The 57671-nt window shown below is 66.0% G+C and carries 54 protein-coding genes (1 of these 54 running past the window's edge); 45 read left to right on the top strand and 9 right to left on the bottom strand.

Features of this window, described 5'->3' with window-relative positions:
* The 6 genes from thrB to BS38_RS0106690 form a co-directional block, all read left to right on the top strand.
* Nucleotides 1–983 carry the 3' portion of a homoserine kinase gene (thrB, locus tag BS38_RS0106715; RefSeq protein ID WP_231511109.1) on the top strand. It extends 4 nt beyond the left edge of the window, so 983 of the gene's 987 nt are visible here — the last part of the coding sequence; its start codon lies off the left edge, out of view; it ends in the stop codon at nt 981–983.
* A 341-nt stretch (nt 984–1324) separates the two neighbouring features.
* A complete protein-coding gene (gene rho / locus BS38_RS0106710; protein WP_028270102.1) occupies nt 1325–3511 on the top strand; it encodes a transcription termination factor Rho in 2187 nt (728 codons plus the stop codon).
* Nucleotides 3512–3619: 108 nt separating this feature from the next.
* Complete coding sequence (gene prfA / locus BS38_RS0106705) at nt 3620–4693, top strand: peptide chain release factor 1 (protein WP_028270101.1); 1074 nt, start codon at nt 3620–3622, stop codon at nt 4691–4693.
* A gap of 18 nt (nt 4694–4711) precedes the next feature.
* A complete protein-coding gene (gene prmC, locus BS38_RS0106700; RefSeq protein ID WP_028270100.1) occupies nt 4712–5596 on the top strand; it encodes a peptide chain release factor N(5)-glutamine methyltransferase in 885 nt (294 codons plus the stop codon).
* 36 nt (nt 5597–5632) lie between these two features.
* Nucleotides 5633–6340, top strand: coding sequence for an L-threonylcarbamoyladenylate synthase (locus tag BS38_RS0106695; protein ID WP_028270099.1), 708 nt, complete (start codon nt 5633–5635; stop codon nt 6338–6340).
* Nucleotides 6337–7095, top strand: coding sequence for a WecB/TagA/CpsF family glycosyltransferase (locus BS38_RS0106690; protein ID WP_028270098.1), 759 nt, complete (start codon nt 6337–6339; stop codon nt 7093–7095). The genes BS38_RS0106695 and BS38_RS0106690 overlap by 4 nt, the downstream gene beginning before the upstream one ends.
* Nucleotides 7096–7123: 28 nt before the next feature.
* Here BS38_RS0106690 and BS38_RS0106685 read toward each other — a convergent pair whose 3' ends face one another.
* Nucleotides 7124–8020 carry a glycosyltransferase gene (locus BS38_RS0106685; RefSeq protein WP_028270097.1) on the bottom strand — a complete coding sequence of 299 codons (897 nt, stop codon included), beginning with the start codon at nt 8018–8020 and terminating at the stop codon, nt 7124–7126.
* A gap of 296 nt (nt 8021–8316) precedes the next feature.
* Between BS38_RS0106685 and BS38_RS0106680 the strand changes: the two genes are divergently transcribed.
* From BS38_RS0106680 to BS38_RS0106620, 14 genes are all read left to right on the top strand, one after another.
* Complete coding sequence (locus BS38_RS0106680; protein ID WP_028270096.1) at nt 8317–9477, top strand: MraY family glycosyltransferase; 1161 nt, start codon at nt 8317–8319, stop codon at nt 9475–9477.
* Nucleotides 9478–9584: 107 nt separating this feature from the next.
* Nucleotides 9585–10076 carry a hypothetical protein gene (locus tag BS38_RS0106675; RefSeq protein ID WP_028270095.1) on the top strand — a complete coding sequence of 164 codons (492 nt, stop codon included), beginning with the start codon at nt 9585–9587 and terminating at the stop codon, nt 10074–10076.
* Between the two features lie 16 nt (nt 10077–10092).
* Nucleotides 10093–10392 (top strand): hypothetical protein, encoded by a 300-nt coding sequence (locus tag BS38_RS26655; protein ID WP_081818837.1) that lies wholly within the window; start codon nt 10093–10095, stop codon nt 10390–10392.
* 91 nt (nt 10393–10483) lie between these two features.
* On the top strand, nt 10484–11284 hold the full coding sequence (gene atpB, locus BS38_RS0106670) for a F0F1 ATP synthase subunit A (RefSeq protein ID WP_028270094.1): 801 nt from the start codon (nt 10484–10486) through the stop codon (nt 11282–11284).
* Between the two features lie 80 nt (nt 11285–11364).
* Nucleotides 11365–11583 (top strand): ATP synthase F0 subunit C, encoded by a 219-nt coding sequence (gene atpE / locus BS38_RS0106665; RefSeq protein WP_011692451.1) that lies wholly within the window; start codon nt 11365–11367, stop codon nt 11581–11583.
* A gap of 53 nt (nt 11584–11636) precedes the next feature.
* The gene (locus tag BS38_RS0106660; protein ID WP_011692450.1) at nt 11637–12185 is read left to right on the top strand and encodes a F0F1 ATP synthase subunit B; all 549 of its coding nucleotides are present in this window, start codon (nt 11637–11639) and stop codon (nt 12183–12185) included.
* The gene (locus tag BS38_RS0106655) at nt 12185–13012 is read left to right on the top strand and encodes a F0F1 ATP synthase subunit delta (protein ID WP_028270093.1); all 828 of its coding nucleotides are present in this window, start codon (nt 12185–12187) and stop codon (nt 13010–13012) included. The genes BS38_RS0106660 and BS38_RS0106655 overlap by 1 nt, the downstream gene beginning before the upstream one ends.
* A gap of 82 nt (nt 13013–13094) precedes the next feature.
* The gene (gene atpA / locus BS38_RS0106650; RefSeq protein WP_028270092.1) at nt 13095–14732 is read left to right on the top strand and encodes a F0F1 ATP synthase subunit alpha; all 1638 of its coding nucleotides are present in this window, start codon (nt 13095–13097) and stop codon (nt 14730–14732) included.
* Nucleotides 14733–14808: 76 nt separating this feature from the next.
* Nucleotides 14809–15702 carry a F0F1 ATP synthase subunit gamma gene (locus BS38_RS0106645; protein ID WP_028270091.1) on the top strand — a complete coding sequence of 298 codons (894 nt, stop codon included), beginning with the start codon at nt 14809–14811 and terminating at the stop codon, nt 15700–15702.
* An 82-nt stretch (nt 15703–15784) separates the two neighbouring features.
* Nucleotides 15785–17239 (top strand): F0F1 ATP synthase subunit beta, encoded by a 1455-nt coding sequence (gene atpD, locus BS38_RS0106640; protein ID WP_011692446.1) that lies wholly within the window; start codon nt 15785–15787, stop codon nt 17237–17239.
* 1 nt (nt 17240) lies between these two features.
* Nucleotides 17241–17525, top strand: a complete 285-nt coding sequence (locus BS38_RS0106635; RefSeq protein WP_011692445.1) for a F0F1 ATP synthase subunit epsilon — start codon at nt 17241–17243, stop codon at nt 17523–17525.
* Nucleotides 17526–17535: 10 nt separating this feature from the next.
* Nucleotides 17536–17967 carry a DUF2550 domain-containing protein gene (locus tag BS38_RS0106630; protein WP_028270090.1) on the top strand — a complete coding sequence of 144 codons (432 nt, stop codon included), beginning with the start codon at nt 17536–17538 and terminating at the stop codon, nt 17965–17967.
* A 5-nt stretch (nt 17968–17972) separates the two neighbouring features.
* Nucleotides 17973–19301: an alpha/beta hydrolase gene (locus tag BS38_RS0106625; RefSeq protein ID WP_028270089.1), complete on the top strand. Its 1329-nt coding sequence runs from the start codon at nt 17973–17975 to the stop codon at nt 19299–19301.
* Complete coding sequence (locus tag BS38_RS0106620) at nt 19298–21919, top strand: DUF2156 domain-containing protein (protein ID WP_051628767.1); 2622 nt, start codon at nt 19298–19300, stop codon at nt 21917–21919. The genes BS38_RS0106625 and BS38_RS0106620 overlap by 4 nt, the downstream gene beginning before the upstream one ends.
* 177 nt (nt 21920–22096) lie before the next feature.
* On the opposite strand, the gene BS38_RS0106615 is transcribed toward BS38_RS0106620, so the two are convergent.
* Nucleotides 22097–22300, bottom strand: a complete 204-nt coding sequence (locus tag BS38_RS0106615; protein ID WP_011692441.1) for a cold-shock protein — start codon at nt 22298–22300, stop codon at nt 22097–22099.
* Nucleotides 22301–22608: 308 nt separating this feature from the next.
* Nucleotides 22609–23304: an endonuclease NucS gene (gene nucS / locus BS38_RS0106610; RefSeq protein ID WP_028270087.1), complete on the bottom strand. Its 696-nt coding sequence runs from the start codon at nt 23302–23304 to the stop codon at nt 22609–22611.
* A gap of 70 nt (nt 23305–23374) precedes the next feature.
* Between nucS and BS38_RS0106605 the strand changes: the two genes are divergently transcribed.
* Nucleotides 23375–23719: a hypothetical protein gene (locus BS38_RS0106605; protein WP_028270086.1), complete on the top strand. Its 345-nt coding sequence runs from the start codon at nt 23375–23377 to the stop codon at nt 23717–23719.
* Nucleotides 23720–23729: 10 nt separating this feature from the next.
* Nucleotides 23730–24530, top strand: a complete 801-nt coding sequence (locus tag BS38_RS0106600) for an alpha/beta hydrolase (protein WP_028270085.1) — start codon at nt 23730–23732, stop codon at nt 24528–24530.
* Between the two features lie 25 nt (nt 24531–24555).
* Here the strand turns inward: BS38_RS0106600 and BS38_RS0106595 are convergent, their stop codons facing one another.
* Nucleotides 24556–25854, bottom strand: coding sequence for an AI-2E family transporter (locus BS38_RS0106595; protein ID WP_028270084.1), 1299 nt, complete (start codon nt 25852–25854; stop codon nt 24556–24558).
* A gap of 192 nt (nt 25855–26046) precedes the next feature.
* Here BS38_RS0106595 and BS38_RS0106590 point away from each other — a divergent pair, with 192 nt between their 5' ends.
* The 8 genes from BS38_RS0106590 (at nt 26047) to BS38_RS0106555 (ending at nt 35655) form a co-directional block, all read left to right on the top strand.
* Nucleotides 26047–27858, top strand: coding sequence for a hypothetical protein (locus BS38_RS0106590; protein WP_051628766.1), 1812 nt, complete (start codon nt 26047–26049; stop codon nt 27856–27858).
* 49 nt (nt 27859–27907) lie between these two features.
* Entirely contained in the window at nt 27908–28897 is a 990-nt protein-coding gene (locus BS38_RS0106585; protein ID WP_028270082.1) for a tetratricopeptide repeat protein, read from the top strand.
* Entirely contained in the window at nt 28897–29997 is a 1101-nt protein-coding gene (locus BS38_RS0106580) for an NADH:flavin oxidoreductase/NADH oxidase (RefSeq protein WP_028270081.1), read from the top strand. Before BS38_RS0106585 ends, BS38_RS0106580 begins: the two co-directional genes overlap by 1 nt.
* Before the next feature lie 55 nt (nt 29998–30052).
* Entirely contained in the window at nt 30053–30895 is an 843-nt protein-coding gene (locus BS38_RS0106575) for an ABC transporter ATP-binding protein (protein ID WP_028270080.1), read from the top strand.
* Nucleotides 30877–32448: a hypothetical protein gene (locus tag BS38_RS0106570; RefSeq protein WP_028270079.1), complete on the top strand. Its 1572-nt coding sequence runs from the start codon at nt 30877–30879 to the stop codon at nt 32446–32448. Before BS38_RS0106575 ends, BS38_RS0106570 begins: the two co-directional genes overlap by 19 nt.
* 49 nt (nt 32449–32497) lie before the next feature.
* Complete coding sequence (gene nagB / locus BS38_RS0106565) at nt 32498–33280, top strand: glucosamine-6-phosphate deaminase (protein ID WP_028270078.1); 783 nt, start codon at nt 32498–32500, stop codon at nt 33278–33280.
* 38 nt (nt 33281–33318) lie between these two features.
* Entirely contained in the window at nt 33319–33654 is a 336-nt protein-coding gene (locus tag BS38_RS0106560) for a DUF3039 domain-containing protein (protein ID WP_028270077.1), read from the top strand.
* Nucleotides 33655–33870: 216 nt separating this feature from the next.
* Entirely contained in the window at nt 33871–35655 is a 1785-nt protein-coding gene (locus BS38_RS0106555; protein ID WP_028270076.1) for a DEAD/DEAH box helicase, read from the top strand.
* Between the two features lie 66 nt (nt 35656–35721).
* Here the strand turns inward: BS38_RS0106555 and BS38_RS0106550 are convergent, their stop codons facing one another.
* Together BS38_RS0106550 and BS38_RS0106545 are read right to left on the bottom strand one after the other, a co-directional pair.
* On the bottom strand, nt 35722–36369 hold the full coding sequence (locus BS38_RS0106550) for an isochorismatase family protein (RefSeq protein WP_028270075.1): 648 nt from the start codon (nt 36367–36369) through the stop codon (nt 35722–35724).
* A complete protein-coding gene (locus tag BS38_RS0106545; RefSeq protein ID WP_028270074.1) occupies nt 36369–37697 on the bottom strand; it encodes a nicotinate phosphoribosyltransferase in 1329 nt (442 codons plus the stop codon). Before BS38_RS0106545 ends, BS38_RS0106550 begins: the two co-directional genes overlap by 1 nt.
* A 37-nt stretch (nt 37698–37734) precedes the next feature.
* Here BS38_RS0106545 and clpS point away from each other — a divergent pair, with 37 nt between their 5' ends.
* From clpS to rdgB, 6 genes are all read left to right on the top strand, one after another.
* Complete coding sequence (gene clpS / locus BS38_RS0106540) at nt 37735–38103, top strand: ATP-dependent Clp protease adapter ClpS (RefSeq protein ID WP_028270073.1); 369 nt, start codon at nt 37735–37737, stop codon at nt 38101–38103.
* Nucleotides 38096–38662 (top strand): DUF2017 domain-containing protein, encoded by a 567-nt coding sequence (locus tag BS38_RS0106535; RefSeq protein ID WP_028270072.1) that lies wholly within the window; start codon nt 38096–38098, stop codon nt 38660–38662. Before clpS ends, BS38_RS0106535 begins: the two co-directional genes overlap by 8 nt.
* A gap of 76 nt (nt 38663–38738) precedes the next feature.
* A complete protein-coding gene (gene murI / locus BS38_RS0106530) occupies nt 38739–39794 on the top strand; it encodes a glutamate racemase (protein ID WP_051628764.1) in 1056 nt (351 codons plus the stop codon).
* Nucleotides 39791–40588 (top strand): MBL fold metallo-hydrolase, encoded by a 798-nt coding sequence (locus BS38_RS0106525; RefSeq protein ID WP_028270070.1) that lies wholly within the window; start codon nt 39791–39793, stop codon nt 40586–40588. Before murI ends, BS38_RS0106525 begins: the two co-directional genes overlap by 4 nt.
* Nucleotides 40589–40701: 113 nt before the next feature.
* Nucleotides 40702–41460, top strand: a complete 759-nt coding sequence (rph, locus tag BS38_RS0106520) for a ribonuclease PH (protein ID WP_028270069.1) — start codon at nt 40702–40704, stop codon at nt 41458–41460.
* The gene (gene rdgB, locus BS38_RS0106515) at nt 41457–42143 is read left to right on the top strand and encodes an RdgB/HAM1 family non-canonical purine NTP pyrophosphatase (RefSeq protein WP_043437939.1); all 687 of its coding nucleotides are present in this window, start codon (nt 41457–41459) and stop codon (nt 42141–42143) included. Before rph ends, rdgB begins: the two co-directional genes overlap by 4 nt.
* Before the next feature lie 58 nt (nt 42144–42201).
* Here rdgB and BS38_RS0106510 read toward each other — a convergent pair whose 3' ends face one another.
* Complete coding sequence (locus BS38_RS0106510; RefSeq protein WP_043437936.1) at nt 42202–42972, bottom strand: VTT domain-containing protein; 771 nt, start codon at nt 42970–42972, stop codon at nt 42202–42204.
* A 140-nt stretch (nt 42973–43112) separates the two neighbouring features.
* Between BS38_RS0106510 and BS38_RS0106505 the strand changes: the two genes are divergently transcribed.
* Both BS38_RS0106505 and BS38_RS0106500 read left to right on the top strand, forming a co-directional pair.
* Nucleotides 43113–44129, top strand: a complete 1017-nt coding sequence (locus BS38_RS0106505; protein WP_028270066.1) for an exonuclease domain-containing protein — start codon at nt 43113–43115, stop codon at nt 44127–44129.
* 61 nt (nt 44130–44190) lie between these two features.
* Nucleotides 44191–44751 carry a DUF4395 domain-containing protein gene (locus BS38_RS0106500; protein WP_081818836.1) on the top strand — a complete coding sequence of 187 codons (561 nt, stop codon included), beginning with the start codon at nt 44191–44193 and terminating at the stop codon, nt 44749–44751.
* Between the two features lies 1 nt (nt 44752).
* Here BS38_RS0106500 and BS38_RS0106495 read toward each other — a convergent pair whose 3' ends face one another.
* Nucleotides 44753–45898, bottom strand: a complete 1146-nt coding sequence (locus BS38_RS0106495) for an ADP-ribosylglycohydrolase family protein (RefSeq protein WP_028270064.1) — start codon at nt 45896–45898, stop codon at nt 44753–44755.
* A gap of 211 nt (nt 45899–46109) precedes the next feature.
* Between BS38_RS0106495 and BS38_RS0106490 the strand changes: the two genes are divergently transcribed.
* From BS38_RS0106490 to BS38_RS0106475, 4 genes are all read left to right on the top strand, one after another.
* A complete protein-coding gene (locus BS38_RS0106490; RefSeq protein ID WP_028270063.1) occupies nt 46110–47069 on the top strand; it encodes an MIP/aquaporin family protein in 960 nt (319 codons plus the stop codon).
* Between the two features lie 61 nt (nt 47070–47130).
* On the top strand, nt 47131–48303 hold the full coding sequence (locus BS38_RS0106485; protein ID WP_028270062.1) for an exonuclease SbcCD subunit D: 1173 nt from the start codon (nt 47131–47133) through the stop codon (nt 48301–48303).
* Nucleotides 48300–51386 (top strand): AAA family ATPase, encoded by a 3087-nt coding sequence (locus BS38_RS0106480; RefSeq protein ID WP_028270061.1) that lies wholly within the window; start codon nt 48300–48302, stop codon nt 51384–51386. Before BS38_RS0106485 ends, BS38_RS0106480 begins: the two co-directional genes overlap by 4 nt.
* A gap of 167 nt (nt 51387–51553) precedes the next feature.
* A complete protein-coding gene (locus BS38_RS0106475) occupies nt 51554–53020 on the top strand; it encodes an MFS transporter (protein WP_043437935.1) in 1467 nt (488 codons plus the stop codon).
* Between the two features lie 19 nt (nt 53021–53039).
* Here the strand turns inward: BS38_RS0106475 and BS38_RS0106470 are convergent, their stop codons facing one another.
* Complete coding sequence (locus tag BS38_RS0106470; RefSeq protein ID WP_028270059.1) at nt 53040–53774, bottom strand: IclR family transcriptional regulator; 735 nt, start codon at nt 53772–53774, stop codon at nt 53040–53042.
* A gap of 158 nt (nt 53775–53932) precedes the next feature.
* Between BS38_RS0106470 and BS38_RS0106465 the strand changes: the two genes are divergently transcribed.
* The 3 genes from BS38_RS0106465 to BS38_RS0106455 all read left to right on the top strand — a co-directional run bounded on the left by BS38_RS0106465 (nt 53933) and on the right by BS38_RS0106455 (nt 57510).
* Nucleotides 53933–54469, top strand: a complete 537-nt coding sequence (locus BS38_RS0106465; protein WP_043437934.1) for a flavin reductase family protein — start codon at nt 53933–53935, stop codon at nt 54467–54469.
* A 58-nt stretch (nt 54470–54527) separates the two neighbouring features.
* Nucleotides 54528–55982: a 4-hydroxyphenylacetate 3-monooxygenase, oxygenase component gene (hpaB, locus tag BS38_RS0106460; protein WP_028270057.1), complete on the top strand. Its 1455-nt coding sequence runs from the start codon at nt 54528–54530 to the stop codon at nt 55980–55982.
* A 193-nt stretch (nt 55983–56175) separates the two neighbouring features.
* A complete protein-coding gene (locus tag BS38_RS0106455) occupies nt 56176–57510 on the top strand; it encodes an MFS transporter (protein ID WP_028270056.1) in 1335 nt (444 codons plus the stop codon).
* Nucleotides 57511–57671 lie beyond the last annotated feature (161 nt).

Below are 57671 nucleotides of genomic sequence, written 5' to 3'. Positions count from 1 at the left end.
AAACCACCCTCACCGTGCCGGCCGAGTCAGCTGCCGGGGCGCCGGCAGTTCCGGCCGGGCAGTTGGTAACCGTCCGCGTGCCCGCCACCAGCGCCAACCTTGGCCCCGGCTATGACAGCCTGGGGCTCGCACTCTCGCTGCACGACACGCTGACCGTTGAAACCCTGGGCAGCGGCGAGCTCGAGTTCGAACTGAGCGGCGAGGGTGCGGAGACGCTTCCGCGCGATGCGAGCCACCTGGTGGTCAAGGCCATCACCGAGGCCCTGCACCGGCTGGGCTTCCGGCACCAGGGCCTGAAGATCACGGCGGACAACGTCAACCCCCACGGCCGCGGCCTGGGCTCTTCGGCCTCGGCCGTGGTGGCCGCGGTCACGGCCGCGAATGCGCTGGTGCCGGAGCCGTCCCGCCGCGGCAAGGACTGGATCCTGCAGCTCACCAGCGAGATGGAAGGCCATCCTGACAACGTGGCACCGGCCATATTCGGCGGGCTGGCGCTGTCATGGCAGGACAGTGACCAGTACAGCAGCACCTGCGCCACGGTGTCGGATTCGGTGATCCCGGTCGTTGCCGTACCTGACTATGAGCTGTCCACCGAAGCGGCACGCGCACTGCTGCCGGCATCGGTGGGCCACCATGCTGCCGCCATGAACTCGGGCCGGGCCGCGCTGCTCATCCATGCCCTCACCAGCAAGCCGGAATTCCTGCTGGCCGGCACGGAGGACTACCTCCACCAGAGCTACCGCGCGGAAGCCATGCGCCCCAGCGCGGACCTGATCCGTGCGCTGCGTTATGCAGGACACGCTGCCGTTGTTTCCGGCGCCGGACCGACTGTCCTGGTCCTCGCCAACGGGGAAGAAGAGGCCGCCGCAGTGGTGGGCTTCATCGAGGCCTACACGCGGGCCAACACGCCGGATGTCGGCTGGCGTGTGATGAAGCTGGCGGTGGACGTTGAAGGTGCTAAAGTGGGAGTGCACCGGCGGTAATCCCGCAGGCAGTTTAAAGAAACCCGCAGTCACGACGAATCCGATGTTGGCCATGGCGCCTGTCTAATCGTTTGCTGCTCTGAACTTCAACTGCGCAACAGTCTCCGGTGCCGCCTGCTTTGGTCTGTCGCAGGAATCTGCAGAATCGCTCTGCACCCCTGAACCGTCAGTCCGCCATTCCGTTCTCTTCTTGGAATGTTCGAGGCGTATCAGTATCCGGCCCTGCTGGCCGAATTCCATCCGGCAAGGCCGAAATCCGGCTGCAGATCTGAACTGCAGCCCAGATCAAATCATCGCGTCCAGCTCCCAGTCTGGACGCCGTCGAGGGGGAAGGATCCTTCGTGACCGAAACCACTGAGCTGTCTCCAGCTGTGGACATATCTTCTGCTACCGACTTGTCGGCAGCACCCGCCAAGAGCAGCGGCCTTGCCGGCCTTAAGCTCGCCCAGCTGCAGGCTCTTGCCAGCCAGCTCGGTATCTCCGGCGGATCCCGCATGCGCAAGGGCGATCTGGTGACCGCCATTTCCGCCCACCGTGCAGGCACTTCAGCCACCAAGGCTCCGGCCAAGGGCGCTGACAAGACCGGCGAAAACATCTCGGCACGGGCTACTGCGCCGGCAGCGGCCGCCCCTGTAGCTGAAGCTGCAGAGGCTCCCGCAGCGGAAGGCACCCGTGCCCGCCGTGGCCGCAGCCGCCGTGCCGGCAGCGACGGCGTTGTCACCGCTCCCGCCACCGAGGCACCGGCACCGGAGGCCGCTCCCAGCGAAGCGCCCGCGGCTCCGGAAGCCGCCCAGGCCGCTGTGTCCGAAGGTGCTGCACCGGAAGCTGCAGAGCGCCGCCAGCCCCGCACCCGGAACCGGCGCCGCGGTGAAGCAGCCGCCCAGGCGACGGCCCCCGCCGCCGAGGCTGAAGCGCCGGCCCAGGCGCCTGCCGAGCAGCGCGTCTCCGAACAGCGTGTTTCCGAGCAGCGCGTTTCCGAGCAGCGCGTTTCCGAGCAGCGCACGGAACAGCGTGGCGGTGAGCAGCGCGAACAGCGCGGCGCAGACCAGGGCGGCGAAGCAGCCGAAGCCGGTCAGCGCAACGAACGCCAGGCAACCCGCACCCGTGGCGGCCGCGACGGCGGCGAAACCGCCGTTACGCGTGAAACGACCCGCCGGGACGACACCCGCGAGAGCGACGATGCCGACGGCGGAAGCCGCCGCAACCGCCGCAACCGCCGTGACCGCAACGACCGGACGGGCGGCCAGGACAACAGCCGCGACAACCGGGATAACTCCCGCAACGACCGCTTCCGCGACCGTAACGATCGCCGTCGTGGACGCGCCCAGGGACCGGACGTCGACGATGTCGAGGTCACCGAGGACGATGTCCTGCTGCCCGTCGCCGGCATCCTGGACGTGCTGGAGAACTACGCGTTCATCCGCACCTCCGGCTACCTGCCGGGTCCGAACGACGTCTACGTGTCCCTCGCCCAGGTCAAGAAGTACAACCTGCGCAAGGGCGACGCCGTCGTCGGCGCCATCCGCGCACCGCGTGAAGGCGAAGACCGCAGCCAGCAGTCCGCCCGCCAGAAGTTCAACGCCCTGGTCCGGGTCACCTCCGTCAACGGCAAGACCCCCGAGGAACTCAAGGACCGCGTCGAATTCGCGAAGCTCGTCCCGCTGTACCCCTCGGAGCGCCTGCGCCTCGAGACGGACCCCAAGAAGATCGGCCCCCGCGTCATCGACCTGGTTGCCCCGATCGGCAAGGGCCAGCGCGGCCTGATCGTCTCGCCGCCGAAGGCCGGCAAGACGCTCATCCTGCAGTCCATCGCCAACGCGATCACCACCAACAATCCTGAGGTCCACCTCATGATGGTGCTCGTTGACGAACGTCCCGAAGAAGTCACGGACATGCAGCGCACCGTGAAGGGCGAGGTCATTGCCTCAACCTTCGACCGTCCCGCCGACGACCACACCACCGTGGCCGAGCTCTCCATCGAACGCGCCAAGCGACTCGTGGAAATGGGCATGGACGTTGTGGTGCTCCTCGACTCCATGACCCGCCTGGGCCGCGCCTACAACCTGGCGGCACCGGCTTCCGGCCGTATCCTGTCCGGTGGCGTCGACTCGGCAGCGCTGTACCCGCCGAAGCGCTTCTTCGGTGCAGCCCGCAACATCGAAAATGGCGGCTCGCTCACCATCCTGGCCACCGCGCTCGTCGAGACCGGTTCCAAGATGGACGAGGTCATCTTCGAAGAGTTCAAGGGCACCGGCAACATGGAACTGCGCCTGTCCCGCCAGCTGGCTGACAAGCGCATCTTCCCGGCAGTGGACGTCAACGCGTCCGGTACCCGCCGCGAAGAGAACCTGCTTTCCCCCGAGGAAGTCAAGATCATGTGGAAGCTGCGCCGTGTCCTCTCCGGACTCGAAACGCAGCAGAGCCTTGAGCTGCTGACCAACAAGATCCGGGAGACCCAGAGCAACGTCGAGTTCCTCATGCAGGTTCAGAAGACGACGCTTGGTGCGAAGTCGGATAACGACAAGTAGCTGTGCTTACCGCTCAAAGTATGCCGACCCTGTGGCCGGCATACTTTGGGCGGTTCGTCGTTAAGTCCCACGAAACTAGACTTGTAAGAGTCGAAAGAGGTTTTGAAAATGTTTGAGTCCGTACAGGGCCTGCTTGATGAGCATGATGCCATCCAGGCGCAGCTGGGGGATCCTGCCGTTTATGCTGACCAGCGGCTAGCCCGGAAGCTTGGGCGGCGGTCTGCTCAGTTGAACGGCATTGTCGAGGCCTACCACCGCTGGGAGGGTATTCGGGACGACCTCGCGGCGGCCAGGGAAATGGCGGACGAGGACCCTGAGTTTGCCGCCGAGGTGCCTGAGCTGGAGGCTTCGCTGGAGACGGCGGCCGCCAAGCTGCGCCGCCTGCTCATCCCGCGCGATCCGGACGATGCCCGCAACGTGATTCTCGAGGTCAAGGGCGGCGAAGGCGGCGACGAGGCTGCGCTGTTCGCTGCGGACCTGCTGCGGATGTACACCCGCTACGCGGAATCACGCGGCTGGAAAACCGAGCTCATTTCGGCCACCGAATCGGACCTGGGCGGCTACAAGGACGTCCAGATGGCCGTCAAGGGCAGCTCGAACGACCCCGCCGAAGGCGTTTACGCGCGGCTGAAGTTCGAAGGCGGCGTGCACCGTGTGCAGCGTGTCCCCGTGACGGAATCCCAGGGCCGCATCCACACCTCGGCCGCCGGCGTCCTTGTGCTTCCCGAAGTGGACGAGCCTGAAGAGCTTGAGATCAACCAGAACGACCTCAAGATCGACGTCTACCGGTCGTCGGGGCCGGGCGGGCAGTCGGTTAACACCACCGACTCCGCGGTGCGCATCACCCACCTTCCCACCGGCATCGTGGTGGCCATGCAGAACGAAAAGTCCCAGCTGCAGAACCGTGAGGCCGGCATGCGCGTGCTGCGCGCCCGCATCCTGGCGCACCAGCAGGAACAGATCGACGCCGAGAACTCGGCCCAGCGCAAGTCCCAGATCCGCACCATGGACCGTTCCGAGCGCATCCGGACCTACAACTACCCGGAAAACCGCATCGCGGACCACCGCACCGGGTACAAGGCCTACAACCTGGACCAGGTCATGAATGGCGACCTGGAACCCGTGATCCAGTCGGCCATCGAGATGGACGAACAGGCCCGCCTGGACGCCATCGGCGAATAGTCTCCGGCGGCACGCACGATGACACTCGGAACTGGGCTGAGCCTGGCGGAAGCCGTCCGCGAGGCGACCGCCATCCTTCACGACGCCGGGGTTCCCAGCCCGCGCGTGGATGCGGAGCTGCTGGCGGACCACCTCCTGGGCGTCGGCCTGGGCAGGCTGCGGGCCATGCTCCTGGCGGATTCGTCCCCGGAGCCCGACGGCTATGCCGAGCTGGTGGCCGAGCGCGCGCAGCGGGTGCCGCTGCAGCACATTACCGGTGTGGCCCACTTCCGCTACCTGCAGCTGGCCGTGGGGCCCGGGGTCTTCATTCCACGGCCGGAGACCGAGTCCGTGGTCCAGCTGGTCATTGACCGGCTCAAGAAACCGGCCCAGGGCACCCGCCGTCCCAAGGTGGTGGACCTGGGCACGGGCTCCGGAGCCATTGCCGGCTCCATCGCCCTCGAAGTGCCGGGCGCGGACGTCTACGCCGTGGAGTTCAGCGAATTTGCCCATGCCTGGGCCGAACGCAACCTGCGGCCGCTCGGGGTCACCCTGCTCCGCGGGGACCTTCGGGACGCTCTGCCGGAACACAACGGAACGTTCGACGTCGTGGTTTCAAACCCGCCGTACATTCCCGCCGAGGCGATTCCCAACGAACCCGAAGTGGCTTTGCACGATCCGCCCGAAGCGCTGTACGGCGGGGGAGCGGACGGGATGGAACTCCCGACGGCGGCGGCGGCGTCTGCCGCACGGCTGCTGGTTTCCGGCGGCTACTTCGTCATGGAACACGCCGAAGTCCAGGCAACATGGATCGCAGCCATGCTGAAGGCCTCGGGCCTCTGGTCAGACGTGATGACGCACCTGGACCTCAACGGCAAGGAACGCGCCACGAGTGCAGTCCTTGCCGCACCGTCGGACCGATAAACCAATCAGCCCATGAAGTGATGAAAGAATAGGCCAGTGACCACAACCTACGACTGCACGGCAGCTGACCAGCGGGCCGAAGGGCTGGAGAATGCCCAGCGGGCCATCCGCCAACACAAATGCGTGGTGTTCCCTACCGACACGGTGTACGGAATCGGTGCTGACGCGTTCTCGCCCCAGGCTGTCAACATGCTGCTGGCGTCCAAGGGCCGCAGCCGGAAGATGCCGCCGCCGGTCCTCATCCCGCGGCTCAACGCCCTGGACGGGCTGGCAACGGACGTCCCTGCAGAGGCCCGCAAGCTCGCCGAGGCGTTCTGGCCGGGCGGCCTCACCATGATCTTCCACGCGCAGCCGTCGCTCGACTGGGACCTGGGGGAGACCAAGGGCACTGTCGCGTTGCGGATGCCGGCCGACGACGTCGCTCAGGACCTGTTGACGCTGACCGGACCCCTCGCAGTGTCGTCAGCAAACCGCACCGGCCAGCCGGCAGCCCGGACCGCCGCCGAGGCCCTGACCCAGCTCGCCGAATCCGTTGAGGTCTACCTCGAAGGGGGACTGCGTCCGGAGGGCGGCGCGGACGCGGAGGCCCTCCCCTCAACCATTATCGACGCCACTGCACTGCCCCTTAGGGTGGTGCGCCAGGGTGCCCTCGCCCTTGAGAAACTGCGCGAGGTTGTTCCCGGACTCCTGGACATTGACGGCAATGCCGCCGACGAATCCGTCACGGGATCCGGCGTCGAATGATTCTCACCCGGCAGCACATCCCCGTCCTCGGTGTCGACGCGACGCCACTGACCGTGCAGGGGATGACGGCCACGCTCGACCGTTTTGTCGCAGAAGGCGGCACCCGCACGGTGGTGGGCCACAACCTGCACAGCGTGACGCTCTTCCACTCCGATCCGGAATTCCGGGCCCTCTACGAAAACAGCGATGTCGTGCTGCTCGACGGCGCGCCCGTGCTGTGGCTGTGGGGACGGTCGGGGGATGCCGACGGGCCCGTCATGGACTACCGCCTGGGTTCCACCGACTGGATCCCTGCCCTCGGCAATGTGGAAGGCCTTGAACGAATTGCCGTGCTCGGCGCCGGCGCGGAAGCCAACGCCAGGGCTGTGACGCGCCTGGCCGGGATCGTGCCGAATGCCAAAGTGGCCGGCATGCCGGGCGAAGGCTGGAACAGCGACCTTGAAAACGACGCTGTTGCCTGGCTGCAGGAGCTGCGTCCGCAGCTGGTGCTGCTCGGACTCGGGATGCCTTTGCAGGAAATGGTCCTCCGCCGGAGGCTGGACGCACTTCCCCCTGCCGTTTACTGCGCGGTGGGCGGTGCGATCGAACAGATCGCCGGAATCCAGAAGCTTGCTCCGCGCTGGTTGGGACGCCTGGGCCTGGAATGGGCCTGGCGGCTCATGCTGCATCCCCGCAGGGTGGCCTATCGTGTTTTCGGTGAACCGTGGGTGCTGCTGGCCCTCCTGGTCCGGAAACGACTCAGGCAGAACGGCTAGGATCCGCCGTTTTCCAAGCTAGAACAGGCTAGAACTTCTGGTCCTTCAGGGGACCGAAGCCCTTGCCGCGCAGGCCGGTGGAAAACGCCCGGAACCAATCCGCCAGGCCGCGGAAGTCGCCGCGGCGCAGGAAGTAGCCGAGGTAGCCGCCAACGTCCGCCACGAGCGACTTCACGCGGAAGTGGCGGCGGATCAGGTAGCCGCGGTTGCGGTAGTAGTAGTAGCGCTTGAACGCCGTCTCGGGAACGATCACGTGCCACCTGGCGCCAAATACGTGCTGCGTTTCGGCAAAGGCGTGCGGATGCGTGATGGCGGTGGTGGTTACCGTGCCAAAGCGGATGCCCGCCTTCCGGAGCCTGATGGTGAAGTCCACCTCGTCGCCGCGGATGAAAAGCCGCATGTCGGGCAGGCCCACCTTGAAGAAGACGTCCGACCGGATCAGCGCTCCGTTGAAGAAGTGGCCGTCGTCGGGCAGGAAGCCAAGCTTCTCCACTTCCGCCCGGTCGTGGGTGACTTTACCGTCGAGGCGGAAGAAAAAGGACAGCCGGTCCGGGTGGCCCGGCGCGGCAACGAGCGGGACCACAGCATCCAGGCCGCGGGCTTCGGCTTCCCGGAGCAGCGTGGCGAGGCATTCCGGGTCGCCGGGTTCGGCGTCGTCGTCCATCATCCAGATCCAGTCAGCGCCGCTGGCAACCGCCTTCAGGACGGCCAGGGAAAAACCACCGGCGCCGCCAAGGTTCGCTTCGGACCGGACGTAGTCCACGTTCGCGTGCTGGTCCGCCACCTCTTTGGCAGGCACGGTGCCGCTGTCCACGAGGCAAATGGAATGGACCGGAGAGCTCTGCCGGTTGATGGCATTCAGCAGGACGGCGAGCTCGCGGGGACGGTCAAACGTCACGGCGGCAACTGCAACCGAGGGGGACATCGCTGGTTCCTTTCAACACGGCCGCCGGTGGATTTCCCGCCGGCAATGGGCCGTGTGACGCGAAGCCAGCCAGCCGTTGGCATTAGTATCTTGACTAGAGTCCACTGTAATACAGCCCTGTCAGGCACCAAGCACTGCCTGCCGCGCGCACGGCGACGGAGAAGTTTCATTTATCGAAAGTCAGTTCCACAGCAATCGAACCCTAGCTATCCCTGCCGCCGGCCACTGACCGGTCTGCAGGGATACACACTGTCGAGGGTTGGTTCCGTCAACGGCGCGGGGAAGGTGGCTTCCCCATGATCATGTACCTGCTGATGATGCTGACGGCCGCAGGCGTGTCCTTCGCCGCCACCTGGGGTGCACGGCTGATCGGCAACAGGCTTGAGCTTTTCTCGCCGATCCGCAGCCGTGACACCCACTCCCATAAAGTCTCCCGGCTGGGAGGCCTGGGCATTTACGCGGGATTCCTGGTGGCGCTGATCGTGGCGAGCCAGTCCTTCTTCGTCAAGGACATCTTCCGCGGCAACGCCTCGCCCTGGGGCGTGCTGGCCGGCGCCACGCTGATCGTCATCGTGGGTCTCGCCGACGACCTCCTGGACCTCCGGTGGTGGGTGAAACTGATCGGCCAGAGCGCTGCTGCCATGGTGGTGGCCATCTGGGGCGTGAGGATGAGCATCCTGCCGTTGATACCCGAGCCGATCCTGCTTGAGAATGAGATCGTCCGCATCGTCCTCACCGCGGGGCTGATCGTCACCACCATGAACGCGTTCAACTTCATCGACGGGCTGGACGGGCTCGCCGCCGGCGTGGCCATCATCGGCGGCGCGGCGTTCTTCCTGACCGCCTACTGGGTGCACAGGTCGGCCGTCCTGCTCGACTATTCGGATCTCGCGACGCTGCTCACTGCGGTGGTGGTGGGCAGCTGCGCAGGCTTCCTGCCGCACAACTGGTTTCCCTCGAAGATCTTCATGGGGGACTCCGGCGCCATGCTGATCGGACTCCTCATGGCCTCCGCCGGCATTGTCTCAACGGGCCAGATCACCTCCGGGCTTTACGACCGGGCCAACGGTATACCGACGATCATCCCCATCCTCCTGCCGTTCGCAGTGCTGTTCCTGCCGTTGCTGGACCTCAGCCTTGCGGTGGTGCGGCGTACTGCGCTGGGACGTTCGCCCTGGTCCGCGGACCGCGGACACCTGCACCACAAGCTGATGGACATTGGCTACTCCCATCGCGCATCCGTCATCCTGATGTACGCCTGGACCTGCGTGCTGGCGTTCGGGGGCCTGGCCTTCGCCATCTTCCCGTGGCAGCTTGTGCTGGCTGCGGACGTCGCGGCGGCCGCGGTCATGGCCGTGGTCACCGCATGGCCGTACCTTCGCGACAAGGCGCCCGGGCCGGGGCCGCGGTCGGAAGGGGAGTACGAGGCCGAAGCGGAAGCAGCGGGGCAGGAGTGAGCTTTCGACACCCTTTTCCGAATAATTTCTATCTCATGTAGAATTTCAGTGCAGCTCTTCGCCGCACCCTCCTTTGCCAGCCCGCAGTACACGACGATTGGGATCTGATGACCTCCAACGCCGATCCCGGACACAGATCCGGTAACGGACCCGTTGGTGTCTCCGGCCCCACAAAATCACTCTGGCTGGGACTCTTGAAGCTGAGCGCAGGTGCGGCCCTGGCCGGCCTGGTGCTCGCCGGAATACCGGCCGCGATCCTCAACGGCGGCGGGGGAGTGCTCTCAAGCACTTTCGGCGGCCTCCTTGTGATGGCGTTCTTCGGAATCAGCCTCCTGGTGGGCCATTTTGTCGGACGGAACAATCCCTCGGGCGCCATCGGGGTCTTTGTTGTCACCTACTTCGTCAAAGTCGTGGGTTTCGCCGTGGTGCTCTTCGTTATCGGAGCACCCGAATGGCTCCACGCCCGCTGGTTCCTCATCGGCGCCGTCACAGCCGTCGTGTTCTGGCAGGCGGCAGAGATCTACGGATTCAGCAAGGCCCGCCTCCGCATCTATAACGACCCCGAACCCGTGAAAGACGGCAATGATGAACAGCCGTAATTCGAAGCGAAAAAACATGCGGGAAATCCCCAAAACCACCCAAGGTTCCGCAGGCGTATCTTCCGACGGCGGGGACGGCGGATACAACGCCGGCATCGCCGTCTTTAGCTACATAATTGGCGGAATCATCGTCTGGAGTTTGATAGGGTGGGGTCTGGATTATCTGTGGGGAACCCGCTGGATTGTGCTCGCAGGCGCTCTGCTTGGAGCTGCGGGAGGGTTCTATCTTTCTCATATGCACGGACTCACCAGTAACAGAACGTCACCTGGTGAAGACAGTGCAGCCAGCGGCCCGTCCAAGGACGAGGAACAGTAATGCCTAACAATTTCACAAGGGGAAGGGCGGACATGAAGATCGCCGGACCCTCACCAACGCCCAATGATGGACACTGCAGAGAGGAAACGCGTTGATCGCGCTTGCGCTCCCGGCCCAAGATTCAGGAGAGTTCAACCCTCCTGGAATTGAAGAAATGCACCTGCCGGCAATCCTGCCGTGGGGTGCGGCAGACGGATTCTCCAAGCAGATGCTGCTGGTTATCCTGTCGGTCGTCATTATCGCTACATTCTTTCTGCTAGCTGCGCGGAAGCAGCAGCTTGTTCCCGGCAAACTGCAGTTTGCAGGTGAAGCCGCCTACGGCTTCGTCCGCAACAGCATCGCCAAGGACATCATTGGCGGCAAGGACTTCATTAAGTACGTCCCGCTGTTGTTCAGCCTCTTCTTCTTCATTCTGGTGAACAACATCTACGGCGCCATCCCGCTGATCCAGCTTCCGAGCTTCTCGCACGTCGGCGGCGCCTATGTGCTGGCAGCCATCGTCTACCTGACCTGGATCGGCATCGGCGTCAAGAAGAACGGTCTCAAGTACTTCAAGCTGGCCACTGTTCCCTCGGGCGTGCCGGTGTACATCCTCCCGATCGTTATTCCGATCGAGATCATTTCCAACTTCCTGGTCCGCCCTGTCACGCACAGCCTCCGTCTGTTCGCCACCATGCTGGCCGGACACCTGATTGTGATGATCGCCGGATCCGGCATCGAGTACCTGGTCATGCAGGAGAACATCCTCCTGAAGGGCACCTCGGTACTGGTTCTCGTCGGCGCCATCGCCATGTACATGCTGGAAGCGCTGATCATGGCGCTGCAGGCTTACGTTTTCACGCTGCTGACTGCCATCTACATTGAAGGCGCACTGCACGCGGACAGCCACTAGGCACCCACAAACTTCCCCTTCGCGGGGATGAAGCAACCCAAACAACCTGCCACACGGGTGGCATCTTGAAAGGAAGAAAAATGGAAGGCTCCATCAACGGCTCCCTCAACCTCATCGGCTACGGCCTCTCCGCTATCGGCGGTGGTATCGGTGTGGGTCTCGTGTTCGCGGCTTACATCAATGGTGTGGCACGTCAGCCGGAAGCCCAGCGCGTCCTGCAGCCGATCGCATTCCTCGGCCTTGCGCTGACTGAAGCACTCGCCATCCTCGGCCTGGTCTTCGCTTTCGTTCTCTCCTAAGCGTTAGAACTTAGCGAACATCCAGAAACCGAGTAGATAAGGACGGGTGAAATATGAATCAGACGATCATCTCAGCCGCCACCGAAGGCACTAATCCGCTCGTTCCCAACCCTTGGGAAATGGGCGTAGTCCTGGCCGGCTTTGCTGTCCTCTTTTACATCGTGGTCAAGTTCGTTGTCCCGATGTTCGAGAAGACGTTCGCGGAGCGTGCCGAGGCTATTGAAGGTGGCATCGCCAAGGCTGAAAAGGCCCAGGCAGAGGCTTCTGCTGCACTCGAAGAGTACAAGCAGCAGCTCACCGACGCCCGTGCAGAAGCCAACCGCATCCGCGAGGAAGCCCGTGCCGAAGGCGCCCAGATCCTCGCGGACCTGAAGGAAAAGGCAGCTGCAGAGTCTGCCCGCATCACCGCGCACGCCCACGCTCAGATCGAATCCGAGCGCCAGGCTGCCGTTGTGTCGCTGCGCGCCGAAGTCGGCACGCTGGCTACCACGCTGGCAAGCCGCATCGTCGGCGAGTCACTGAGCGATGATGCACGTGCAGCCCGCGTGGTTGACCGTTTCCTGGCAGATCTGGAGAACCAGAACGCAGGTGCAGCTAAGTAATGGCAGGTGTATCGAGCGAATCGCTGACCGCGGCGCTGGTGGCATTGGAAGCCAAGCTTCCCTTCGCTTCGCTGCAGTTGGCAAAGGAACTCTTCGGAATCCTGGGAACGGTGGACAGCTCGGCTGGTTTGCGCCGTGCCCTGACTGACCCGTCCCGCAGCGGTGACGAAAAGTCGGCACTGGTCAAGCAGCTCTTCAGTGGGAAAGTCTCCACTGATGCTGCGGAAATCGCGAGCGGACTGGCCGGTTCACGCTGGGCGTCGGCTCGGGATATCGGCGATGCACTCGAGACTCTTGCCGCTTCGGTGGTAATTGCCGTTGCTGAGAACAAGTCGGCCGTCTCTGCCTCAGGGATCACCGGACTGGAAACGCTGGAGAACGATCTGTTCTCCTTCAACCAGGCCGTCGGTTCCAGCCACGAGGTACAGCGTGCTCTGTCCGAGCCGCAGGCGAGCCCGGCTGCCAAGACTGCCCTCGCCGAGAAGCTCGTTCCCCACGCAAGCGAGGAAGCGAAAGTCCTTATCGGACAGGCAGTTTCGCAGCCGCGCGGCCTCAAGGTGACAAACCTGGTACGCCGTTTCGCCGAGCTTGCAGCCAAGCGCCAGCAGCGCTGGATCGCAACGGTCAGCGTCACCCGTCCGCTGACGGAAACGCAGACCAGCCGGTTGCAGGCAGCGCTGAATGCGCTGTACGGGCGCGAGCTCAAGATCAACATGAACGTTGACCCGGCACTGATCGGTGGCATCCGGATCCAGGTCGGTGATGAAGTGGTAGACGCTTCTGTACTGAACCGCCTGGGCCAGCTCCAGCGTCAGCTTGCCGGCTAACCGGACAAGCACAACTTAACTGATAGAAACCCCGGTCATCGTGACAACGATGATCACGAAAACAGGAGAGCAGGGACTGCAGATGGCCGAATTGACCATCAACGCCGACGACGTCCGTATTGCGTTGAACGAGTTCGCGGCGTCCTACGAACCCGGAAACGCAGAGCGCGTAGAGGTCGGCCGTGTGACCACCGCAGGTGACGGCATCGCCCGTGTTGAGGGCCTTCCCTCGGTCATGGCGAACGAGTTGCTTCGTTTCGAAGACGGCACGCTGGGCCTGGCCCAGAACCTCGACGTCCGCGAAATCGGTGTCATCATCCTCGGTGACTTCACCGGAATCGAAGAGGGCCAGGAAGTCCACCGTACGGGTCAGGTTCTGTCCGTGCCGGTTGGCGATGCCTTCCTCGGCCGCGTGGTTGACCCGCTGGGCCAGCCGATCGACGACCTCGGCGAGATCAAGGCTGAAACCACCCGTGCACTGGAACTCCAGGCGCCCGGCGTGACCCAGCGCAAGTCGGTGCACGAGCCGATGCAGACCGGTCTGAAGGCTATCGACGCCATGATCCCGATCGGCCGCGGCCAGCGTCAGCTGATCATTGGCGACCGCCAGACCGGCAAGTCGGCAATCGCCATCGACACGATCATCAACCAGAAGGCCAACTGGGCTTCCGGAGATGTCACCAAGCAGGTGCGCTGCATCTACGTGGCCATCGGCCAGAAGGCGTCCACCATCGCGGCTGTTCGCCAGACGCTCGAGGACAACGGCGCACTGGAATACACCACCATTGTGGCTTCCCCCGCGTCCGACCCCGCAGGCTTCAAGTACCTGGCCCCTTACGCCGGTTCGGCCATTGGCCAGCACTGGATGTACGGCGGCAAGCACGTCCTCATCGTGTTCGATGACCTTTCCAAGCAGGCCGAGGCCTACCGTGCAGTGTCACTGCTGCTCCGCCGCCCGCCGGGACGCGAAGCCTACCCGGGCGACGTCTTCTACTTGCACTCCCGCCTGCTGGAGCGTTGTGCCAAGCTCTCCGACGAGCTGGGCGCCGGCTCGATGACCGGCCTGCCGCTCATCGAGACCAAGGCAAACGACGTCTCCGCTTACATCCCGACCAACGTGATCTCCATTACCGATGGCCAGATCTTCCTGCAGTCGGACCTCTTCAACGCCAACCAGCGTCCCGCAGTCGACGTGGGTGTCTCGGTTTCCCGCGTGGGTGGCGCAGCACAGGTCAAGTCCATGAAGAAGGTCTCCGGTACCTTGAAGCTGGAATTGGCCCAGTACCGCGACATGCAGGCATTCGCAATGTTCGCGTCGGACCTCGACGCCGCATCGCGCCAGCAGCTGACCCGTGGCGCACGCCTGATGGAACTGCTCAAGCAGGGCCAGTACTCGCCGTTCCCGGTCGAGAACCAGGTTGTGTCCATCTGGGCCGGTACCAACGGCTACCTGGACGACGTTCCGGTTGAGGACATCAACCGCTTCGAGACCGAGTTCCTGGAGCACCTGAAGCACAAGTCCTCCATCCTGACGACGCTGGCACAGACCAACGTCATGGACGATGACACCGCAGAAGCACTGAAGACCTCGATCGTGGCCTTCAAGAAGGGCTTCTTCGGCGAGGGCGACAACCTCCTGGTTGGTGCGGGGCACGAGGAACATGCCCCCATCGACGAGGCGCAGGTCGACCAGGAAAAAATCGTCAAGCAGAAGCGCTAGTTTCGCTGGCAGGGACTGCCGGGACCCCGACGGGTTCCGGCAGTCCCGGCCACCGGGATCTTAGGAAAGGATAAGTATGGGAGCCCAGATTCGGGTCTACCGCCAGAAGATCAGCTCGACGACGTCGATGCGCAAGATCTTCAAGGCGATGGAACTGATCGCTACCTCGCGCATCGGCAAGGCCCGCGCACGCGTAGCGGCTTCACTGCCTTACGCAAACGCGATTACGCGTGCCGTTTCTGCTGTCGCTAGCCAGAGTGAAATCGACCACCCGCTGGTCACCGAGCCCGAGCAGATCCGCCGTGCCGCCGTCCTGGTCATCACCTCGGACCGTGGCCTTGCAGGTTCCTACTCGGCAAGTGTGCTCAAGCAGGCGGAAGGCCTCACCGAGCTGCTTCACGAGGAAGGCAAGGAAGTCAAAACGTACGTTGTCGGCCGCAAGGCACAGGCGTACTTCGATTTCCGCAACCGTCCTTACGCACGGGTATGGACCGGCAACACGGATTCACCGGAGTTTGCGACCGCGCAGGAAATCGGCGCAGCGCTGCTGGAGGATTTTGCCACCGCGTACGAAGAGGACGGCGTGGACGAGATCCACGTCGTGTACACCCGCTTCAAGTCCATGGTGACGCAGGAACCTACGGTCATCCGACTGCTTCCCCTCGAGGTCGTCGAAGAGCAGGCACAGTCCGAATCGGACCTCCTGCCGCTCTACGAGTTCGAACCGGAAACGGAGCAGGTGCTTGACGCACTGCTGCCGCGCTACATCGAATCACGTATCTTCGCCGCAATGTTGCAGGCAGCAGCTTCCGAGCTCGCAGCCCGTCAGCGGGCGATGAAGTCTGCCGGTGACAACGCCACGGACCTCATCAAGAAGTACACGCGTCTGCGCAACACTGCCCGCCAGGCTGAAATTACGCAGGAGCTTTCCGAAATCGTGGCCGGCGCCGACGCTTTGAGCGCGTCCTAGCCAGCACGGTTGCGGATCCAGCTGTACCTGCACCAAAAGATAAACTTAACCCCCACGCCATCTACTGAGTGAAGTGAGAGAGATGACTGCCACCGCTACCGAACACGTAGCCGCAACGTCCGGTGCTACCGGCCGTATTGCACGTGTTATTGGCCCGGTTGTCGACGTCGAATTCCCGGCTGACGCAATCCCCTCGATTTACAACGCACTCACCACGGAGATTACTCTCAACGGTGAGACCAAGACCATCACGTTCGAGGTTGCCCTGCACCTGGGTGACAACCTCATTCGCGCCATCTCCCTGCAGGCTACTGACGGACTCGTCCGCGGTACCAACGTTGTGGACACCGGCTCGCCCATCACCGTGCCTGTCGGCGACGGCGTCAAGGGTCACATCTTCAACGTCCTCGGCAAGCCGCTTGACGTTGACGAGTCCGAGATCCAGGCTTCGGACCACTGGGCCATCCACCGCAAGGCTCCCGCCTTCGCGACCCTCGAAGGCTCCACCGAGATGCTGGAAACCGGCATCAAGGTCATCGACCTCCTCACCCCGTACATCAAGGGTGGAAAGATCGGCCTCTTCGGCGGCGCCGGTGTCGGCAAGACCGTTCTGATCCAGGAAATGATCACGCGCGTTGCCCGCAACTTCGGTGGCACCTCGGTGTTCGCCGGCGTCGGCGAGCGTACCCGTGAAGGTAACGACCTCTGGGTTGAAATGGAAGAGGCCGGCGTCCTCAAGGACACCGCCCTTGTCTTCGGCCAGATGGATGAGCCGCCGGGAACGCGTCTGCGCGTTGCGCTGTCGGCACTGACCATGGCGGAGTACTTCCGCGATGTGCAGAACCAGGACGTGCTGCTCTTCATCGACAACATCTTCCGCTTCACGCAGGCAGGTTCCGAGGTTTCCACCCTTCTCGGCCGCATGCCGTCCGCCGTGGGTTACCAGCCGAACCTTGCTGACGAGATGGGCCTCCTCCAGGAGCGCATCACGTCCACCAAGGGCCACTCCATCACCTCGATGCAGGCCATCTACGTTCCCGCGGATGACTACACCGACCCGGCTCCGGCCACCACGTTCGCACACCTTGACGCGACCACGGAACTTTCCCGTGAAATCGCTTCGCGTGGCCTGTACCCGGCCGTGGACCCGCTGACGTCGACTTCCCGAATCCTGGACCCCCAGTACATCGGCAAGGACCACTACAACACGGCAGTCCGTGTGAAGCAGATCCTGCAGAAGAACAAGGAACTCCAGGACATCATCGCCATCCTCGGTGTTGACGAACTGTCTGAAGAGGACAAGATCGTCGTGTCGCGTGCACGCCGTATCCAGCAGTTCCTCTCGCAGAACACCTACACTGCCAAGCAGTTCACCGGCGTCGAAGGCTCCACCGTTTCCATCAAGGACACGGTTGAAGGCTTCACCGCTATCTGCGACGGCGAGCTTGACCACGTTGCAGAGCAGGCGTTCTTCAACGTCGGCGGCCTGGATGACGTTGAGCGCCAGTGGGCCAAGATCCAGGAACAGACCAAGTAATATGGCTGAGCTTGAGGTTGAGATTGTCGCAGCGGATCACTTCGTGTGGTCCGGAGCGGCCAAGATGGTCAAGGCCCGCACCAGCGATGGTGAAATCGGAATCCTGCCCGGCCACTCGCCCCTGCTGGCGATTCTGGCCGAAGGTGAACTGGCCATTGAGCCTGTTTCCGGTGAGCGCATTGCTGTGGTTGTCGATGGCGGATTCTTCTCCGTCGACAACAACAGGGTGGTCATAGTTGCTGACAACGCCCAAATGGGTGAAGCGGCTACCGCGGGGATCCGCTAGCACGACCTTGATGAACGATCCTGGTTTTCCGTTCATCGCATTGGCAACAGTCTTTGCGTTGCTGATTTTTGCACTGTGCCTGTCCGGGGTACGCCGCTTTAACCTGCGGCGTGCCCTGGGCACAGTGGACGCCTCCATTTGCACGGCTGGAAAAAGCTGGCAGATGGGGGTTTGTCGTTATCAGGACAACGACCTTGAGTGGTTCAAGCTGCTCTCGCTCAGTGTCCGCCCCAAATACACTTTCCGGCGCAGTTCGCTGGAACTGGTGGGCCGCCGCCAGCCCACCGAGGCGGAACTCGTGAAAGTCCAGCCCGACTCCGTCATCGTGGAACTCCACTACGAAGGCCAGGAAGTCCTGCTGGCCATGAAGTTCGATGCCTATACCGGACTGTCCTCGTGGCTTGAAGCCGGGCCGGTCATCGGTGTGGGCACCTGGCGTTAACGCCGGTGGACCTTATCGCTGACGTCCATCTCACCGATGGACCCCTGCTCTGGTTTGCCTGGGCCGCCGGCGCTGCCGGCCTCGGCTGGCTGTTATGGGGCCGCGGACGCCGCTGGCTCCTAAGCGCCGGAGCCGCCCTCCTGCTGGCCGCAGGCGCCGTCGCCGCGGTGCACTTGCTTCTGCTGTACACGTTTTCGACCCTGCCCGAGAGTCTCCCGCGCGAAGTGCTCGCGTGGTTCGTGGCGATGGTTTTTGGCTTATTCCTGTGGGTGCTCCGGCTCTGGAATCTCCGGCGTGCTTCCCCTGCGAAAAGCCGTGGTGCATGGCGGGGAAGGGGAGCCGCAACGGGAGCCATGCTCGGGGTGTGCCTGCTCGGCGCTGTCCAGATCAACGCCTACTTCGGCCTCAACCATACGGTCAGCGACCTCATGGGCACCGCCGTGGCCAGGATCCAGCCGCTCGAAGCCGGACTCAAGCGCCAGGCTGCGGCCGCTGCCCCCGTCGCCCTCAACGCCTGGCGGCCGCCGGAAGGCATGCCCTCGGACGGTGTGGTGAGGAAGGCCGTCATCCCTGGCACTGATTCGGGCTTCAGCAGCCGCGAGGCCTACGTCTACCTGCCTCCCGCCTACCAAGCCACACCCCGTCCCGCCCTTCCCGTGCTGGTCCTCTTTTCCGGCCAGCCCGGCGGGCCGTCGGACTGGCTCACCGGCGGGGCCCTGCGCAGCAGGATGGACCGCTTCGCAGAGGATCACGACGGCGTGGCCCCGGTTGCCGTGGTGGTGGATCCGAACGGTACCGCGTCGGCCAACACCCTCTGCATGGACAGCCGCATTGCCAACGCGGACACTTTTCTTGCCCGGGATGTTCCCCGGTGGATCGAGCAGACCCTTGACGTTGATCCGGACCACCGGCAATGGGCCGCCGGCGGCTTTTCCTTCGGAGCCACCTGCGCCCTGCAGATGGGCACGCGCCATCCCGACGTCTACGCCTCGGTGCTCGCATTTTCCAGCGAGCGTGAGCCGGCGCTTGCCAAGGAACGGCAGAAGACTGTCGACGCGGCGTTCGGGGGCGACGTGGCAGCCTTCGACCGCCTGACTCCCTTGAGCATCATGCAGAATACGCGTTTCGAGGGTCATGCCATTTATTTCGGGGCAGGTTCCAGGGATCCGGAATTCCTTGCCTACATGGATGAACTGTCGGCTGCGGCCAGCCGTGCCGGCTTCACCGTTGAGGCGCAACCGGTGGTCAACACCGGCCATTCCTGGGAGGCCGCTTCCAAGGGCCTTCCTGCCGCCCTCGACTTCGTGGCGGCCCGCTGGGGAATCCGGCCATGACGAACCAGCGGGAGTCCGTTGCGGAACCAGGCAGGAAGGCGTCAACGGCTGCCGCCAGCGTGACCTGGGCCGATGTCATGCTGGGAGCGCTGCGCCGTATCCGGCATCATTTCAAGGCCGTGCCGTTCACCCTCGTCGTCCTGGGCCTGTTCCTGGGTGCGGGCGCGGCCACCAACAGCTTCCTGTCCGGTCCGCCGGAGGCCCTCCTTGACGTCGCATCCGTGCACGCCGGCGCGTTGAAGGACGGCCGCTGGTGGTCCATGTTCACCTCACTGTTTTTCGCCACGAACCCTGCTGCCTATCTCACTGCCGGACTTATGATTCTGTTGTTGCTGGGACTCGCCGAGCGCAGGCTTGGCACGCTGCGGACGGCAGGGTTCTTCTTCGGCGGGCAGTTCGCGGCCGTCTCGCTGTTCCTGCTGCTCACACAGCTGGCCCGCTATGCCGGCGACGGATGGCTGGGGCTCATGGTGGACGCCCGGCTCATCGGGCCGTATGCCGCTGTCCTCGCCGCCGTCCTTGGGGCCAGCGGGCTCGTGCCCACCCTCTGGCAACGGCGCCTTCGCACGGGCATTGTCTCGGCGTCGCTGCTGCTTGTCCTCTACGTGGGGCATCCGGAGACCGTGGTGGGATTCCTGGGGGCACTGGCCGGGCTTGCCGCCGGCTGGTGGATCCAGAGCGACCAGGGAACCCTCCACCGGCACCGTTCCACCGGCCGCGAGACGCGCAACCTGCTGGCCCTGATTGTCGGAATTTTCGCCGTTGGGCCCATACTGACGGCCGCCGTCCGCAGCCCCACCGGGCCACTGGCGCTTCTGCGGGACGTCGTCCTGAACCCGTTGCCCACCCTCAGCCAACTGGAGCAAAACTGCGGCGGCACGGTAGACGTGAACTGCCTGGAGATCGGGCGGACGGGATTCGCCGGACCGCTGGGCCTTGCCCTGGCGGTGGTGCCGGTGCTGCTCCTGCTGATCTGCTCCGACGGGCTGCGCCGCGGACGCCGGCTTGCCTGGCGGATCACGATCGGAGTCCAGCTGGCCGTCACCGCGCTGTCCGCCGTGTACCTCACCCTCTTTGCCCGGATCCCGCACTACCCGCAGCGGCCGCACACGGCCGTCATGGGCTCAGGGTTCGTCCACGTGCTCCCGCTCGTGGCGGTTCCGCTGCTGCTCGTGATGCTGCTGTGGATCAACAGGCGCCAGTTCAGGGTGGAAACCTCGGCGGTGGCAAGGCGCAACCTGACCAGGGTGCTGGCAGGGACCTGGGTGGCACTTGCCGGCAGTTATACCGTTGCCTGGCTGGGAGCCGGTGGAATGGCGCGCGACGGCGGACCCTCCGGTCTGGCGGCCGAGCTGGCACGCCAGTATCTTCCGGTGCCCATCCCCAGCCTGTACAACCGGATCTTCCAGGACCGGCAATCGGTTGAGGCCTTCCTGTTTGCCTACTCGGGCATCGTGTTCTGGGCCGTCGCACTGGCCGGAGTTTGGGTGGTGCTCCTGGGGCAGCACCACGGTGCCGGTGCCGGCGTTGAGGAGCGGGACGTGGCCCGCCGCCTGGTGCGGCGGGGCGGTGACTCCCTGTCCTGGATGGCGCTCTGGGAACCGAACAAATACTGGTTCACGCCCGGCCTGGATGCCGGGGTTGCCTACCAGCAGCACGGCAGCGTGGCCCTGACGCTGGGCGGCCCCTTCGGTGATGCCGCGTTGCGGGAGGAAGCCGCGGCCGGTTTCATGCGGTACTGCGCCGAACATGCGATGGTGCCCTGCTTCTATTCCTGCACTGACGGGCTGTGGCCCCTGCTCCAGTCCCGCGGGTTTAGTCGCGTGGCTGTGGCCCAGGAAACCCGGCTGGCGGTCAGGGAGCTTGAATTCAAGGGCAAGGAGTGGCAGAACGTCCGGACTGCCCTCAACCGTGCCCGGAAGACCGGCGTCACGGCGGTCTGGGGACGGTACAGCGACTTCCCGGCGGTCCTGCGCGCCCAGCTGCTGGAAGTATCCGAGGAATGGGCTGCGCAGAAGTCCGTTCCGGAGATGGGCTTTACGCTCGGCGGCATGGACGAACTGATGGACGACGACGTGCTGTGCTGCGTCGCCGTCGACGCCGAGGGCCTGGTGCACGGCGTCACCAGCTGGCTCCCGGTATTCGATGAGGGGCGCGTGGTCAGCTGGACGCTCGATTTCATGCGCCGGCGGGAGAACGGCCTCCCCGGCGCCATGGAGTTCCTCATTGCCTCCGCCGTGCTGGAGCTGCGCAGCTCGGTTGAAGTTATTTCCCTGTCCGGCTCACCGCTGGCCAAGGAGCCTGCCGACGAGGCGGCGGGCGGCGCGGCGCAGGACCCTGGGCCGGACCCGGGCAGTGAAGCCGAACGGGAGTCAGTGGGGGAGCCCGACGCCCTCACGGCAATCCTGGACGTGGTGGGACGGGCACTGGAACCGGTGTACGGATTCCGCTCCCTGGCCACCTTCAAATCACGGTTCAAACCCGATTACCGCACGCTCTACCTCTACTACCAGGATCCCCTGCAGCTGCCCGCCATTGGGCGGGCGCTGAGCCGCGCCTACCTGCCCGGACTCTCGGTCCGCCAGAGCGCCCGGCTGCTGAGGACCTTGGTGGGCTAATTGCGCACGGCGGGGTAACGATTATCGGAGCCATGTTTTCAGAATCCGAAAACATTTGTGACAAGAAACAATACGGCGGCAGATGAATGGATAAAGCGCAAAAAAATGATCCCCGGCACTTGTGCCGGGGATCATTTTTTCGCAGGACGCCGCCGAAGGCGGCGATCCGAAGCGGGACTAGACCAGAGTTACGCCGGTAGCCTGGGGGCCCTTGGCGCCCTGGCCGATTTCGAACTGAACGCGCTGGTTCTCGTCGAGGGTCTTGAACCCACCGGTCTGGATCTCCGAGTAGTGAACGAAGACATCGCCATCGGAGTCGTCCGGGGTGATGAAGCCGAAGCCCTTTTCAGCGTTGAACCACTTGACGGTTCCCTGTGCCATGTATATCTCCTCATTATGGAACTTGCTTAAGTCCGGCACACTTCGTGCCGCACTTGGTCACTCCGCGAGAAGAATCCTGGCTTGCCGCCCGGTGGAACCGGACACTAGCTGACGAAGCTTCGCGCTCGCAACATGTCTTGCGAGCATGAAAAACACCTACACAAAGACTTAGATAAGAATTTCATGTGGGGTGCGTCAGGTCAACGGGTAAAAGGGGGAATTCGATAAATTTTGCGTAAAGCCGACGTGAACCGCTTCGTTATGCAGAGCACCCGGCTATTGACGCACTGCCTATTGGGGAGGGCCCGTCAGAAGAGGCGGGATTCGCTGTCGTCAACGCCGCGCATGGCGTCGTAGTCCAGGGTGACGCAGTCGATCCCGCGGTCGTTAGCCAGAACCTTGGCCTGCGGTTTGATCTGCTGCGCGGCAAAGATGCCCCGGACGGGTGCCAGCAGGGGATCCCGGTTGAGCAGCTCAAGGTAGCGGGTCAGCTGTTCGACGCCGTCGATGTCGCCCCGCCTTTTGAGCTCGATGGCGACTGTGGCGCCGTCTGCATCCCTGGCCAGGATGTCCACCGGGCCGATGGCGGTGAAGTACTCCCGGCGGATCAGGGAAAAGCCGGTGCCGAGCCGTTCGATCTGGTCGGCCAGCAGCCGCTGCAGGTCGGCTTCGACACCGTCCTTGATGAGTCCGGGATCCTGGCCCAGCTCATGGGAAGTGTCGTGCAGCTGCTCATGGATATTGATGATGAGCCGGTCATCGGTCTTGGCGGACTGGACGGTCCACTGCTCGGTGACACCGAGCTCCAGGTCCACTTCATCCGGCAGGGAAACCCGAAGGCTGGCCGGGGGGCTCATCCAGTTCAGCGGCTTGTAGGAGCCGCCGTCGGAGTGCACCAGGACGGACCCGTCAGCCTTGACCAGCAGGAGCCTGGTGGCAAGGGGGAGATGGGCCTTGAGCCGGCCTACATAATCAACAGAACATCGGGCTATGACTAAACGCACCCGGTAAACACTACCGTCTGGGTGCAAGGCAGGAACAGCGCGGCGCCCGGGCCTGGGGCAGAATGGAGGCATGCCCCGTTCCAACCGCCCCCGCCGTGCCGCCTCCGGAAAACTGGGACAGGCCAGCCGCAAGCACGCCGGCGGCCCCGTGCCGGAACTGGACCTGGAGCGGGCAAGGTCGGGGATCTCACGGCGGGAGAGCGCCCCCGACGGCGAGTGGATGGTGCGCACCATGACGGCCAAACGGGCCGAAAAGTCCTACATCTGCCCGGGCTGCTCCACCGCGGTCCTGCCCGGCGTCGAACACCTGGTGGTCTGGTCCGAGGACCATCTGTTCGGTGCGGCCGCGGGGCTGTCGGAACGGCGGCACTGGCACTCCAACTGCTGGACGTCACGCACGTACCGCTATCGCTAAGCTGTTAGTCATGACTTTTGACCCGGCGTCGTTCGTTTTCAGCCAGCCTTCCGAAGCAACAGCTATCCGGGCTTCAACAGTCCTGCCGGCCCGCCGGGAGAACGTGGAAATCCAAACGGAGGACGGCTGCGTCCTCGTCGGCGAACTCGCCGTCCCGGAATCGGGCGACATCACCGCCACGCTGATCACCCTCCACCCGCTGCCCACCCACGGCGGTTTCATGGATTCGCATGTGTACCGCAAGGCATCCTTCCGCTTGCCTGCACTCGCCGGCGTCGCCGTCCTCAGGTTCAACACCAGGGGGACCACCTCGCCCCGCGGCACCAGCGGCGGCCGTTTCGAAGAGGGCATCGGCGAACGGCTGGACGTCGAGGCGGCCGTGCGCTTCGCGGAATCCCGGAACCTTCCCAACCGCTGGCTGGTGGGGTGGTCGTTCGGCACGGAACTGGCGCTCATGTACGGGGCTGCGGAGCCGGTCGCCTCCGCAGTGGAGGGCGCCATCCTGCTGTCCCCGCCGCTGCACCGGGCCACGGATGAGCACCTGCTGGCATGGGCTGCCTCAGGAAAGCCGTTGAAGGTGCTGGTTCCCGAACACGACGACTACCTCCGGCCGGAGGCCGCCGCCGAGCGCTTCAGCCTGGTGCCGCAGGCTGACGTTGTGGGCGTCGACGGCGCCAAGCACCTGTGGGTGGGCGAGAAGTACGCCGCCCGGGTGCTCAACGAAATCGTGGACGAGGTCACGGCGCAGGGAGCGGGGCCCGAGGGCCTGCCCCAGGACTGGAACGGACCCGTGGCCTCCGCAGCCGCCTAAGCCTGCCGCGCAGGCGGCAGCCTTCCTAGTGCTTGTCCTGGCGGACGATGAAGATTTCCTTCACCAGCAGCATGACCGCCGCCGCGGTGGGAATGGCGATGAGCGCTCCGAGGACGCCCAGGAGGCTGCCGCCTGCGATCACGGAGATGACGGCCACGGCACCGGGCACGGCCACCGCCTTCTGCATGATGCGTGGCGAGATGAAGTACGCCTCGAACTGCAGGTAGGCAAAGTAGCAAATGCCGTACGCCAGGGCGGTCTGCCAGCCCGCGGTGAGGGCGATCAGCGTGACCAGCACACCCGCGATCATGCCCCCGACCAGGGGGATGAAGGCGAGGAGCGCCACGACGAACGCCAGCAGGACGGCAAACGGGACTCCGACAATCGACATCACGATAAACGCAAAGGTCGCGTTGAGCAGGGCCACGCAGGCCTGGCCGATGACATAGTTGCCCACGGAGCCGGTGATCTCTTCAGAGAGCGCTTCGACCCGGACACGGCGCGAACGCGGTGCCAGCCGGTAGCCCCACTTCTTCATGGCGGGAAGGGCGGCCAGGAAGTACAGGCTGAGCACGAGGACAATCAGGGTTCCGAAGAGCCCGTTGGCCACCGTGGATCCGAAGCCAACGACGCCTCCGAAGATGCCGCCCATGGCGTCCGGATTGTTGACGAACTTTTCCAGTTCCTGGGTAATGCGCTCCCGGACACCGAACTGGTCGTCCACGCTGCGGAAGAAGTCCGAATCGATGAAGTCCTGGATCCAGCGGGGTGCTTCCTGCACGATCTGGGTGACCTGCTGGACGATGGTGGGGATCAGTGTGGCGAAGAAACCGGCAACAGCGGAGACGAGGACCGTGACGGAGACCAGGATGCCGATGGGCCGCGGAAGCTTGCGTCCTTCCAGCCAGCGCACCACCGGGTCCAGGCCCAGGGCGATGAAGAGCGCGGTCACGATCCAGAGCAGGAGCTGCGTGGTGTTGGAGCCGATCCAGTAGACGAGCAGGGCAAGGCCCACGCCCACGGTGCCCATGAAGCCCATATATAAGGGATGCTGGGACGACATGCGCGGGCCGGGATGTCCAAAGCGGGTGCTGGTCTCGGTCGCAGGTTCGGCGGAGTCCTCGGCGGATTCGGGAGGCATCTCGAAGCGGAGCCGGGGCTGGGCGCCGGGAAGAGGCGTCCGGAGCCTGCGCACCACCGCCGCGGCCAGGCCCGGCAACAGCGGTTTGTGCTCGTGCCGGGTACCGGCCGGTAGACTTTCCTGGGCACCGGATCCGGTCGAGTCGTCATGTCCTGGGGTGGACGAATCCGTGTGTTCAGTCACTGCTTGTGGGGGCCCTTTACCTTCTGTGGCGCCGCTGCTGCGGCCCATGTGATGATCATCGCAAACACTATCAGCAGGCTTGTCAGTGCCCGGGTTTACTCCCGGCGCGGCCCGCTGTCCTAGGCTGTGATCCGGGTCCCGACCTGACTCATTGGTAACAAAACGGTTACTATTGAAAGTAAACCCCCGCTGATGATAGGTATCCCTTTGCGTTTCAAGACTGCAGTTGCACTAGTGCTGCTCGGCCTCCTGACACTGCTGGCCGGCGTAGGACAGAAGACCATCTGGGCCCCGGCCGAGACAGTTACGGCCACGGCTCCCGCCGACGGCACCGCCGCACCACTGACCGTTATCGACCAAAAGTTGCGGACCCTTCACGGGGGTACGGTCAAGATCAACGTCAAGGGCGAAGGCAGCTTCATGCTGGCAGCAGGACGCCCCGATGACGTGGAGGCCTGGGTTGGCAAGACGGCCCACAACACGGTCTCCGGAGTTTCCGAAGACAGCAAGTCGCTGCAGCTTGCGCACACGGAGGGCGAAGCCGCCGCTCCCTCGCCGGCAGGTTCCGATCTCTGGGTCACCACCGAGAACGCCAGCGGGGAACTGAACTACACCTGGAGCGCCCCGGCAGACGGCGAATGGTCGCTGCTGCTGGCCTCGGACGGGACCAAGCCGGCGCCGTCGTCCATCTCGATGACCTTCCCCAACGACACGTCCACACCGTGGGCCGTGCCGTTGATGGTGCTGGGCGGCCTGCTCATGCTGGCCGGACTGGCCCTGCTGGTGCTCAAGCCCAAGGCCGGCAAGCCCGGAGCGGGCGGGGACGATGCCGGCGAGTCCGTCGCGGACGAATCCATGAAGGACAAGCTGGTCCGCCGTGCACGTGCGGTCCGTCCGGCCGGCAAGCCGGGGCCCGCCGCTCCTGCGCCCGTCGAGCCGCCGGCTGAAAAGCAGCCCGGGACATCCGCCTTCACCGCGACGTTCACCGCAAAGCGGGCCGGCGTGGCCATGGTTGCGCTCGCCGCCACGATCGTGGCCGGAACCGGTGTGGCTGCGCAGGCGGCCACCCCCGCTCCGTCGCCGTCAAGCAGCGAGACCGCCGGGGCCGACACCGCACCCGACTCACCGGTGCTCCTGGACGCCCAGTTCCGCCGGATCCTGGAACAGGTTTCCAGCACGGTGGACGCCGGCGACGCCGCCAAGGATGCCGCGAAGCTCAAGTCCCGGGTGGACCGCACCGAACTTGAAGTCCGCACACAGAACTACAAGATCCGCTCACAGGTGGGCGCCTACGAGGCGCGCATGCCGGTCCGCGCCACCAAGCTGCTGACCACCGTTGTCACCAGCAAGCGCGCCTGGCCGCGTTCGGTGATGGCCGTGACCCAGGGCGAAGGCAATGTTGTGCCCCAGCTGCTGACCCTCGTGCAGAAGTCGCCGCGCGAGAACTACAAGCTGGTGCAGACCACGCCGCTGCAGCCGGGCACCACGTTCCCGGCCATCGGACGCACCGGAACGGAAACCCTGGCCGCGGACGACAAGTCGGGCCTGCTGTACAGCGGTGCTGAAGCCCTTGCCGGGCTGGGGGACCGCCTGACGAAGGCCGACTCGACCTTCAAGGACAAGCTCGTGGAGGGCCAGTCGTCGCCGTACATCGCCGACACGCTGGCCTACCAGGCAGATGTGGCCAAGACCGGGGTGAACGGCAACTTCAGCTTCACGCACAAAGTGTCCCCGGAGGACACCGTGGTGTTCCGCACTGCCGACGGCGGCGCGCTGGTCATGGGCAAGTTGAACTTCGCCTTCGACGGCACGCCCAAGGCCGAGGGCGACAAGCTGGCGATCGGGGACGACGCAGCCGTGCTGGCCGGCGGCAAGGAAACGAGCACGGGCATGGTGCTCAACTTCGCCGAGTCCATGGCGGTCTACATCCCGCCGACCGGCTCGAAGGATCCGATGAAGCTCGTGGCCGCCACCCGCGGACTCGTGGGGGCCAGCTTCAAGTAGCCGGCTCCGCGTATGACCGGCAGCGGCCTGAGTGGCTAGAGTGGAGGCTATGAGTTCGCCAGCCTCCCGTCCAGTCCCTCCGGCCGCTGCCAGCCAGCTTAACCTGCGCGGCGCCGTCGACCTTTCCAGCCTTAAGCAGCGCACCGCGCCGCCGGCCGGGCAGCCGGCCGCAGCGCCGCCGTCAGCAACGGCCCCGGGCGCGCCGGACACCGGCGGCCAGCCGCTTCGGGTCGAGGTCACCGAGGCCAACTTCCAGCAGCTCGTTGAGCTCTCGGCGCAGGTGCCCGTGGTTTTCGGCCTGTGGGCCGGCTACTCGCCCGCTTCAGGCGAGCTGCTCAACGTCCTCGAAGACATCATCAACAGCTACGGCGGGCGCCTGGTCCTGGGTGCCGCGGACATCGACGCCTTCCCGCAGCTTGCGCAGGCTTTCCAGGTACAGGCCGTGCCCACCGCGGTGGCAGTGGTGAAGGGCCAGCCCGTTCCCCTGTTCCAGGGCGGAGCCGACGAACACCAGGTCCGCAGCCTGCTGGATGAACTGCTGAAGGTGGCCGCAGCCAACGGAGTTACCGGCAGCCTGGGCGCCGGAGCCGCCCCTGCCGAGGCCGAGCCGGCCCCGCTGCCGCCGCTGCACCAGGCGGCCTACGACGCCATTGAAGCCGGAGACTTCGCCGCCGCGGCCGCCGCCTACCGGCAGGCCCTGCTGGAGATGCCCGCGGATGCCGAGGCCAAGGCCGGACTCGCCCAGGTGGAGCTGATGGATCGGCTGCAGTCCCTGACCGGTCCCGACGGTGAAGCGCTGCGCCAGCTCGCCGCCGACCAGCCGGACAACCTTGATGCCCAGCTGGGCGTGGCGGACCTGGACATCGCCGGCGGCCACATTGAGGATGCGCTGGGCCGGATCGTCGGCTTCATCGGCCGGAACTTCGGCCCGGAACGGGAGACTGCCCGGGTGCGGCTGCTGGAGCTCTTCGAAGTGGTGGGCCCGTCCGATGAACGCGTCGCCAAGGCGCGGCAGGGGCTGGCACGGGTGCTGTTTTAATGTCGTCGGCACTTTTTTCGCCGCTGGCGCTGCGCTCACTGACGCTCCGCCACCGCGGTTGGGTTTCCCCCATGTGCCAGTACAGCTGCGGGCCGGACACCGGTGAGGGCGTTCCGCACGACTGGCACCTCATGCACCTGGGTTCCTTCGCAACCGGCGGGGCCGCGCTGATCCTCACCGAGGCGGCGGCAGTGAATGCGGCGGGCCGGATCAGCCCGCTTGACGCCGGCCTCTACAACGACGAGCAGGCCGCGGCGTGGCAGCGGATCACGGCGTTCGTGCACCGCTACGGCGCCGCTGACACAAAGATCGGCACCCAACTGGCGCACGCCGGCCGGAAGGCTTCGACGTACTGGCCCTTCTCGGGGAAACGCGGGTCAGTGCCGGCGTCCGACGGCGGCTGGCAGACCGTGGGTCCCGGCACCGGCGCATTCGACGGCTATGCGGCACCGGCCGCCATGACCGCGGCAGAGATTGACGGCGTGATAGCCGACTTCGCAGCGGCCGCCGTCCGGGCGGTCGAGGCAGGGTTCGACACCATCGAAATCCACGGCGCGCACGGCTACCTGCTCCACCAGTTCCAGAGCCCGCTCATCAACGACCGGACGGACGCCTGGGGAGGGGACGAAACCGGACGGAACCGGCTCACCCTGGCCGTGGTGGACGCCGTTCGCAACGTCATTCCCGACTCCATGCCGCTGCTATTGCGGATCTCCGCCTCGGACTGGGCAGAGGGCGGCATCGACGCCGCCGCCTCCGTCAGGCTGGCCAGTGCCGCCGCCGAGCACGGCGTGGACCTGGTCGACGTCTCTAGCGGGGGCGCCGTGGCGCACCAGCAGATTCCGGCCGGTCCCGGCTACCAGACCGGGTTCGCAGCCCGGATCAAGCGCGAGGCGGGCATCAGCACCGGCACAGTGGGACTCCTGACCTCGGCCGGGCAGGCCGAACACGCCGTCGCCACGGGCCAGGCCGACGCTGTCTTCATCGCGCGTGCCGCGCTCCGCGACCCGCATTGGTGGCTGCGCGCGGCCTTCGAGCTCGGCCACGAGATGCCGTGGGTGCCGCAGTACGAGCGTGCGGTTCCCCGCCACTCGTTCTAGGAAGTAACCCTTTGGGACGATCCTCCCACCGCGGAGGTGAGGCTACGCTGGCACCATGACTGAACCGCAACCCGGTCCGCATCCGGCTGCCGGCCGCCAGGACCACCCTGTTCCGGCCCCGCTCGCTGTTCCGGCCCCGCTAGCCGTTCCTGCCCTGTCCATCCGCGGCCTCGCCAAGCGCTTCGGCGGGAAGATCGCCGTGGACGGCATCAGCCTGGACGTGCCGGCAGGGTCCTTCTACGGGATCGTGGGTCCCAACGGCGCAGGGAAAACCACCACGCTGTCCATGGCCACGGGGCTGCTCCGGCCGGACTTCGGCACGGCCCTGGTGCACGGCACCGATGTCTGGACGCGGCCGCTCGAAGCCAAGAAGCTGATGGGAATCCTCACCGACGGCGTGCGGTTGTTTGACCGGCTGACCGGTGAACAGCTGGTGAGCTACGCGGGCCTGTTGCGGGGGATGGACAAGGACGTGGTGTCCGCCAGGGTGGCGGAACTCCTGGCGGCGTTTGATCTCAGTGCCGACGCCGGAACGCTCGTGGTGGACTATTCGGCCGGCATGACCAAGAAGATCGCCCTCGCCTCGGCCCTCATCCACGCGCCCAGGCTGCTGGTGCTGGATGAACCCTTTGAATCGGTGGACCCGGTTTCCGCTGCGAATATCAGGGACATCCTGGACCGCTATGTCGCTTCCGGCGGAACAGTGATTGTCTCGAGCCATGTCATGGACCTCGTGCAGAGAATGTGCGACCACGTGGCGGTGGTTGCCGCGGGCAGGCTGCTGGCCGCCGGCACCGTGGAGGAGGTCCGGGCCGGCGCCTCGCTGGAGGACCGGTTCGTCCAGCTCGTCGGGGGCCGGAGCCAGACGGAGGGCCTGGAATGGTTGCGCACCTTCTAAGGCTCAAGCTGACGCTCCTGCGGAACAGCCTCCGGCGCAGCCCGTGGCAGCTTCTGGGCCTGATCATCGGCGGGCTGTACGCCGTCGGGATTGCCGGGTTCCTTGGGGTGGCGCTCGTCCTGCTCCGGACGGCCGACCTGGAGCTCGCCCAGACCGTGGTGGTGCTGGGCGGATCGGCAGCGGTCCTGGGCTGGGGAGTGGTCCCCGTCATTGCGTCCTCGGCGGACATGACCCTGGACCCGGCCCGGTTCACCACGGCGGCAGTCCCCATGCCGCAACTGTTGACCGGACTGGCCCTCGGCGGACTGATCGGGATTCCCGGCATCGCCACGGCGCTCGTGGCGCTTGCCACGGTGGGCACGTGGAGCAGGGGAGCGCCGGCTGTCGCGGCCGCCGTGGCGGGAGCCGTCCTGGGCGTGCTGACGTGCATTGTCCTGTCCAAAGTGGTGACGACGGCGACTGCCGGCCTGGCTTCCTCCCGGCGATTCAAGGATGTCAGCGCGCTCGCCTTTATGGTGCCGCTGATGCTCATGGGACCGATCGTGGCTTTCGTTGCCCAGGGTGCCGCGGGCTCCGCCGGATTCCTGGCTGACCTGGCCCGCATCGTGGCGTGGACGCCGGCCGGTGCCGCATGGTCACTCGGCGGCGACGCGGCGGCGGCCCGGTACGCACCGGCCGGGCTAAAGTTCCTGATCGCGGTGGCAACACTGGCGGGCCTCGCCTGGTGCTGGAAGGTGCTCCTGCAGCGTGCCCTGGTCACTCCGCCGTTCGCGGCAGGCGGCAGGAAGCGCGGCGGCCGGATGGGCCTCTTCGGTGTCCTGCCGGCCACGCCTGTCGGCGCCATTACGGCCAGGGCCCTCACTTACTGGATCAGGGACCCCCGTTACTCGGGTTCCCTGGTGGTCATTCCGCTGCTGCCCGTCCTCATGTTCTTCCAGGCGGGGCAGACGGGTGATTACGGCGTGCTGGCGATCATCGGTCCGCTGGCGGCCTTCCTGCTGGCATGGTCGATTTCAGCGGACGTGTCCTACGACAACACGGCGTTTGCCCTCCATCTGTCCAGCGGCGTCCGCGGCGTCCACGACAGGCTGGGGCGCGCCCTGGCCTGCCTGGCGTTTGCACTTCCCATCGTGCTGGTCTTTAGCGTCGGGCCGTTCTTCTTCACCGGAAACTGGGACTGGCTGCCGGCGCTGCTGGGACTGTCCCTGGGAATACTGTTCACCGGACTCGGCCTGGCATCCGTGGTCTCGGCCCGGTATACGGTGGCGGTGCCCCTGCCCGGCGACAGCCCGTTCAAGAAGCCGCCCGGGAACGTCGCGCAGACCATGGCGGTCCAGTTCGGCGGGATGGGCGTCCTGCTGGTGCTCGTGCTGCCGGAAGCAGCCCTGGTCATTGCGCAGTCCGTCACGGGCAGCACGGCGCCCGGCTGGATCAACCTGGCGCTCGGCCCGGTGCTGGGCCTGGTCCTCTTTACGGCAGGGGTCCGCCTGGGCGGGAAATGGCTCGACGCCCGGGGCCCCGAACTTCTGGCACAGCTTTCAGTCAACCGATAGGCCGGTGGGGCCATGATTAGTAGTACTGGATGCGGAAAGGCGGTACGCCATGGAAGTGGTTATTCTTCCGGGGAGCAAACAGATCGGGTCCCTCGCAGCCGACGCCGTCGAGGCCCTGCTGCGCCGTAAGCCCGACGCTGTGCTCGGCCTGGCGACGGGAGCGTCCCCGTTGCCGGTCTATGACGAACTCGCCCGGCGTCATAATGACGGCGGACTCGACTTCAGCCGTGCGCGCGGGTTTGCCCTGGACGAATACGTGGGCCTGGAGCAGGGCCACCCCCAGTCCTACCGGGAGGTCATCCGCCGGGAGTTCACCGACCGGGTGAACATCGCACCCGAAAACGTGCATACTCCCGACGGCCAGGCGGCGGACATCCCCGCGGCCTGCCAGGCCTACGAGGACGCCATCAGGGCTGCCGGCGGGGTGGACCTCCAGCTGCTGGGCGTAGGCACCGACGGCCACATCGGCTTCAACGAGCCCGGCTCGTCCCTGGCGTCCAGGACGAGGATCAAGAGCCTCATCGAGCAGACACGCCGGGACAACGCCCGGTTCTTCAAAAGCATCCATGATGTTCCCCACCACGTGATCACCCAGGGGCTGGGCACCATCATGGAGGCCCGCCATGTGATCTTGATTGCCACCGGCGCCCAAAAGGCCCAGGCTGTCCGGGACTTAGTGGAAGGACCGGTGGCTGCCATCTGCGCCGCGTCCGTCCTGCAAATGCACCCCCACGTCACCGTGCTGGTGGACGAGGCCGCCGCGTCGTCGCTCAGGCTGGCCGATTACTACCGCCACACGTATGACAACAAGCCCGCCTGGCAGGGCCTGTAGTTCAGAGGTCCGGTTTTTTGTCCGGCACAACGGCTAAGATGGATGCCATGACTAGCATGACGGACCCCCTCGAAAACGACCCGATGCGCGAGCTTTCCGGACCAGGAACGTCCACGGCCACTATCGAGCGCGAGGAAGTGCGCGAGGAAGTGGAACCCGGTGACCGGGAACGGTTCTCCCACTACGTGCGCAAAGAGAAGATCATGGAGTCAGCCATGACGGGCGAGCCGGTCATCGCTCTGTGCGGCAAGGTGTGGACTCCCGGCCGCGATCCGCAGAAGTTCCCGGTCTGCCCGGAATGCAAAGAGGTCTACGAAGGCCTGCGTCCCGGGAACGACGGCGGCAAGGGCTCCGACGGCGATTCCGGCAAATAGGGCCGTTCACCGGTCACCTGGCTTAAGTCGGTGACCGGCCCGCCCGGCCAGGGCGGGGCAAGACAACCACGGGGGCGCAATCCCTGCTGCGCACGTCCCGTGACCACGATGATTTTTGATGACCGGAGCAGTGCGGCTCCTCCGGAACAGATTGGTGTTTATGTTTATGTGTCTTTCGCTCACGGCTGCCGCAATGCGGGGAATTGAGGGCTCTGCGTGACCGAGACACTCTTTGGCGGGCCAACGCTGCCGCCGGCCTATCCCGAGCGGGCAGCGTGGGGAACCGCGCAGAAGCTCCGTGCGTGGCAGCAGGAAGCGCTCGACCGCTACTTTGCCACCGGCCCCAGGGACTTCCTCGCGGTGGCAACGCCCGGCGCAGGCAAGACCACCTTCGCGCTGCGTGTGGCGTCGATGCTGATCGAGGCGGGCACCGTTAACCGTGTGACCATCGTGGCGCCCACGGACCACCTGAAACGGCAGTGGGCTGACGCCGCGGCCCGCGTGGGGATCGCGATCGACCCCAACTTCAAGAATGCGGACGGGCAGCACGGCCGCGGCTTCATCGGCGTCGCCGTGACCTATGCCCAGGTTGCCAGCAAGCCCATGCTGCACCGCGCCAAGACGGAAGCAGCCCGCACCCTGGTGATCCTCGACGAGATCCACCACGGCGGCGAAGCTCTGTCCTGGGGTGACGGACTCCGCGAGGCTTTCGACCCGGCCGCACGCCGGCTTTCACTCACGGGCACGCCCTTCCGCTCCGACACGTCACCCATTCCCTTTGTGGAGTACGCCGAGGACCGGGACGGCATCCGCCGCTCCAAGGCCGACTACACCTACGGCTACGGGAACGCCCTGCGTGACCACGTGGTCCGTCCGGTCATGTTCATGGCGTACTCGGGCCAGATGCGCTGGCGCACCAGCGGCGGCGAGGAGATGGCGGCGTCCCTCGGCGAGTCGGCCGTCACCAAGGACATCATTTCGCAGGCCTGGCGGACCGCCCTCAACCCGGCCGGCGAATGGATCCCGGCTGTGCTGGCCGGAGCGGACAAACGCCTGAGCGAGGTCCGCCGGACCGTACCCGACGCCGGCGGCCTGGTGATTGCGACCGACCACGAGGATGCCCGCGCCTACGCCGGCCAGCTGAAGAAGATCACCGGTGAATCACCCACCGTGATCCTTTCCGATGACGTCAAGGCATCCAGCAAGATCGAGGAATTCACCGCCAGCGACAAACGCTGGATGGTGGCGGTCCGGATGGTGTCCGAAGGCGTGGACGTTCCCCGGCTGTCGGTGGGCGTCTATGCCACGTCCACGTCCACGCCGCTGTTCTTCGCCCAGGCCGTCGGCCGTTTTGTCCGCGCCCGGAAGCGCGGCGAAACAGCGTCGGTGTTCCTGCCGTCGGTTCCGCAGCTGACCGCGCTGGCGAACTCGATGGAAGCTGAACGCGACCACGCCCTGGACCGGCCGGAGAAAGAAGACCCGGACGGCCTGTTCAATCCCGAAGACTCGCTCATGGACGAGGCCAACCGGGAGGACAAGGCGTCCGACAGCCTCACCAAGGGCAAATTTGAGGCCCTCGACTCGCAGGCATCATTCGACCGCGTGCTGTTCGACGGCGGCGAGTTCGGCACCGGCGGCGACATCGGATCCGACGACGAACTGGACTTCCTCGGCATTCCGGGACTCCTGGACGCCGAACAGGTGGGCACGCTGCTGCGCCAGCGCCAGCATGAACAGCAGAGCCGGAAGAAGCTCCGGGCGGGTGAATCTGCCGCCTCGCAGGCTGCCCCCGCTGTTCCCGATCACCGGATGCTCATGGACCTGCGCAACGAACTGGCCAAGAACGTGGCCGCGTGGTCCGCGCGGACGGGAACCCCGCACGGGGTGGTGCATACGAAACTCCGCACCGTCTGCGGCGGCCCGCCGGTGGCGCAGGCCAACGAGGAACAGCTGCAGGCCAGGCTGCGGAAGCTTCAGGACTGGTTCATCGGCCGGAAATAGGCGCCCGGACCGCCAGGCCCGGAGCCCGCCGGCAACGCGGGCGGCGAGGCTTAGGTCAGATCCAGGCTAGGCAAGGTCCACTCCGCCGAGTTCCATCTCGGCGTAGGCGTCGTCGAGGTCGGCTGCGATTCCGGCCGTGAGGTTCCGGACCACCGTCACCGAATAGCCGGCCTGGACGGCGTCCAGGGCGGTGGCCATGACGCAGTAGTCGGTGGCGATTCCCACAATCACCACGTCCTCCACATCGTGGCTTTGCAGCCAGTCGTCCAGGCCGATGGCGTCCTCGTCGGCAAACGAACTGGCAGTCAATGCCTCCGCGTCCTCCAACGGCAGGGCGCCGGGCTTCCGGTCGCCTGTGGGCACCGCGTCCTCGGGAGCAAGGATGCCTTCAAAACCGGAGTAGGCGGCGGTGAACTGGCCTTTGCGGAAATAGGCCTGGATGTACTCCGTGTCCAGGTCCGGGTGCAGTTCCGCCCCGCGGGTGCCGGCGACGCAGTGCGGCGGCCACGAGTCGATGAAGTCGGGGTTCTCCGCGAAGTGGGCGCCGGGCTCGATGTGCCAGTCCTGGGTGGCCACGATGTGGTCGAACTGGCCGTGATGGGCGTCCACGTATTCGCTGATGGCCCCGGCCACGTCCGCTCCGCCTTTGACGGCCAGGGAGCCGCCTTCGCAGAAATCGTTCTGCACGTCGACAATGATCAGAGCGCGTGACATCAGTTCTCCTCGTAGACGGTGGGGATGGCCGGCTCGCCGCGCTGCAGGCGGTTGACGACTGCCGGAAGTTCCGCCATGGAGTCAATGTGCCGCTGGCGGGCACGGAACACGCCCTCGGTCCCGGTCCAGCCGGGGAGCAGTTCGCCGTTCTTGATGAACTGCTGCAGCAACTGGCGGTCATTGCCGTCGTCTTCGGGCCGGTGCCCTACTCCCACCATCTCGTGGGTGGCGACGCCCCGTTCGTTGAGCCTGCGGAGCGCGTACTTCCTGCCGCCCTTGCTCGTCTTGTTCTTGGCTGCTTTGGCAACGGACACGAATTCGCCGGAGTCGTCGGTGCGGCTGACGAGTTTGTAGACCATGCTCGCGGTGGGGGCGCCGGAGCCGGTGACCAGCGAGGTGCCCACGCCGTAGGAGTCAACCGGTGCGGACTGCAGAGCCGCGATGGCGTATTCATCCAGGTCCGAGGTGACGACGATCTTGGTGTTTTCGTTGCCGAGGTCGTCCAGCAGCCGGCGGACCCACTGGGCCTGCGCCACGAGGTCTCCGGAGTCGAGCCGGACTGCCCCCAATTTGGGACCCGCAAGGTCCACGGCCGTACGGACGGCCGTTTCGACGTCGTACGTGTCCACCAGCAGCGACGTTCCGGCGCCGAACGAGGCGATCTGCGCCTCAAAGGCTTCCCGTTCAGTGTCGTGCAGGAGGGTGAACGAGTGGGCGGCGGTGCCCACCGTCTTGATGCCGTACCGGCGCCCGGCTTCGAGGTTGGACGTGCTGTCAAAGCCGGCGATGACGGCCGCACGGGCGGCGGCGGCCGCGGATTCCTCCTGGGTCCGCCGGGAACCCATTTCGATGCAGGGCCGGTTGCCCGCAGCGGTGATCATGCGCGACGCAGCGGAGGCGATGGCGCTGTCGTGGTTGAGCACCGAAAGGATGTAGGTCTCCAGGATGCAGGCCTCGGCGAACGTGGACTCCACAATCAGGATGGGGGAGTTGGGGAAATAGGCTTCGCCCTCGGCGTAGCCCCAGATGTCCCCGGTGAAACGGAACCCGGCCAGGTAGTCCAGGGTTTCGTCGTTGACCACGTGCGTGCGGCGGAGGAAATCGAGCTCGGGTCCGCCGAACCGGAAGTCCGCGATGCCCTCCAGCAGCCTGCCCGTTCCGGCCACAATCCCGTAGCGGCGGCCGTCGGGAAGCCTGCGGGCGAACGCCTCAAACACCGACTTCCGGTGTGCGGCACCTGAATGCAGCGACGCCTGGAGCATGGTCAGCTCGTAGTGGTCGGTGTACAAGGACGTGCGGGGATGATCCCAGCCAGCAGGGGTACTCACGAATTCACTCTAGTGCGCATCGCCCTAGAATGGACAGATGACCTTAAGCGTTGCGCTCGGCCCTGACACCCAGGAGAGCACCCAGACCGGAACAGTGACGTCCACCGACGCCCTGACGGCCCCGGACATTCCCTGGAACCTGGTGATCTGGAACGATCCCGTCAACCTGATGAGCTACGTGAGCTACGTTTTCCAGAGCTATTTCGGCTACTCGGAGCCGAAGGCCAACAAGCTCATGATGGAGGTCCATAAGAAGGGACGTTCCATCGTGGCGCACGGCAGCAAGGAACAGGTGGAGCAGCACGCCGTCGCCATGCACGGCTTCGGCCTGTGGGCCACGGTGGAAAAGGCCACCGGCGGCGGCAAAGACGGCGGATCCGGCAAGGGCAAAGGCAAACGTGGCTAAGGCATTCAAATACGGACTCAAAGGCATTACCGGATACCTCGAACCGGCGGAACGGGAACTGCTGCGGAGCCTGATCGACGACGTCATCTCGATGCTCGAACCGGCCGAAAGCGCCAGCGAAGACCCGCTGACAGCCCTGATCGGGCTGGACATGAATGTCAAGGAACCATCGGACCGTGCGCTGCGGCGGTTGCTGCCCAACGTCACCCGGACCGACGACGCCGCCGCCCTGGAGTTCCGCCAGCTCACCGAACGCTCACTGCGGGAAAACAAGATCGGCGCCCTGCGGGCGGCGGCGCTGGGCCTGGACACCAACGACGTGGTCCTTTCGCCCGCCGACGCCCGGCACTGGTCGCAGGCGCTGAACGACGTCCGGCTGGTCCTGGCTGAACGGCTTGACATCCGGGACGACGCCGACGCCGAACACGTCCACACCATGCAGGACTGGTCCCAGGCCGAAGACGTGGAAAGCTACCTGGCGCTGGTGTACAACTTCACCACGTGGCTGCAGGAATCGCTGGTGCAGGCCATGCTCCAGTCCATGGAACCGCGGGCCTGAGCGCTTCGGCGTGCGTGGGGCGGGCCTGACGCCAAATTGTGTGACTTATCCAACATGAGTCGGACGACACAATGTGATGGCCGCACCAACAGGGAAGCCCTATCCTCGAATAATCATGACTTCAGCATCGAGCATGGATCCGGCAGCGGACGCTGTGGCGGATTCCCCAGCGAGCAGCGCGGACGACAGCCCCATGGGCTCGCGGCCCATCGGCATCTTCGACTCCGGAGTCGGCGGACTGACCGTGGCGCGGTCCATCATCGACCAGCTGCCCAACGAATCGATCCTCTATGTGGGCGATACCGCGAACGGCCCCTACGGCCCGCTGCCCATCGCCGAGGTCCGCGCCAACGCCCTTGGCGTAATGGATGAGCTGGTGGATTCCGGCGTCAAGCTGCTGACCATCGCGTGCAACTCCGCCTCCGCCGCTGTCCTCCGGGACGCCCGCGAGAGGTACACGGCCCGCTACGGGATTCCCGTGATCGAAGTGATCCAGCCTGCGGTGCGTCGGGCTGTGGCCGCCACCAGGAGCGGCCGGGTGGGCGTCATCGGGACCTCCGCGACCGTGGGTTCCCGGGCGTACGAGGACACCTTCGCCGCAGCCCCGGACCTGCACATCACGTCCGTGGCCTGCCCGGCATTCGTCAGCTACGTGGAGGCCGGCATCACCACGGGTCCGGAACTCCTTGCCGTTGCCCGGGAGTACCTTGAGCCGCTGCGCACCGCCGGCGTGGATACCGTTGTGCTCGGCTGCACGCACTACCCGCTGCTCACCGGTGTGATCTCCTATGTCATGGGGGAGGACGTCACCCTCGTCTCCAGTGCCGAGGAAACCGCCAAGGATGTTTACCGGGCACTCGTTTCACACGATCTTCAGCGGACCGTCGAGGCGCCGCCCCAGCACCACTTCATCGCCACCGGCGAAGCCAGACAGTTCGAAACCCTGGCCAGGCGCTTCCTCGGTCCCGAAGTGCTCAGCGTGAAGCACGTGGACCACGTTGCCGCGCAGTACCCCACCGGCAGCCTGGCGAAGATAACGCCGGAAATGATCGCGGCAGCCCGGGCCGGCGCCGCCCGGCCGCGGATTTCCAACTTCGTCGGCGGATCCGCGGCCGGGGGAACACGGCTGTGAAACTGACCATTGTTGGCTGCACCGGTTCCTTCCCGGGGCCGGGTTCCCCGGCGTCGTGCTATCTGCTGACCGCGCATGACGGCGAGCGGACCTGGAAGATCGTGATGGACCTCGGCAGCGGGGCCCTCGGGGCGATCCAGCGGTACACGGACCTTGAGGACATTGACGCGATCTTCCTCACCCACCTGCACCCGGACCATTGCATGGACCTGTGCGGCCTCCATGTGGCCGTGCGCTGGAAGCCGGGCGGCTGGGGCCGGGACCGGATTAAGGTCTGGGGCCCGGCGGCGACGGCGGACCGGATGGCCACGGCGTACGGGCTGGAGCTGGACCCGGGCATGCACGAGGAATTCGACTTCACCAACTGGACCGAACGGCAGTCCGTCACGGTGGGACCGTACACCGTGACGCCGTTCGCGGTGAACCACCCCGTGGAGGAGGCCTACGCCCTCCGCGTCGAGGTGACGGAACCGTCCGCAGGCGGCGTGCCGGTCACCCGCGTTCTGACGTACTCGGGGGACACCGACTCGTGTGCCGGGCTGGAGGAAGCCGCAAAGGACGCCGACCTCTTCCTGTGCGAGGCCGCCTTCGAGGAAGGCCGCGACGACGACATCAAGGACGTGCACCTGACGGGTAAACGAGCCGGCGAGGCTGCCGCCGCGGCAGGGGCGCGCCGGCTGCTCCTGACCCACATTCCGGTATGGACGTCGCAGACCAAAGTCATGGCCGAGGCCAAGCCCGTGTTCAGCGGCGACGTCGCCGTGGCCGTGGCCGGAGTCCATTACACCGTCTGAGGCCCAACTAAGTAGCAGCAGGTGTCGTTTTGAAGGCTCAGAACGACACCTGCTGCTACCTACTTGGGTGGAACGGGTCCTGGCCGGGGCTGTGCGATCGCTAAGCTTGCAACATGACTTCTGAAGCAATTGCAACCCCCGTCATTCGTGCCGACGGCCGTACCCCTGATCAGCTCCGCCCGATCAGCATCACCCGCGGCTGGTCCAAGCAGGCCGAAGGCTCGGCCCTGATCGAGTTCGGCAACACCCGGGTGCTGTGCACGGCTTCCCTGACCGAAGGCGTGCCGCGCTGGCTCAAGGGCGAGGGCCGCGGCTGGGTCACGGCCGAATATGCCATGCTTCCGCGCGCCACGAACACCCGCTCCGACCGCGAGTCGGTCAAGGGCAAGATCGGCGGCCGCACCCATGAGATTTCCCGGCTGATCGGCCGTTCGCTGAGGTCGATCATCGACACCAAGGCGCTGGGCGAGAACACCATTGTGCTGGACTGCGATGTTTTGCAGGCCGACGGCGGAACCCGCACCGCCGCCATCACCGGCGCCTATGTGGCGCTTGCCGAAGCCATCCGCTTTGCGCGCGAAAACAAGATCATCTCCAAGAATGCACAGCCCCTCATCGACACGATCGCTGCCGTGTCCGTCGGCATCATCGACGGCATCCCCATGCTGGACCTGCCGTACGTCGAAGATGTCCGCGCCGAGACCGACATGAACGTCGTGGTCACCGGGTCAGGCAAATTCGTGGAAGTCCAGGGCACGGCCGAGGGCGCCCCGTTCGACCGCGACGAGTTGAACCAGCTCCTGGACCTTGCCCTGCTGGGTACGGAGCAGCTCGCGGCCATCCAGCGCGAAACGCTGGCGGAGGCCCCGTGACGGACTCCGCCGGGCAACTGGCGGACCCCGCCGGTCCGGTGCTGGTGCTCGCGACCCACAACAAGGGCAAGCTCCGCGAACTGCGTGAGCTGCTGCGCGGGCAGGTGCCGGGGCTCGACGTCGACACCCAGGTGGTGGACGCCGGCGCCGTCGGTGCCCCGGACGTTGTCGAGACCGGCGTGACGTACGCGGAGAACTCCCTGCTGAAGGCCCGGGCCGTGGCCGAGGCCACCGGCCTGGTGGCCATTGCCGATGATTCGGGCCTGTCGGTGGACGTCCTCGGCGGGGCGCCGGGGATCTTTTCGGCCCGGTGGAGCGGCCGCCACGGTGACGACGCCGCCAACCTTCGGCTCCTGCTGGACCAGCTGTCCGACGTCCCCGACGAGTACCGCGGCGCCGCTTTCGTCTGCGCCGCCGCGCTCGCGGTGCCGGGGGCGGCAGCGGACGGCGGACGCGAAGTGGTGGAGTACGGCCAGCTCGAAGGATCGCTGCTGCGCGAACCGCGGGGCCAAGGCGGCTTCGGCTATGATCCGGTGCTTCAGCCAAGCGGCCTGGACCGCAGCTGCGCTGAATTGAGCCCCGAGGAAAAGAATGCCATCAGCCACCGGGGCCAGGCGTTCAGGGCCTTGCTGCCGGCCATCGTTGAGGCGTTGGCCGATCACCGCCCGCGGAGCCGGTCCTAGCCGTCAGATTAACGACAGAAGGCGCCCCGCAGTGCGGGGCGCCTTCGCTCGTTCCGTGCTACATGTTCGTCTTGCGCTCGTCCTGGGGTTCGTGTTCTTCGATGAACTCATCCACCGCGTCCGTGCCGAAGTGCGCCGCCTGGCGCTTGGCGGACAGCCCGCGGAGTACTTCGATGCCGATGGGGATCACGGAGACCAGCACGATGATGATGAAGATGATGTCCAGGTTGTCGCGGACCCACGGCACGCGGTCGCCCAGCAGGTAGCCGAGCAGCGTGACGCCGCCGCCCCAGAGCACGGCGCCGATGACGTTGAAGAGGAAGAACTTGCGTTTGCTCATCTGCGCGACGCCCACGATCACCGGCACGAACGTGCGGATGATGGGAACGAAACGGGCCAGGATCAGCGCCTTGCCGCCGTGCTTTTCGAAGAAGGCGTGCGCACTTTCGACGTTTTCACGCTTGAACAGCTTGGAGTCCGGCTTGTTGAAGATGGCCGGGCCGGCCTTGGAACCGATGAAATAGCCGGTCTGGTTGCCGACGATGGCCGCAACGATGATCAGGGCCGCGAACAGCCAGATGTTGAATTTGATGGTGTCCGTGGCCACCAGGAGGCCGGCTGTGAACAGCATGGAGTCGCCGGGGAGGAAGAAGCCGATCAGCAGGCCCGTCTCGGCGAAGATGATGCCGCAGACCAGCAGCACCACCCAGGGGGCCAGCGCCGGATCTGCCAGGAAGATCTGGGGGTTGAGCCAGTCGGGGAGGAACGAGGCCAGGTGCGGCTGCACCGGTCCCGCACCCCCGAGGGTGGACACGGCAAAGTCACTCATCGCATGTAGGTTCACCCTCCAAGGTTACTGGACCCCCGGTGCCGGGCCTTCCCCGCAGGGACGTTGCGTGACCATCGACACCCGCGACAAACCGGGCCGGCGTGCCGGGGCGCGGGCCGGCCGGCGGTAAAGTTTGAGCCGTGGGTTTGGACTTTACGGCGATCGACTTCGAGACAGCCAACGGCTTCCGCGGTTCGCCGTGCGCCGTTGGGCTCAGCAAGGTCCGCGGCGGCGTGGTGGTGGAGGAAGCGTCCTGGCTCATGCGCCCGCCCGAAAACCACGACCGTTTCGATTACCACAATGTGCGGATCCACGGCATCAGGGCCGAGGATGTGGCCGGCCTGCCGCGCTTCGGCGAACTCTTCCCGGAGATCGGTGCCTTCATTGGCGGCGATGTCCTGGCTGCCCACAACGCGGCCTTCGACCTGGGCGTCATCCGGTCCGGGCTGGAAGTGTCCGGGCTGCCTGGCCCTGCCTACGACTACGTGTGTACGGTCATGCTTTCCCGCCGGTGCTATTCCCTGGTATCCAACTCGCTGCCCTATGCGGCGGAGGAAGCCGGCGTTCCGCTGGTCAACCACCACGACGCAGCTGAAGATGCCAGGGCGTGCGCGGGAATCCTCATTGACATTGCCCGGCGCAACGGCGCCGGCAGCATTGCGGAACTCTTCCTGTCCCTGGGACTTGAGCTCCCGCATCAACAGGCCTTCGATCCCGCCCGTGACGGCCTGTCCAAGGCCACGCTGACTGCCCTCGGGGCAGCCGGCGGCACCGGAACAGCCGCGGCGCGGCCGTTCAAATCCGGCTGGCCCGAGGAAGGGGCCAACCCCGTGCCGAATTCCGACGCCGAACCCGGCCACCCGCTGTTCGGGCAGACGGTCGTGTTCACGGGGGAGCTTGCCATGCCCCGGCCCGAGGCCAAGGTCCTGTCGGCCGAATACGGCGCGCAGCCCGAAAGCAGGGTGACCGGACGGACCACGGTGCTGGTGGTTGGCGACGGCTTTGTGGCCTCGGATCTCCGCTCCGGCCGCCTGACCGGCAAAGCCCGGCGGGTCCTGGAACTCCACGAGCGCGGGCAGGCCATCGAGGTGCTGTCCGAAGGTGAGTTCCTGCAGATGGTGGGCGGGCAGGTTCCGGCAGCCGCCGCCTTGATCTAGCCGGCGGTCATACGGCGCAACAATCCTTCCGGTGCCGGAGGCGGGCTCCTAGCCTTGCACCATGGGCAAACTCCAGATCGACTCTCCGGCCGACGCCGTTCCTACCACTGCCGCGGCGGCAGGCGGGCGCACCGGCCTCGACTGGCGCACGGTGTTCGCATTCCCGAACCCGGTCAACGAGTATGCGGCCAGGATCACCGCAGCTTTGGTGGTCGTGGTTGCGGCCGCCACGCTGTTGACCGGCTGGGGCTGGGGACTTGCCCTCATCGCCGCCGGCTTCTGGCTGCGCGTGCTGTTCGGTCCCAGGATTTCACCGCTGGCCCAGCTCTCCGTCAAGGTCCTGGCGCCGCGTCTGGGCCGGGCCAAGCTGGTGCCCGGTCCGCCCAAGCGCTTCGCCCAAGGCATTGGTGCAGGCATGTCAACCGCCGCAGCCCTGCTGCTCGCGGCCGGCCTGGCTCCCGCCGCCTGGACGCTCCTGGCCGTCCTTATCGTGGCAGCCTCGCTGGAAGCATTCGCAGGGTTCTGCCTGGGCTGCGCGATCTTCGGCTTCCTGCAGCGCCGGGGACTCATTCCGGCGGACATCTGCGAAGCCTGCAACAACATCTCCCTGAAGCGGCCCTGACTCAGGCGATGGTCACCGAGACCAGCTGCCCGGCCATCCCGCGGATGACCTCCGGGGCCTCCAGCGACTCCAGCCAAGCGGCAGGCAGGCACTCCTCGCCGTAGAAGGCGCCCAGGATGTTGCCGGCGATGGAGCCGGTGGAGTCGCTGTCTCCGCTGTGGTTCACGGCCAGCGCAATGGCCTCACGGAAGTGCGCCTCGATGCCTGCACGGGACACGCCGCCGGCAGTCCCCGCTGCGGTGTCGCCGTCAATATCCCCTGCCGGGGCTGTGGCCAGCACCGCATACAGGGCGACGGCGAGGGCTTCCTCGGCCACCCAGCCTTCCCCGAGCTCACGGACCAGGTCTTCGGGGCCGAGGCGGTCTGCGGCGGCCGGCTCCTGCCGGGAAACCGCCGCGAGGTGGACGGACCGTTCCAGCCGGTCAACGAGGGCCGGCTCGGCGTCGTCCCGTCCACGGGCATCTTCGAGCACGTAGTCGGCCGCTTCCGTGAGACTTTGGCCACCCATGAGGGCGTGGATCAGGAGGCTGAAAGTTCCAGCACTCTGCCGCGCCGAACGGTGGCCGTGGGTCAACGACGCCGCGTCGGAGCTCAGCTTGTACACCGCCTCCGCCGGAATGTGCGGGATGAGGCCGAACGGCGCAGAGCGCATCACCGTGCCGCATCCCTTCGAATCGGGATTGACCGGGCGGTAAATGGTCCCCATTTCGCCGGAGGCCAGGCCGCTGAGGCAGGCATTCCCGGGCGCCCGACGGTGCTTCAGGGCTGCCTGTCCGTCGATCCAGCGCGGCTGCGGGGCTGGAGCCGAGGACGCCACCGGCACCCCTTGCGTTGCCAGCCAGCGAAGGTAGGCGAGCCACACGCAGGCGTTGGCATCGGCGGCTGTGCCCTCATTTGCCCACTCCAGTGCCTCGACGAGGCCGTCAACCGTGTACAGCGTCATCTGCGTGTCGTCCGAGAAGTGGCTGCCGGCGTCGAGCGCTGAAAAATCCTGGAGTCCCGCCGGACCGAAGCGGCTCCGGATGGTGGAAATATCATCGAATTCCACGGCGTAGCCGAGGGAATCGCCCAGTGCGCCGCCCAGCAGGCAGCCATGGATCCGGGACTGGGGCGTCGGCGCCGTCAGGCGGGAATGTTCAGTGCTCATATCTGTAAATTTACCCCGGGGACGGCATCCGGATTCCCCGCGAAGCACGTCGCGCAGTCGCCGCGGCGGTGCGTCGACCGCTAAGCTCGAATCCAGCAAGCGTCCAGACTCGGTTGGCAGAATACGTCGGACAGTACATTGCCGGGCGCACCGCCGCCCGCACGCGCACCGGGATCACCGGCCGCGCATCGAAGCAAAGGATTTCCACACCATGACCGCCCCTGTGCCTGCACGCCCGACTCCAAGTTCCGATTTGCCTGCCGCTCCGGAGGCTTTCAAACCGGGCCTGGTTGCACGCCTGTCAGCGGAGGCCTTTGGCACCCTGTTCCTGGTGATCGCAGGCCTGGGAGTTCCGCTGTTCACGATTCCGCAGTCGAACCCGCTGTCCGCCTCGCTGGCCGCCGGCCTTGCCGTCACCGCGGCCATGCTCGCCTTCGCGTACATTTCCGGCGGACATTTCAACCCGGCAGTAACCCTGGGCAACGCCATCGCCGGCCGCATCCGCCTGCCGGAAGCCGCGGCCTACCTCGGAGCGCAGCTGGTCGGCGCCGTGGCCGGAGCGCTCGCACTGTTCGGAATCCTGCGGACTGTTCCCAAGATCGAAGACACCCGGGCCGCCTTTGACACCGTGACCGCCGGCTTTGGCGAGCATTCCATCATCCAGGCGCCCATGGCCGGCGTCCTGCTCGTGGAGGTCCTGGGCGCCGCCATCCTGGTGGCCGTCTTCCTGGGCACCACGGCTGCACGCAACACCAGCAAGGCCGCCGCGCCCTTCGCCGTGGGCCTTACGCTCGCCGTCCTGCTGCAGCTGGGCCAGGCAGTGGGCAACACGCCGTTCAACCCGGCACGGGCAACCGCCTCGGCCATTTTCAGCAACTCCTGGTCCCTTGAACAGCTGTGGCTCTTCTGGGTAGCCCCGCTGGTGGGCGCCGCCATCGCAGGGCTCGTGTTCCGCGGGTTTGCCGAGGCCCCTGCTGCTGCGCCGGCCCGCGCGCACGACGCTGGCGACGATGTGGACGACGACGAACTGGTCACCAACGACGACGATCTCGACGACGACGATGCCACCGGCGGTGCCGCTGACAGTGCTTCAGGCAGTGCTTCAGACAGTGCAGCCGGCGCCGTTGACGACGACGCCCGCGACTTCTTTGACGGCAAGCGCGGACGGTAGTTGCCCGGCCAAGCCGTGTCTGTGCCGCAAAACTGTCGGTACCCGCGGATAGCTTAAGAACATGCGGTTATTGCACACTTCCGATTGGCACCTGGGCCGGTCCTTCCACGGCGTCGGCATGCTGGACGCCCAGCAGGACTTCATTGACCAGCTGGTCGAATTCGTCAGCACGGAGAAAGTGGACGTCGTCCTGATTGCCGGAGATGTCTACGATCGCGCCCTGCCCGGCGTCGACGTGGTCCGGCTCCTGGATGATGCCCTGGTCCGCCTGACGGACGCCGGAGCGCAGGTGGTTCTCACCAGCGGAAACCACGATTCCGCCATCCGCCTGGGCTTCGCGTCGCGGCTCCTGGAACGCGGGGGAGTGCACCTGCGTACACGGCTCGCCGAACTCGACGTGCCGGTGCTGTTTCCGCTGGATACGGCGGAGGACGGTCCGCTGCTGGCCATTTACGGCATTCCGTGGCTGGAGCCGAGGCTGGTCGCCGAGCAGCTGGGCGTTGAGCCCGCCAGCCACTTCGAAGTGACGCGCGCGGCCACGGCAAAGATCCGGGCCGATGTGGCCACCCGTGCCAGCGGAAGGACCGTGCATTCCGTCGTGCTGGCCCATACGTTCGCGAGCGGCGGGATCAGCTCGGACAGTGAACGGGACCTGAGCATCGGTGGAGTCGGGGCGGTCCCCCTGGATCTCTTCGACGGTTTTGGCTACACCGCGCTCGGGCACCTGCACGGCAGGCAGTCGCTGTCGCCGACCGTGCGCTACTCCGGTTCACCCCTTGCCTATTCCTTCTCAGAGGCGAAGCACCGAAAAGGCGGCTGGCTGGTCGAAGTGGATGCCACCGGTATCACCGACGTCAGGGAGGTCCGATGGGACGCGCCGCGCGCGCTCGCGGTGCTGCGGGGCACGCTGGACCACCTCCTCACGGCCGAGGAGCACGCCTGGGCCGAGACCGCGTATTGCCAGATCACCTTGACGGATTCCCAGCGCCCCGCCCAGGCCATGGACAAACTGCGCGCCCGCTTTCCGGACACCCTGGTCCTCGGTTTCGATCCCGAAGGCGCCGCCGCCGCCACTACGACCAGTTACAGCTCCAGGCTCGCCGCGGCGGATGACGATCTGTCCATCTGCTGCGGGTTCCTGGAGCATGTTCGGGGCCGCAGCACCGATGAGTCAGAAGCGGCTGTCCTCGCGGAAGCGCTCGAAGCCGTGCGTCTGGGGGAGATGTCACGATGAGGATCCACCGCCTGGAAATCTCCGCCTTCGGCCCCTTCGCCGGCACGGAGCACATCGACTTTGACCGGCTCAGCACTCATGGACTTTTCCTGCTGAACGGCGCAACCGGCGCCGGCAAGACCAGCGTGCTGGATGCCATCTGCTTTGCCTTGTACGGGTCGGTGCCGGGCGCACGCCAGGACGGAAAGCGGCTCCGCAGCGATCACGCGGATGCCGCCGCCGAACCGCGGGTCACCTGCGAGTTTTCTGCCAAAGGCCGGCGCTTTGAAGTCTCCAGGATCCCTGCATGGAACCGGCCCAGCGCCAGGGGAAAAAACGGATTTACGGAGCAGAAGGCCAACACGCTGCTGCGGGAACGCGTTGACGGGCAATGGATCGAAAAGTCCGGCCGGAACGATGAGGCCGGAGCGGAAATCAGTTCAGTGCTGGGCATGGACCGGGAGCAGTTCACCCGGGTGGTCATGCTGCCCCAGGGGGACTTCGCTGCATTCCTCCGGTCAAAGCCCTCCGACCGGCTGGAGCTGCTTCAAAGCCTCTTCGGCACGCAGCGGTTCGAAGCTGTCGAACAGGAACTGGTGCGTCAGGCGGCAGAGGCCCGCACGGAGGTGGCCGGCCTCAACACCCAGTTGGACCTGCTGCTGGCACAGGCCCGGGCTGAGGCGGCCCCGTCCGACGAGGATCTGCAGGACGCCCCGCCTGTGCCGGACGGCGCCGACCACCTTCTTGCCTGGCTGCAGGACACCGCCGCCGCCAGGGCCGGGACATTGCAGGCCGAAGCGGACCAGGCCGCGGCAGCGCGCGCCGGCGCCGCCCGGCGCCTTGAGTCCGCGGCCGCACGTGCTGCCCGACAGGCAAAACTCGCCGCCGCGGAACTGCGGAAATCGGCCGCAGACGCCGCAGCCCCTGAACTCGGTGAGAAGGCCCGGCAGCTTGGCCTCCACCGCAAGGCCGAAGTGCTCGGCGGCCAACTGCAGGCCGTCGACAAAGCGAGGGACGCCGAAGAGCGTGCATCCCGCGCCATGGCCGCCGCCGCCACCGAATTGAACGCCGCGGTTCTCGTGGACCCCGAGCTTGCCGCCTTGGCCGACGGAGCGGGCGCCACCACAAGCCGCCACGCCGGCGGCAGTGAAGGCGGACCCTACTTCGAAACCGCAGTCCTGCGCAGCGAACTCAGCCGCCTGCGCTCCCTCCGCGCCGTGCTCGAGGAACGGCTGCCGGACGAAGCCAGGCTGTCCGGGCTGGCAGCCCGTAGCACAGAGCTTCGCAGCACCCTGGAACAGTTGAGGGAGGGACGGCGCGCCGGCGCCGTGGCCCTTGAGGCGCTGCGCGCGGAAACAGCCGGGCTGCTGGCTGGTGTGGCGCCCCTCGAGGAGCTGGCTGCCGAAGCCCAGCTGCGGACCAAGGAAGCCGCCGCCGCAGAGGAACTCGTGGCCGTCGTCGGCCGGTACGCCACGGCGGCGCGGCTATGTTCGGGCGTTGACGAACGGCACCGTGTTGCCCGGGACGACCAGCAAAACCACCGCCAGCGGTGGCTGGATCTGCGGGAAGAGCGGCTCGCCAACGCGGCTGCCGAGCTCGCTTCCCAGCTCAGGCCGGACGCACCGTGCCCGGTGTGCGGCAGCCCTGAGCACCCCTCGCCGGCGCCCGCAGCCACGGCCGCGCTGGCCATCGCTGAAGCGGAACAGGCAGCCCAGGACGCTTGTGAGGCGGCAGAAGCTGTCCTCGCAACGCTGGACCAGGAGCTTGCCGAAGCCCGGCAGCAGGTCGCAATCCTGGCGGCACAGGGCGGCGACACCCCGCCGGAGGATGCCCGCACCGAAGCCGTCCTGGCGAAAGAACGTGCGCGCGAGGCCGTCCAGGCGGCAGCGGAACTCGTGGCCAGCCGTGAGCGGCTGGCGGATCTGGACGAACAGGTCGCAGCCGCCGAATCCAAGCAGGCGGCCGCTGAGTCCAGCATTGCGACGACGGAGTCCACCCGCACGGCGGTCCTCGAACAGGCAGCTGCGCTGGAGGCTACGCTGCAGAAGCTGCGTGCCGGCTACCCGACCCTTGGCAGCCGGCTCACCTCACTGGATCAGTCCACGGCCCTCCTGGAACGAACAGACGCCGCCCGGACCGGTCTCGAACAGGCCATGCTGCGGACCACGGAGGCCCGCCAGCAGCTGGACCAGGCGCTTCCGGAGTCCGGATTCGCCTCCGCAGAGGCGGCCCGATCAGTCCTGCTCCCGGCCCCTCACGCCGCCACGCTAGAGGCCGCCATCCGGGCGGGGCAGGATGAAGCAGCCCGCGTCGGCGAACTCTTCGCCGGTGAGGAACTCACACAGGCCGCCCGCGAGCTGGCGTCCGACGGCCCGATTGAGCCAGCCGTGCTCGAAGAGCTCCGCGCGGAAGACACCGCTGCGGAACATGCCGCCCGGCAAGCCGTCATCGCGGCCGGACTCGCGGACAAATCCGTGCAGTCCATCCGGCGGATTGCAGGGGACTACACCCGGCTGGCAGCCTCAGGCCAGGGTCCGCGGGAACGCGCGGAGCTGCTCACCGCGGTGGCCGACGCCGCCCGCGGGGCGGGCGACAACTCCTACCGGATGAGCCTGAACAGCTACGTGCTCGCGGCCAGGCTGGAGCAGGTGGCCGTCGCCGCGTCCGAGCGGCTGGTCGGAATGAGCGATGGCCGGTACACCCTGCAGCACACGGACGCCAAGGCTGCCCGGGGAGCCAAGTCCGGCCTTGGCCTCGAGGTGGTGGACCAGTGGACCGGGCACCGCAGGGATACGTCCACGCTCTCCGGCGGTGAATCGTTCATGGCCTCGCTGGCCCTGGCGCTTGGCCTCGCCGACGTGGTGCAGCAGGAGTCCGGCGGAGTCGACATCGAGACACTCTTCGTGGACGAGGGCTTCGGCAGCCTGGACGAGCAGGCACTGGAACAGGTCATGGACGCTTTGGAGGGATTGCGCGACGGCGGCCGGGTGGTCGGCCTGGTGAGCCACGTGCCGGAAATGAAGCAGCGCATCAGCACCCAGCTCCAGGTGGTCAAGGGGCGGAACGGCTCCACGCTGCACATTTCCGACGACGCCCTGGTCTGAGCCCCAGTGGCCTGAGTCTCGGGCCCGGCGCGGCGGTTCCATGCTCCACCAGTCCACGCTCCACCGGCCGGGCCCGGCGTTCCGGAGCCTCGGCTACACTTTAAGGGTTACCGGGTCGCGCGCATCGGGAGGAGGGACGATGCGCATCTTTGAGCGAACCCGGAATAATGACCACTTCAATGTTTTCGCAGGCATCCACCGCACCTTCCCCTGCTGCCGCTGCAGCTGCCAGTGCAGCCGAAGCCGCAGCGCACCCCGCACCCCACGCCGAGCAGGATCTCCCGCGCGCCCATTCGAGCCGGGGTGGCCGGTACGCCCGGCTTCCGCTGCTGGCCGGCAAGGGCTTCATCCCGCTGGGACTCTTCGCCCGACTTCCCCTGGCCATGCTGACCGTTGGCGCCCTGACCCTGGTTACGGCCGTCACGGGCTCGTACGCGGTCGGCGGAGCGGCAGCCGGGGCCGTGGGAATCGGATCCGCACTGGGAGCACCAGTGCTCGGGGCCTGGGCAGACAGGCTCGGCCAGCGGCCGGTGCTGCTGGTTGCTGCAGTCTTTAACACGGCCGCCGTGGTGGCCCTGATCCTTACCGCATACCTGGTTCCGTCCGGCCAAGATCTGGCCGCGGCTGTACCGGTCCTCGTCGCGGCTTTCGTTGCTGGAGCCAGCTGCCCCCAGGTGGGCCCGCTGGCCCGGGTCCGCTGGATGGCCCTGACCGCCCGGGGCAGCACGGCCGGGAATGCAAAGGACCTGGACGCGGCACTGTCCTACGAAAGCACCGCGGATGAACTGACGTTTGTGCTCGGCCCCGCGTTGGTGGGCATCCTTGCGAGCCTGGTCGCTCCGTGGCTTCCGCTTGCCCTCGCCGCGGCCCTGACACTCACCTTGGTGCCCGCATTCGCCGTCCACCGCACCCATCTGGCCGTGCCGCTGAGCGTGCGCCGGCGCCGTCCCGTCGCAGGCCCCGCCACCGCCGGCCCCGACGCAGCCGGCCCCACCACCGCAGGCTCCGCCACAGCCGGCCCAGGGACAGCCGGCGTCCGCGGGAACGGAATGGCAGCCGTTGCCCTGCCATTCCTGGCCATGGTGTGCATGGGAACTTTCTTTGGTTCCACCCAGACGGGCCTGAGCTCCTTCTCCGCAAGCTTTGCCACGGCCGAACTTGCCGGGCTGCTGTACGCGGTCATGGGGCTGAGCTCGGCTGCCGCGGCGCTGAGCGTTGCCTACTGGCCGACGCGCTTTACCCTGTCGGCACGGTGGATGGTGAGTGCCGTGCTCATGGCCTGCCTCGCGGTGCTCCTACTGGTGCCTGCTTCGGCGTTCTCCATGGTGCTGGTGCTGCTCGTCCTCGGACTGCCGGTGGGCCCGCTGATGGTCACCGTATTCGCTATCGGCGGCGTTGTGGCCCCGGCCGGGCGGCTGGGAACCGTCATGACAGCCCTCGCCAGCGGTATTGTCGCCGGCACGGCGCTGGGGTCCTCCGTTGCCGGTCAGCTGGCGCAGCACCAGGGGTATTCGGCGGCATTCCTCGTGCCGGTCTGCGCCGCAGCGGCGCTGTTCCTGCTGGGGGCGGCCGCCGCCGTCGTCCTCCGAAACGGCAAGGCCCGCCGCGGAACCCAACTGGCCGGCAGCCGCTAACCAGCGGCACGCCGGCGCCTTAGAGCAGCTGCTTTTCGATGCGCGCGGCGCTGGAGATCAGGGCGGCCGCCACTTCAGCCGGGTCCTGCGTTGAGCGGATGTAGACGACGGCGACCGAGGCCGGGCGGCCGCCCGGCACGTTGATGGGGGCCGCCAGCGAGGAAACCCCCGCAATGACTTCATCGTGGCTGGCCGCATAGCCGCGTTTCCGGGCCTCGGCCGCCTCGGGCCGGTAGGGGATGTCCGGCGCCAGCAGGTTCCAGCCCTGCTCCGTGAGGGCGGACTGGATGGCGATCCCCGGGGCGCCGGCGCTGATCGGGTGCCGTGAACCGGGGTGCTGGACCACGGTGGCCGCCGAGTGCCGGGGCTCCACCGTCACCAGGGTGATGCAGTCCTGGTGGTCCCACACCGCGACGAAGGCCGTCATGTTCAGGGTGTTGGCAAGCTGCGTGAGCTCAGGCAATGCGGCCGACTGCAGATTGCGCGAGACGCCGCGCGCCAGGACGGCCAGTCCGGGGCCGGGCTGGACCTTGCCGGAGTCGTCCCGGACCAGCAGGGAGTGATCCTCCAGTGTGCGCAGGATGCGGTAGGCCACGGAACGGTGGACCCCCATCGCATCGGCAAGTTCGGCAATGGTGAGCGGCTGCTCTGCTTCCGCGAGAATCTCCAGCGCGCGGATCCCGCGCGAGAGGGTCTGCGACGGGGAAGCCTGGGCGGTCGCGGCCTGTGTGCCGGCGCCGGCAGTCTGAGTCATGCTGTCCATCCTAGGCCGGGTTCCGGGGCGCTCCACCCGGAGGGTCTTGTGTTGCGCCCCACTTTGGGTTAGCGTTCCATATGGGAACTATATGTTCAACTATAGAACAGTTGGGTCGTCGAGATCGACTATAGAGCAGACAATCCAAGGGATCAATGATGATTTCCACACCACGTCCGGGAGAGGCCTCCGAAGTTGCGGGCAGGACGTCTACGCCGAAGGACCACCATTTCCGCGGGAGCCTCGGCAGGTTTGCCACCGGCGTCGCGATCGTGACCTTCGACGGCGCCACCAAGCGCCACGGCATCACCGTGAACTCGTTTACGTCCGTGTCCATGGAGCCGCCCCTGGTCCTGGTCAGCATTGCCCGGACCGCCAAGGCGCACGATGAGCTTGCCGGCCGTCCGTTCACGGTGAACATCCTGGGGGCCGAGCAGCGGCACCTCGCCACGCATTTCGCCGGCCGCCCCGGGTACGAACCCCGGTGGGTGGAGGGTGCCACGGCGCCGCGCCTCGCCGGGGTCCTGGCGTACTTCGAGTGCAGGCCCTGGGCTGCCTACGACGGCGGCGACCACACCCTGTATCTCGGCGAGGTGGCGGACTTCGACTACCGCCACGGCGACGCCCTGGCGTTTGCCAACGGCACCTACACCACCATCCCGGACCGGGAGCTGGGCATGGAGGACCTCCTCTAATCCGGCACCCCTATCCGAACAAACCCGCTGCAGCTCAACGAGGACTGGAGGAAGAACAATGGGTATCCGCACCGGCCGGCAGTACCTGGACAAGCTCAACGCCATGAAGCCCCATGTGGTGATCGACGGGGAGGTGGTCAGTGAAAAAGTCGCTGAGCATCCGGCGTTCCGCAACGTGGCCAGGTCCTACGCGAAGCTCTTCGACATGCAGCACGACCCCGCGTACCAGGAAGCGCTGACATACACCTCGCCCTCCACCGGCGACCTGGTGAACGCGTCCTTCCTGGTTCCCCGGACCATCGAGGACCTGCAGCGCCGGCGCCGGGCCATTTCCACCTGGGCCGAGTCCTCCAACGGCTTCCTGGGCCGCTCGGGGGACTATATGAACTCATCCCTGACGGCGCTCAGTACCGCGGAGAAATGGTTCTCGCAGGCCGACCCCAAGTTCGGCGAAAACATCCGCAACTACTACGAGTGGGCGCGGGAGAATGACGTCCTGGCCACGCACACGCTCATCCCGCCGCAGGTCAACCGCTCCGTCTCGGGCTCCGAGCAGATGGGCGGACAGTTGTCGGCCCACATCGTCGAGGAACGGGACGGCGGCATTGTGATCAGCGGTGCCCGGATGCTGGCCACGATCGCCCCCATTGCCGACGAACTCCTGGTGTTCCCGTCCACAGTGCTGCGGGGCACCCCGGAGGACGCCCCGTATTCCTACGCGTTCGCCATCCCCAACGATGCTCCGGGCCTGCGGTACCTCTGCCGCACCTCGCTGTACAACGGCGGCAGTACCCATGACGAGCCCCTGGCCTCGCGCTACGAGGAAATGGATGCGGTGGCCATCTTCGACAACGTATTCGTGCCGGGCGAACGGATCTTCATGCTCGGCCACCCGGAGCTCTGCAACAGCTTCTACACGGAGACCGGTGCGGGCGCCCTCATGACACACCAGGTGGTCACCCGGACCATCGCCAAGAGCGAGTTCTTCCTCGGCCTGGCGTCGGAGCTGGCCGAGTCCATCGGGATCGACGGCTTCCAGCACATCCAGGAGGACATCGCCGAACTGATCATCGACGTCGAAATCGGCAAGGCCCTGGTTCGCGCATCGGAAGCTGACGCCGGCCTCAACGACGCGGGCGTGATGCTGCCCAAGTGGACCACGCTCAATGCCGCCAGGAATTGGTACCCCAAAATCGCCCAGCGCTTCCCGCAGATCATCCGGAAGTTCTCCGCATCCGGGCTGATGGCGCTGCCGGGCGAGGCCGATGTCAACAGCGGGGCCAGGGCGGACATCGACATGTACCTGCAGGGCAAGACCCTCACCGGCCCCGAGCGGGTCCGCCTGTTCAAGCTGGCCTTTGATGCCTCCATCTCAGGGTTCTCGGGCCGGCAGTCCCTCTATGAGTACTTTTTCTTCGGTGATCCCGTCCGGATGGCCGGTGCCCTCGTCAACAGCTATGACCGCGAACCGGTCCGGGCCAGGGTCCGTGAATTCCTGAGCAGGCCGGACTGACCGTCCGGCCCGCCGGGTCCATGTTGCCGCCGCCCACGAGCCCGGCGTCCATGTTGGCCCAAAAGTCCTAGTGCGCTTTGTCACACATTCGAGTATCCTCATACCAACTGACCGTTCGATCGGTAATTCGCTCGGCGTCAATCCACATTCGGCAGTAGCACTACCAGGCACTGCCCACAGCCACGGAGTTCCAATGACCGCAACTTCACACGTCGATTCAGAGGCGGGTCCCAGCAGCAAGCATGAGGAACGCAAAGTCCTCGCAGGGACGCTGGTCGGTACCACCATCGAGTGGTACGACTTCTTCATCTTCGCCCAGCTGACGGCAACGCTGCTGTCCCCGCTGTTCCTGACCCCGCTGCAGCAGTCCAACCCCGGCCTTGCGCAGATTCTTTCCTTCGCGCTGATCGGCATCAGCTTCCTGTTCCGTCCGCTCGGCGCCGTTATCGCGGGCCACCTGGGCGACCGCCTGGGCCGCAAGGCCATGCTGGTCTTCACCCTCATCATGATGGGTGCGGCCACCGCCCTGATCGGTATGCTGCCGACGTATGCCCAGATCGGTGTCTGGGCTCCGATCCTCCTGATCACCCTCCGCATCATCCAGGGCTTCTCCGCCGGTGGCGAATGGGGCGGCGCGGCGCTGATGGCCGTGGAGCACGCTCCCAAGAGCAAGCGCGGCCTGTTTGGCGCCTACCCGCAGATCGGCGTTCCCGTCGGCATGATCCTGGCCACGGGCCTGCTGTACTTCCTGAACACCAGCATGTCCAAGGAAGACTTCGCGGCCTGGGGCTGGCGTGTGCCGTTCCTGCTGTCCATCGTGCTGATCGTGGTGGGCTACCTGATCCGCCGCGCGGTGGCCGAAAGCCCGGTCTTCAAGGAAATGATCGAGCGCAAGGAAAAGGCCAAGGCTCCGCTGGGACAGCTGATCAAGTCCCACAAGAAGTCCGTGCTCTACTCCACTATGATCTTCATCGGCAACAACGCGGCAGGCTACCTGCTGATCGCCTTCTTCATCTCCTACGCCACAAAGACCCTGAAGATGCCGGTCGCCGAGATCCTGCTGGCCACCACCCTGGCTTCGTTCGGCTGGCTGATCTTCACGCTCGTGGGCGGCTGGCTCTCCGACAAGATCGGCCGGGTCAAGACGTTCCTGATCGGCTACGGCATTGTGTTCGCCTGGATGATCCCGATGTTTGCCCTGATCGACACGAAGAACATCATGCTGTACGGCGTGGCGCTCTTTGTGCTCACCGTCGGCCTCGGGCTGTCCTACGGTCCGATGTCCGCCATGTACGCCGAAATGTTCCCCGCCAACGTGCGCTATTCGGGCATTTCCATCGGCTACGCATTCGGTGCCATCCTGGGCGGTGCGTTCGCGGCCACCATCGCCGAGTCGCTGATGCAGAGCACCAAGTGGACCGGCTCCATCGGCATCTACATCATGATCCTGTGCGTGATTTCCGCAGTCGGTGTTCTCCTGGCCGGCGAAACCAAGGGCCGCCCGCTGGGCGTCAGCAGCCACCACTAGACGGCAGGCTGACAGTGCAGCCTTCCTGACAAGCACGACGGCGGGCGCGGACCACTTCGGTCCGCGTTTTTGTGCCAGGAACTAAACCCCCAGGAACTCCGTTGCAGCCTGCTTGAACGTCCTGCTGGTGATCACATTGCTGTGGTTGCGGCCGGGAATCA

It is taken from the genome of Arthrobacter sp. UNC362MFTsu5.1, from assembly GCF_000685965.1.
GTDB lineage: Bacteria > Actinomycetota > Actinomycetes > Actinomycetales > Micrococcaceae > Arthrobacter.
The sequence above is the reverse complement of the archived record's forward strand: the minus strand, read 5'-3'. Positions and strand labels throughout refer to the sequence as shown.

Bases quoted from the DNA above. Each gene is read 5' to 3' on its own strand.
- prfA (WP_028270101.1), top strand. From the start codon at position 3,620: ATGTTTGAGTCCGTACAGGGCCTGCTTGATGAGCATGATGCCATCCAG.
- BS38_RS0106675 (WP_028270095.1), top strand. From the start codon at position 9,585: ATGACCTCCAACGCCGATCCCGGACACAGATCCGGTAACGGACCCGTT.
- BS38_RS0106510 (WP_043437936.1), bottom strand. From the start codon at position 42,972: ATGAGTGACTTTGCCGTGTCCACCCTCGGGGGTGCGGGACCGGTGCAG.
- rph (WP_028270069.1), top strand. From the start codon at position 40,702: ATGACTTCTGAAGCAATTGCAACCCCCGTCATTCGTGCCGACGGCCGT.
- BS38_RS0106490 (WP_028270063.1), top strand. From the start codon at position 46,110: ATGACCGCCCCTGTGCCTGCACGCCCGACTCCAAGTTCCGATTTGCCT.
- BS38_RS0106635 (WP_011692445.1), top strand. From the start codon at position 17,241: ATGGCTGAGCTTGAGGTTGAGATTGTCGCAGCGGATCACTTCGTGTGG.
- BS38_RS0106495 (WP_028270064.1), bottom strand. From the start codon at position 45,898: ATGAGCACTGAACATTCCCGCCTGACGGCGCCGACGCCCCAGTCCCGG.
- atpE (WP_011692451.1), top strand. From the start codon at position 11,365: ATGGAAGGCTCCATCAACGGCTCCCTCAACCTCATCGGCTACGGCCTC.
- murI (WP_051628764.1), top strand. From the start codon at position 38,739: ATGGCCGCACCAACAGGGAAGCCCTATCCTCGAATAATCATGACTTCA.
- BS38_RS0106455 (WP_028270056.1), top strand. From the start codon at position 56,176: ATGACCGCAACTTCACACGTCGATTCAGAGGCGGGTCCCAGCAGCAAG.
- BS38_RS0106570 (WP_028270079.1), top strand. From the start codon at position 30,877: ATGGTTGCGCACCTTCTAAGGCTCAAGCTGACGCTCCTGCGGAACAGC.
- BS38_RS0106560 (WP_028270077.1), top strand. From the start codon at position 33,319: ATGGATGCCATGACTAGCATGACGGACCCCCTCGAAAACGACCCGATG.
- BS38_RS0106485 (WP_028270062.1), top strand. From the start codon at position 47,131: ATGCGGTTATTGCACACTTCCGATTGGCACCTGGGCCGGTCCTTCCAC.
- BS38_RS0106645 (WP_028270091.1), top strand. From the start codon at position 14,809: ATGGGAGCCCAGATTCGGGTCTACCGCCAGAAGATCAGCTCGACGACG.
- BS38_RS0106660 (WP_011692450.1), top strand. From the start codon at position 11,637: ATGAATCAGACGATCATCTCAGCCGCCACCGAAGGCACTAATCCGCTC.
- BS38_RS0106685 (WP_028270097.1), bottom strand. From the start codon at position 8,020: ATGTCCCCCTCGGTTGCAGTTGCCGCCGTGACGTTTGACCGTCCCCGC.
- BS38_RS0106550 (WP_028270075.1), bottom strand. From the start codon at position 36,369: ATGTCACGCGCTCTGATCATTGTCGACGTGCAGAACGATTTCTGCGAA.
- BS38_RS0106585 (WP_028270082.1), top strand. From the start codon at position 27,908: ATGAGTTCGCCAGCCTCCCGTCCAGTCCCTCCGGCCGCTGCCAGCCAG.
- prmC (WP_028270100.1), top strand. From the start codon at position 4,712: ATGACACTCGGAACTGGGCTGAGCCTGGCGGAAGCCGTCCGCGAGGCG.
- clpS (WP_028270073.1), top strand. From the start codon at position 37,735: ATGACCTTAAGCGTTGCGCTCGGCCCTGACACCCAGGAGAGCACCCAG.
- BS38_RS26655 (WP_081818837.1), top strand. From the start codon at position 10,093: ATGCGGGAAATCCCCAAAACCACCCAAGGTTCCGCAGGCGTATCTTCC.
- atpD (WP_011692446.1), top strand. From the start codon at position 15,785: ATGACTGCCACCGCTACCGAACACGTAGCCGCAACGTCCGGTGCTACC.
- BS38_RS0106655 (WP_028270093.1), top strand. From the start codon at position 12,185: ATGGCAGGTGTATCGAGCGAATCGCTGACCGCGGCGCTGGTGGCATTG.
- BS38_RS0106630 (WP_028270090.1), top strand. From the start codon at position 17,536: ATGAACGATCCTGGTTTTCCGTTCATCGCATTGGCAACAGTCTTTGCG.
- BS38_RS0106600 (WP_028270085.1), top strand. From the start codon at position 23,730: ATGACTTTTGACCCGGCGTCGTTCGTTTTCAGCCAGCCTTCCGAAGCA.
- BS38_RS0106605 (WP_028270086.1), top strand. From the start codon at position 23,375: ATGCCCCGTTCCAACCGCCCCCGCCGTGCCGCCTCCGGAAAACTGGGA.
- BS38_RS0106580 (WP_028270081.1), top strand. From the start codon at position 28,897: ATGTCGTCGGCACTTTTTTCGCCGCTGGCGCTGCGCTCACTGACGCTC.
- atpA (WP_028270092.1), top strand. From the start codon at position 13,095: ATGGCCGAATTGACCATCAACGCCGACGACGTCCGTATTGCGTTGAAC.
- BS38_RS0106615 (WP_011692441.1), bottom strand. From the start codon at position 22,300: ATGGCACAGGGAACCGTCAAGTGGTTCAACGCTGAAAAGGGCTTCGGC.
- nagB (WP_028270078.1), top strand. From the start codon at position 32,498: ATGGAAGTGGTTATTCTTCCGGGGAGCAAACAGATCGGGTCCCTCGCA.
- BS38_RS0106575 (WP_028270080.1), top strand. From the start codon at position 30,053: ATGACTGAACCGCAACCCGGTCCGCATCCGGCTGCCGGCCGCCAGGAC.
- hpaB (WP_028270057.1), top strand. From the start codon at position 54,528: ATGGGTATCCGCACCGGCCGGCAGTACCTGGACAAGCTCAACGCCATG.
- BS38_RS0106480 (WP_028270061.1), top strand. From the start codon at position 48,300: ATGAGGATCCACCGCCTGGAAATCTCCGCCTTCGGCCCCTTCGCCGGC.
- BS38_RS0106465 (WP_043437934.1), top strand. From the start codon at position 53,933: ATGATTTCCACACCACGTCCGGGAGAGGCCTCCGAAGTTGCGGGCAGG.
- BS38_RS0106470 (WP_028270059.1), bottom strand. From the start codon at position 53,774: ATGACTCAGACTGCCGGCGCCGGCACACAGGCCGCGACCGCCCAGGCT.
- BS38_RS0106475 (WP_043437935.1), top strand. From the start codon at position 51,554: ATGACCACTTCAATGTTTTCGCAGGCATCCACCGCACCTTCCCCTGCT.
- BS38_RS0106590 (WP_051628766.1), top strand. From the start codon at position 26,047: ATGATAGGTATCCCTTTGCGTTTCAAGACTGCAGTTGCACTAGTGCTG.
- BS38_RS0106680 (WP_028270096.1), top strand. From the start codon at position 8,317: ATGATCATGTACCTGCTGATGATGCTGACGGCCGCAGGCGTGTCCTTC.
- BS38_RS0106620 (WP_051628767.1), top strand. From the start codon at position 19,298: ATGACGAACCAGCGGGAGTCCGTTGCGGAACCAGGCAGGAAGGCGTCA.
- BS38_RS0106690 (WP_028270098.1), top strand. From the start codon at position 6,337: ATGATTCTCACCCGGCAGCACATCCCCGTCCTCGGTGTCGACGCGACG.
- BS38_RS0106500 (WP_081818836.1), top strand. From the start codon at position 44,191: ATGGGCAAACTCCAGATCGACTCTCCGGCCGACGCCGTTCCTACCACT.